Origin of the sequence: Komagataeibacter xylinus NBRC 15237 (assembly GCF_001571345.1) — a bacterium.
GTDB classification, from domain to species: domain Bacteria; phylum Pseudomonadota; class Alphaproteobacteria; order Acetobacterales; family Acetobacteraceae; genus Komagataeibacter; species Komagataeibacter xylinus.
Genome location: NZ_BCTP01000016.1, coordinates 1 through 53,888, shown reverse-complemented (window position 1 = coordinate 53,888; position 53,888 = coordinate 1). Strand labels below are relative to the sequence as shown.

Here is a 53,888-nt window from a genome sequence, read left to right as displayed (position 1 = left end):
TGGCGGGCGAGAACGAGGTAAAGGTGACCGTGCCGGTCGCAGCCGTGCCCGGCAGGCGGGTCAGCCCGAAATCCTGCACGAAGCTATCGGCATCCGTGCCGATCGAGGTGGCGAGACGGGTGAGTGAGAGGATCTGGAGTGCGATGAACTGGAACCACAGCCCCAGCCCCGCCACGGCCTCGAGCATGGCGCGACCGGGAGAGCCGACATTGAGGTCAAGCAGCGACGGGCATGCGCCCTGTGCGCTTGCCACCATGTTGCCCAGCGTGGTCCTGAAGGACTGGAAGGTTAGGGCCAAGACGGACCTCCAATAAAAAAGGCGCCCCGCGGGGCGCCCGTCATGTGCTCAGTGTCAGTTCCTGCACCGTGCCGGTGTCAGCATCGGTGTAGGCAATGGCCAGCAGATAGGCCTCCACCCTCGGGTTGCTGATCGTGACCGTGATCGGCTGGGTCTGGTCCACCCCGCTCTCCTGCTGTATCTGCTCGAGCACCAGGGCGCGCACGCCTGCCTCGTCCATCACGCTGCCTACCCTTGCTGGCAGGCCCGCGCCATAATCAGGCTGCCAGATATAGGCGCCTGCATTGGTGCACAGCCTGCGCAGGAGCGCCTGCCTTGTCTGGTCGGCACTGGCCACCACGGCCACGCTGCCGGTGCCCGACAGGTCGAGGTCGCCGCCCATGGTGTGCGATAGCGCGCTCATGACATTTTCAGCAGGAGAGACATCTTGTGCCGCTCCAGCATGCCAACCGTTTCCACTGCGTTCATTTCACCAGCGCTGTAATTGGTGAACTCCCGGTCAGGATGAATGGCCAGAGCCATCAGGTTGATGATGGATCCATTCTCCACCTCGGCACGGATACCATCCAGCATGTCGAGCATATGCTGCTTGTAAGGCGCTTCCGCCCTGCGCATAGGAATAACTGTTTCGCTCATTGCGGTGCCCCCGTCGATCCGCTGCCCGGCTGCACGCCGCTATGGGTGTGGCCTTTGCCGGAGATGCCGGCCGTGAGCACGTCCGTCTTGCCGGTCACGGTGCCCTGCGCGGTCATATCCCCGTCGGTTGTGATCGGGCCGCCGGTAACGGCAAGGCCGTTGGCGTCGAGCGTCATGCCGACTGACCCAACTTTCCATGCCTTGCCGGTGGCGGTCAGCGTTTCGGTAGTGTCCCCTGCCCCGCTGTAGATCATGTCCTTTGTGATGTGCCACCACGGCGCGTTCTGCGTGGCCTCGCCCTGCGCAGTTGCGCCATTGGCGGGCGGCGTGGGGCAGCCCGCCACGATCAGCATTTCGCCGGGCTGGGCCGGTTTGCCGGTGGCCTGGGATGTGGGGGGCATGATAACGGCATCAAATACCGGGCTGGCCATGATCATGTGTTCGGCATCACCCTCGACCGGGATGGTCACGACATGCGTGCCGATATCGGGCAGGCAAGCCATACGCAGGCTGCCTGCCTGTAACGCGCCGCAGGGCACCCAGCCACTTTCCACCCCGGCGGGCTGGAGCATAACCTTGACAGCGTGATTGACCGGATCCACCGCGCTGACCAGCCCGAAGCCGGGCTGGGCCTGCGCATGCGCCAGACCTGCGGCGACCATGCGGGTATCAGTCATTAGCATTCTCTCCTGCCATGCTGCGGCTACGCAGCGTGACCTGCTGCGAAAAGCCGCCATTCCATGAAAAACGGCTGCTCACGGCATCCACGTCCAGCGTGCCGTCCCATGTCGTGCCGGTATCGGTCAGCCGCATGAAGTCACGGGGCTGGAGCGTGATACGCCCCGGCAGGGCGCCGGTAATGGTGCGGGCATGGGCCATGATCTGCCCATACTTGCACCGTGCCATCTGCCTTGCTTCGTCCAGTCGCACGCCCGGCATGCTGAAGCTGTGCAGCGTGCCGCCCTGCGCGGGTGGCGTGGTGGAGCCACCCGCCGCCGACCAGTAATAGTCAACCTTCGTGCGCTGTCGGCTGTCCCATGCCATGACATGCACGATGACACCCCGGCCAATCTGGTAATCACGCGTGAAATTCAGGCCATAAGCGCCCGCCCTGACAGGTTGCTCCGGCCCGTTATCGACATAGTCGAGCAGATGGGTATTGGCTTGCGTGGGCGTGGGATAGGGCGCGCAGACAAGAGTGGTGCCCTGCGTGTACAGATCACAGCCCGCTCCGGTCGCGAGCGTGCAGGCCAGGTCAAAGGCCGTCTGGAACCGGCTGTGGCTGGCTGCGCTGCCCCGTTTGTGCTCCACCTGCCAGAACTGACCCGTCATGGCCTGCGGCATGCTGACCTGTGGCGTAAGCCCCGCAGCCGTGGCCATGGCTGTAATCACTTCCGCCCCGGTCATGTTCATCCAGTCGGTGCAGATGCGCATGTCCAGCAGCCTGGCCAGATAATCGCGGCAGGCGATGGTAACCGTTGTCTGTGCCGGGCTGAGGGCGACATGGTCGATGATACCTGTAAATACGGTGTCCCATTGCGCACCCCCATCTGCCGCGTCACGCATCTGTAGCGTTATGCCCAGTTCAGTCAGGGCGCTGCCATCTGAAGGGAGCGGGAGGTCAAACCATAATCCGGTGGCGGGCATGGCGGCACGGTCCAGCGCCAGTGTCATTTCAAGTGTGTCGGCCCGGCTGTAGCGGGTACGGGTCAGGGTGAACTGCTCAATCCCGGTTTCCGCCCGTTCGGTGCCATTGACCAGCAGCCGCGCGCGCGGCGTGCGCCAGATGGCCTGGCCTGCGGTGGTGAGAGAAAGGCTGCCACTCATGCCGTAACCCCGGGCACGCCGCTATCAAGCGCGGTATCGATGGCAGGCAGCACAAGTGTCACGGGCGTGGTGAAAGTGGACAGGTCAGGGTCTGTCATGCCGTTGAGCTGCGCGATCCGCCACCACGCGGTGGCATCATTCAACTGCCGGGCCGCGACATGGTACAGCGTGCCATCCGCTGCCGTAACCTTTATGGTAAGCGCCATGGGTCTGTTACCTCCTGCTCAGTTATTGGCAATCGGGCCATCCTGCACGCCGCCCGTAGCCAGCAGCGTGTTGGCATAGGCGCGGTTGACCAGACCCGCGCTGTTGAGGGTAGCACTATGTAGCTGTGCGTTCTGGGTCAGGGTCGCGAGGCTGGTGGCATTATCGGGCGCGATCCCTTCCATATTGGCCCCCGTCTGGCCGATGGCACCGGTCAGCCCCGTGCCCGATGCCGCAAGTCCCGACACCACGCTGGCAGCGCTATCGGGCACCGAGGCCAGGTTGACGCCTGCGCCAGACAGGCCGCCCACCATGCCCAGATTGTCCTCCACCCCGGACAGAACGCCACCCGCCCCAGCCATATCGGCAATGGGGGTGACCTGCCCGATGATGGTACCAAGCTGGCCGGTCATGTTGCCCGCAATGGTCGAGACATTGGCAAGCGCATCCGTAAGGCCAGACAGGGCGGAACCCGTATCAGCACCCACAAGCGCCGAAAGGCCGGATACCACATTCGTGCCAGTCGCGGCCTGGGGCGGTTGTTCGAGCACCAGCCGGTAGGGAATGACTACGCCTTTCTGCGCGTAATCATAGGAATACTGCACGATGCGGACCATAAGCGACAAGCCCGCCCCGCTGAACGGCACAGGCACGCCCGCAATCCGCATCTGCTTGAGCACGCGCGCGCGTTCAATGGCGGTAGGGCCGACAAACGTGCCGGTCAGTTCCAGCCGGTCGGGGTCATTGCCCACGGCATCGATCACCCTGCCACCACCGGGCAGGCGATGCACGGCCACCTGCTGGGTGCCCCCATCACGGATAAGCCGGGGCACCTCCATCCCCGTCAGGGTCAGGCTGCCGATGGTAACAGGGGCCGAAGCCCATAGCCGTCCGATCGCGCCAATGGCAGTCTCGGCGTTCATAAGGGTCAGGGACATGTATTTTTCCACTCAGGACAGATACCGGGCGCGCAGGACAACATGCCGTGGCAGAAGGGGCTGTGCCTCTGTCGCGCCATGCCCCGGAAGGGGCGCATGCCGACCTTCCGGGGCCACCATGCAGGCGGCACGGAGCATTTGCGTTCAGTGTTCATATACCCACGGAGCGGCCGGGTAGCTGCACATGCTGTATGCCATCGGGCGCGGTGCCGGTGGCGCGATGCTCGATAAGGGCGCGGCTGGTTTCTATGCGGGCAAAAGCCTGCCCCACATTATGCTGGTCCAGTGTTACGGGAATGGTGACCTGTACGATGGGCGCACCGGCCATGGCCTGATCCGCGCTGCCGGGCGTGCGGGCACGGACCATGGGAGCCGGACTGATGAAGGCGGGCCGGGCCTGTGTCCGGGGTTGCACGCGTGGCGGGAGGATGTTGCGGGAGCCACGCATGCCCGCAGGCAGCACACTACGCCGCGTACTATGGCTGTTCGGGCCGTGGTGCAGCAAGCCAGGCCTGTACGGCGCCTGCCGCCTGCCCGCCACAGGCGGGACGGACATGATGTGGCCCTGACCCGGCACAACCCTCATGGGGGCTGGCCTGGGCCTGCGTGGCGCAGGCATGGCGCGGCTCATGAGCCTGCCCCGCTGCTGCGTAGCTCCGGCAAAGGCCACCGGGTCCGGGCGGGCGTTCGATGTAGTGCCCGTTGGCAGGCGCTTCAGGCATGTCAGGCGTGACACCATGCGTGGGTCATAGGGCACACGCGTACGCATTGTGCCATCCCGCCCGTTCCTGTCCAAGGCGGGTGCAGGGTTATTCGTGACTGCTGACCCTGCGCCGCGCCTGTATGATTCTCCTTTTTTACCCTGGCGGAACCAGCCACGGGCACGGTGGCCGACGGGCTGACCCGGCTGTATTGCCCGCGTGTCGCGCGCTTCCCCCGACCCGGTCGAGACCTGCGCCAGACCCTTATGGCGGCGTTCAGGCAGGCGAAAGCGGGCCGCCATGACAGGGCGGGTGGTAGCCTGCCCCAGCCGTCCCACCGCCGCAGCCAGTCTTGCCATGGCACCTGCCGGGTGCCCGCGTCGCCCCGGCAGGCGTGCAACCGGCGCGGACAGGCCAGCGGCCCCCGCAGCCTGAAGCCGCATGACCAGGCGTGTCGTGGCCTGACAGGATTCAGCCATCAGGATACTCCCATTGTTGCATGCTCCAGTCATAGCGACCGCCTGCAAGTTCCCCGAAGGCGACCAGAAAGGCCATGCGCCGCACGCGCGGCATGGCCATGGCCACATCCCACGGCACCCCGTGCCCGACTAACGCCGCCACTTCGATCAGCACGGGGTGCCGGCTCAGTTTTTTGCGGCTTGGGCCTCCGTATCGGCGGTGGCCTGTGCATCGGGGCCAAACAGGGCCGTGCTGAGCACCTCAATGCCGTCATTACCGATCTGGTTGGCAAGCTGCTCAAGCTGCACGCGCGTTTGCGGGCGGATGACGGGCACACCGTCGATCGCCTCGACCGAACTGACCATGAGCGCGTATTCCAGCCACGCGGTTGAAGGCGTATCCGGCCCGAACTCAAGCAGGGCGAGCACATCGCCCGGCCCGCGCTCGCGGTAGGTCAGGGTGCGGCCATCAGGGGTCTTTACGGTTTTTTCCGTCATGTCGGCGTCTTCCGGTTGGGAGATCAGGAAATGCGGTTGCGGGCGCGGGCCGTGAACGTGATGGTCTGCGTGACCAGCGTTTCGGACTGGTAGCGCCCCGCATCCGACAGTTTGAGGGAAGCGCCGATGAATTCGTACGTGCTCAGCGAACCATCGCATTCGGTCACATACTGGTAGATGCTGCCCAGAATGACCGTACCGGCTGACCAGAACCCGCTCTCGATCGCGGCAAACAGGTCATCAGCCCCCGAACCATCACGCTGGAAGGAAAACTGGCCACCCCAGCCACCGGGCACGTCATAGAACAGGGGCATGTCGTTCAGCGGATTTGATTCCAGCTGATGGGTGCGCTGGGCTGCATTGAAGCCTGTGACCGTGGGCAGGTCGATGCGGCTGCCGTTATAGACCAGCACCACGCGGCAGTCGCGGCCGATATTGAAGGGTTTGAGGGACATTCATGGCTCCATGAAAAAAGCCACCATGGAAGGTGGCTTGTGAAGTATTGCGCGATTATGGAGGCGGTTTAGAAAATAACAGTTTCTGGGTAAGGTATTCTTCTGAAGCTTTTTGAAAAAAGCTTCACCAAAAACTTTCTTCTGTTTTTTGGGTTAGAGATCAGGCCGCTGCTGTTGCGGTGCTGACCGTAACACTCGCCCCACCCTGCAGGTTTACCACGAAGAAACGGTTAATCCCCTGATAGCGCACCTGCACGTCAGCGCGCACGTAACCCAGCGCCGTGCGCGACTGGGGGTTATTGCTCGTGTCGCACAGCACGGCGTAATCCGTGCTTGCCCCCAGTATGCCGCTACCCACCATGTTCGACAGCGTGCCCAGCAGCACGGCGCGGATGTCGCCATACAGCGTGGCGCAGATGACGGCCCCCACGAACGCGCCCATGCCCGCATTGAGTGTTTCGGCAATGTAGTTGGTCAGGCGCGTATAGGTATCATCATCCGTCACGTCATCGGATGCGGTATTGATGCCGCCGCGCACCGCCCAGTAGCTGCCGCCGGGTGCCGGGTTGCAGATCACGTCGATGCCCGCCGTAAACAGCGCCGACAGTTCTGCGCCGGAATAGGTCGCGGCCTGCCCGCTACTGGCCAGCCCTGCCTTCTGGCTGCCAATCACGCCGTACAGTTCCTTGTTCAGGCTCGACTGCTCGGGTGAGAGGCCGCCAAGGATGCCCGCAGCAAACGCCTGCGGCGGCACCAGCATGTCGCCATTGGTGTCATCATCCCACCACAGCCAGTCACCAAACATCAGCTTTACGGCATAGCTGTCCAGCCCCGCGGCATTTTTCATGGCCACTGCATTGGCAATATTGTCGCCTGCCGGGCCGCAGGCAATCATGTACATGCCTTCGCCCAGGCCAAAAGCGGCCTGCGTGGTCCATGACGTGTCATCCACCACGCCATGCAGCAGCCCGATCGCACAGCCCTGCCCGCGCAGGGCATACATGCCGGTGCGGCTCGTGCCATCCATGCCCAGGAATTGCGCGGTCGTGGGCACGCCGCCATCGCTGCCCCCGGCAAGTGTTGCCGAACCCGCTTCAGGCGCAGGCACCGTCGTCGGCACGGTTACGCGCACAAGCGCCGTGCCATCGGCTGCAATGGCGGCGGCAAGAACCGGCCATGTCGCGCCGCGATAGGTGCGGGTGCCCAGCACTGCGTGACTGACCGTAAGCGTGTAATGCGTGGTGATGATGGGGTCCTGCGCCAGTGTCGCCACAAGGGCGTTGCCCGCGCTGCCCGTATGGATGGCGGTCAGGGTTACGCCCGCCAGCGTGCCCGTGGCCGCCACATCGGTGCCATCGCTCACCCGCACGCAGCGAAAGTCGGATGCGCCCTGCACGACGGCAATGTTCACCGCCGTGCCGATATCGTTCGCCTGCGCCTGCTTGGGGCCGAACGCGCTCAGGCAGTCACCCATGCTGCCGATGATGACCGGTGACGCTACCGGCCCCCACCCTGCCGTGCCCACCAGGCCGATCCGCCCGGTTGCCACGCCGTTGAGCGCCAGGGTCTGCGGTTTGAGGATCTGCACGTACAGATCCGGCACGCTCAGGCTGTTGGTGTTAAGCTGCCCGGACTGATAGATGGTCATTTTATGCGTTTTCCCTGTTGCGCGGCATGCCGCGTGAAGAAACGGTTCAAGAATGGGGCGGGGTTATCGGGCTGTGCGCCATGCGGGCCGTTCAGGACTCTGCCGGTGCGCCCAGCAGCACATCGCCTGCAACCACGCCTCCGGCGGCTGCGATGCCACCGGCCAGCATGAGCGGCACTGACTGCGTCAGATCGGTATCGAAGGTGACGAGATAATGGGCGGGACGGGCAAAGATGCCTCGGTTCATTGCGGTATCATCATTGCTCGCCACCCGTGCCTCGATGCGGAAGGCGGAGCCATTGGCATCCACCAGCCAGTCGGTCAGGGCCAGCGCATCGGCCAGGGCCTGCCCCAGCGCATCCCGCGCGGCCGGACTGGCTGACCAGGCGGTGAGCATGAACATCTGCTGCTGCCTGCGCGCCACGCATCGCGCCGTGGCCGTGGCCGCGTTGATGGCCTGTGCCGTGATGCCGGCGGGCAGCGTGATCGCTCCCTCCTGCGCCACGGCGCCCGACACCATCGCGGCAAGGCTCGCCGCGATACTGGCCACCGTATCACCCGATTGCGCCCTGTACAGGCAGCACCCGCTACCCACGATGCCCGCAAGCCCCTGTATCCGTAGCCCGACAACACCACCGGGCACCGTGTCGGGCACAAGGCTGAGTGTTGCCGTGCCACCCGTAATATTTATGCTGATGGTGGCGGCCTGCGTGCTGTCCATCTGCCAGGGGCGGCCGAGCGGTTCATCAAGGCGGGTCCAGCTTTCGGGCGTGTCGGCAATGCTGATGAAGTCGCAGCCTTCTTGCAAGGTATGCAGGGCATTGCCCAGATCCGCCTGTGTCAGGCCGCCGCGACGGATGATGACGGGGCGGCCCGTGCAACTGCTGGCACTGCTCCCGTCCGGGCAGAGTGCCGCGGCAAGGGCGTCTGCAATGGCGGTGGAAATGGTGGCGATATCGGCCATGTCATGGCGCTTCCTGTTATGGCTGGTAAAAAGAACCTCAGACCTGCTGCTGGGCCATCTGGCAGCGCACGCCCCACGGGCTGCTGCGCGCGGTCCCGATGGTGTAGCGCGGGCTACTCCCATCGTGGACCCACATGGCCGCCTGAAGACTCACGCCCATAATGGCGGGCAGGAACATCTCGAACCCGCCCGTGCGGATGGCACCGGGCTGGGCAGGTCCCGGCACACCTGCCCCGCTGCCCGGCCGGATCATGGCAGGCCAGCCGGTGGCAAGCGTGACCTGTGCGGCTGCATCGCCTGATGTGGCATAGCCTCCCGGACTGGCCGCATCACTCTGCACAGCCCCGGTGGCGGTCAGCGTGACGGTTGCATTGCACAACACGCATAAAGGTGGCCGGAAGGGCTCCGCGCGGGCGATGAAATAGGTCTCTGCCCCGCAGGTCAGGATATCACCTGCCCGCAGGTCCGGCAGGTCTGTCAGGGCATAGACAAAAGGCACATCCCACAACGCAGGCCCCGCAAAGCCGAAGGCCCGGTCATTGCTGAAAGCGGCCCGGCCCTGGGCATAAGCGCTTGCACAGGGCGCAAGCGCACTGCCGGGCCGATACTGCACGGTTGCAGCGCCAATACGGGCCGCTGCGCGCGCGAAGCCGCGCGTGGTCAGGCGGCACAGGGCGTTGAGGTCCATCAGATGATGATCTCCCCCACGGCGCGCAGTCCCGGTCCCGGCGGCACGCCCATGAAGTTGCACAACTGCACGCGCCAGCGCGTGTACAGCGTAAAGCGGTCCGTCACTTCCGTGCGGTTGCGTGTCCAGACCGCCGCGCGGTCTGTATCAAGGTTGCTGCCTGCCGCCATCACCGCGCTTTCCAGCATCTGGCATTGCGCGACAAAGGCGCGGGCCTGGGCGCATTCGGCGGGAGAGAGATGACCCAGCCGCCATTCGTTGAAGCCATAAACCCGAAAAAACCGCCACGACTGCATGCCGCTATCGGCATTCCCCATGGCGGGATAGCCCATGTAGCGCCGGGCCTGCGCCAGTTCGGTGTCGGTCAGGGGGGTATCGGGCATGGTGGCAGCGGTGATGATGGCGGCTGCCTGAGTTTGGTCCGAGCAGGCAACGGCATTTTGGCTGGTGGTAGCGGTACCAGCCGCCGTGCCTGCCCCGGTTGCGTCTGTATCGGGCGTTGTGGTGGTGTCCGTGGTACTGGCTGTTCCCGTCATGTCTGTCATGCCTGCCTTTCGTGCATGGTGTGGCTGGCGGTGTGATGGCCCGCGCGGCAGCCCTATAAGGGTGCCGCGCGGACCAAAGGCTCAGGCGCCCGCGCCGAGGCTCTCGATCACCACGCCGCGCTTGAGGTAGCTGTTGGTGGCAGTGGGTATGACCGAGGTGTCAGCGGTCAGGTCGGTTGGCAGCGCGAAACCGCCAATCCACGACCACGACTGCGCGATGATCTGCGCCAGGCGGTCGAGTGCGGGGCGGGTGATCATGCACACGCCCTCCACATCCGTCAGTTCGCCGCCATCAAGCAGCGGCGCGTAATGGGTGCCGATATTGGCGTAATCCCCCTCGATCAGCGCGCCCTGCCCGCAGATGATGGCACGATGGATGGCGCCCGCGCCGAGCGATGCCTGCTGCGGGGCCTCGGTAGTGGGGATGAAGCGCACGCCAAGCAGGTCAAAGATCTGGCCACTCTGGTAGGTATCGGAGCCATACTGACCGCGATAGAGCAGCTTGAAGTCTTCATCACGGAACAGGCCCAGCAACTGGGCATTGTCCAGGTAGCAGTGATACACCCCGCCGTCGGGCGTGGGCACGTTGTTGTCGCGCAGGGTGGCCAGTGCGCCCAGAATGGACTGGACCGTCAGCAGGTCGCCCGCCGCGAGTGCCGCCGTGGTGGCCCGTGCATTGGGGCGCAGCACCAGCGGCGCGGTGGCCGCCATGACCGGATTGCCTGCCGTGCCATCGGCCACCTTGACCGATGCCGAGAGCGTCAGCGTGCCCGAAATGCCATCCGGTCCGGTGGAGGTATTGACGGCATCCGCAGTCGTGCCCACCAGCGTGTAAGACCCTGCCCCGATGGTAACGGTCATGCCGGCGGATGCGCCCACCGAGACCACCTGCCCTTCAGCGGAAAGGATATTCTGGAACCCGCGAATGTCATCCACCGCAACCGTGCTGCCAGCAGCCCCGAGCGTTACGCTCACGCGCGTATTGCCGCCAAGGTAGCCGCCAACGCCGTTCTGCGCCCCGCCAAAAAGCGTGTTGCGCGCCAGGCGGTCGAGTGTCTGGCGGGCGTTGATGCCAAGGCGCGAGGCGTTGGCGAGGAACTGGTTGGCAATGCCCACGCCTTCGGTCACCTGGTTGAGGTCCATGGTGTTGCCGTACTGGTTGATGGTGAGCGTATACTGCTCAACCGACCATTCGGCGGGCGTCATGCCATTGTCAAAGCTGGTATTGGCGGCAGGGTTGAGCGGCGTGGTGGCAGGCGGCAGCAGGCCTGCGCGGGTATCGGTAATGGTCTGGCCGATGCGGGCGGGGAATTCCATCTGGTCGGCAATGGAACGGAAACCCAGGCGCGACTGCAACGCATCCTGGAACGCACGCGACAGGAACCCCTGCTGGATGACAGGCTGGAGGGCAGCGGGGAAATTGGCAATGGCCATGAATTTCATTTCCTTGAAAAAACGAAAAAAGCCGCCATGCGCAATGCAGTGGCGGCGGGTAACGGGCTATGGCAGCGAGGTGCCATTTATGGCCGGGGTGGGTGATTAAGGGGCCGTGGCGCACGGTGTGCGATCATGATGTATTTGAGTGATCATGCGCCCCTTGCCTGTTCCGCAGGCGGCCTTGACCGTGGGCGGAACAGGTAACAGGCGTTATAATTTTGGATTATTATCTCAAGTGTATTTTTATAAAATAATGAACAATAATTATATGGAAAGACAGTAAGAAGCAGTATAATTTCAGTATCTTACCTACATTTCAAGTAGACTAGAAGTGAATTGCCATGTCAGGGCGCATCTGGTATTACACGTTACCAGTGTGCGCCCTGCTCCAGATCATGAATAATTGGCTATTCTGACTGCAATGGGGAAGAAAAATATAAGTTTTGCCTTCCTGATACAATACATACCTTCAATCTGGGTACGATATTGGCGTATTTATTCCCATTTCACATTCCATCCCTCCAATTCATTAATTACTTCTGCCATTTCCTTACACCAATAATCATACCCCTCGGTGGATGATTTTATTATGTATATGTAATATCCCTTCGTATCTAATTCATCAAAATCAACCTCTACTTTCCATCCGTTATATTCTCCGGACCTGATAATGCCCTTTTTTATCACACTCATTTTTGTCCCCTAAAATTTGCATATTATTTTATGTATTTATTTTTTAATATTTAATGTGATAAAATACAATCTTAATGCAAAGATCCTGCATTCATCTTAAACTCTATTTTCACCTCCAGGCCATAAACTCTTTTGCAGCCTGTCGGCTCATGCCCTAATTCGCCACCGGCCAGCGCAGTCCCGCCGCCATGGCTGCGGCCTTTACATCGCGCGTTCCCGCCGTGCGGGCATCGAACGGGGCCGGATCGCCCGCGCGGGGTGCGAGGCCTGCGGCAGTGGTGCCGCGCGCAGCGCCCGATGCCGCCTGCGGCGATGCGAACAGGTAAGCCCGGCTTTCACGCGCGGCGGTCATGATCGTGTCCAGTCCCTGGGGGGCGCCATCTTCGCCGAGCGTTACAGCGCTCAGGTCAACAAGGCGGACCACATCGGCAGGTTCCACCGCCCCCATGCGGGCGGCAAGGGCACGGGCCTCGGCGCGGATGATGGCGCGGTCCGCGCGGGCGCGGGCCGTGCTGACCTGCTCGGTAGCGCGGGCAAGGTCGCCCTCCAGCGTCGTGCGGGCATTCACCGCCGCGTCACGCTCGGCGCGCAGGGTTTCCATCTCGCGGTGCAGGGTTTCAGGGTCGGGGGTCTGGGGCACGCTTGCACGGGTCATCATATCTCTCCATCAACGAAAAAAAATCAGGTCGGGTCGGCTGTGTTCAGCCGCGCCCATTCGGCATGCGGGGCCGGACCACCCGCCCGGGTGGCAAAGAGCACGCAGGCCGTCTGCCGCGACAGGAAGCCCCCCTGCACCGCAGCGCCAAGTCCCTGGGCCAGTTGCGCCAGCTCGGCTTCCGTATCGGCAAAATAGGGCGGCCATTGCAGTGCAAGCCCCGTTGCATCGAGCCGGGCATAATCCTGCCCGCCAATATGCACGCCGCCTTCCAACACATGCGAAAACGCACACACCATGCGGTACAGCGCCAGCAACCCGTATTCGCCGTATGAAAGACGCATGCGGTCCACAAGCCACAAAAGGGGCTGATAGAGCATTTCCATCGCCCGGCCCGATGTGGGGGCGGCAAGGCGATCGGCCTGCGCGCGGTTGCCATGGATCTGCTCCATCACGCTGGCACGCAGTTCACGGTAATGGTCGCGCATGGCCCCTGCGGCATCACCGTTGATTTCGAGCAGCTTGGCATCGCCATCAAGCGGCAGGGTCAGGGCGGCTGATGCGCCGCCTGTACTGGCGGGCGTGCCATCGGCATAAGGGTCTGGCCCCGCGCGGATGACAAGCCTTGGGTCCGCACTGTATTTAAGCCCCCGCCCGGATTGCGAGAGCAGGTAATCGCACTCGATGACCGTATCGATGGCCGGGGCAAAGGTGCAGGGGCCATCCACCGTGCCCGGTGCGGCCAGATTGGCCATCCACACCCACGGCACGAAGCCAAGGCCGTGATGCGTGCTGCGCGTGCCATCAAGGCGGGTGGGCAGGCCGGCATCCACGCGCTGGGGCACATAAACGTGGCAGTCCGCCCGGTCCCACACGCGCAGCCACCAGAAAATGGTGGTGGCATCATCTGCGGCGATGGGCCAGCCTTGGGTTGCCAGCATAGCCCCCGTCACCTTGAAGCACTCGGTTACCGTGGCAAGCGCGCCCGCGCCATCCCATTGAGGGGTGAGGTAACGGGTATCATGCACCTGCACGCGCAGGCGGCGGGCCACGGCCTCAAGCAGCACGGCAACCGATCCGGTGGCCCCACGCGTGGCGGCATCGAGCATGAGGGCTGGCAACGCGGTTTCGGCCCCGAATTGCGCCAGAATACCGGGCAGCGCGGGATCGGTGGCAACCGTGGCGGGCCAGTGGCTGGCGCCAAACAGGAGCGAGACCGCATCATCCACCACCGCGCGGCACATATTGGTGCGCACCGACGGGCGGCGCTGGCCAAGCGGTATGTATTCCCCTGCCCCGTTATATTCGGTGCCAAAGGGGTTGGGTATGGCATCATACTGCGTGCCCTCGAGCACGCGCGCGAGGGCTGCAAGGGCATGGGCCCGCGCGGGCAGGTCCGGGTCACGGGGGTATGTTCGCTTGAGTTCCTGCCAGTCCATGAGCGGGTTATCTCCGGCATAGGGTGAACCTGCACTGTCATGTCTGCCCATGAGCGGAGCAGAAACATTATTCAGGAAGTAAAGAGTGGATTGCCAAAAGGTATAAAGACTATTCCAGAAAGTATTCAGGAATGTATGATGTTAACGACCGATGTTGAAACGCGTGGGCGCCCAGCGCGCGGGAGCGGCGGGCGGCGCGGACAGCATGAGGTCGGTCAGCGCCCAGACCAGTGCATCCGCCCGGTCTGGTGAATGCGGGCCGTGATAGCCACCTGCTGAAAACTGACAGAGCTGTTCCTCAAGTTCCGGGTAGATGCCATGATGGGTCACGCGGCCCTGTTCATATAACGCCGCCACCGGCTCGGCCCGTGCCGCCTTGCCCCGGCTGGCGGTGACCATGCGCAGGGCGGCATTCGGGTTCAGCCCGCGCAGCGTGGCCTCAACCAGGGCGCCACCAAAATTGTGTTCGGCCACGATGCGCTCGGCAGCCCAGTCCGACTGGGCCTGCAGCGCGGTTCGCGCCCAGCCCGCAGGCGTATCGCGCCGCGACAGGTCGGCCAGTACATGGCCACACCCTGCGCCATCCACCCCGCACACGATGATGCCGATTTCATCGGAGCGGGTATCTTCCGGCCCGGCGCAGCCTGACGGGTCAACCGCCACCACGATGCGCCGCATCTGCGTGCCCACATGGCGGCGGGTTGCGGGTGTTATTGCAGCGGCGCGGCGAAAATCCTCCAGGTGCCACAAAGCGCCATCGACAGCCTGCTGGTATTCTCCCTGCACGAAGCGCCTGCGTTCACGCTCCGGCAGGGCCGCGAGCTGGGCTAGATATTCCGCCGAGAGATTGGCCCGGTTGCCCTCCGGGTTGAGCTGCATGGTGGCGTAGCACGCGGGGTCTGGCAAAGGCTGGCCCGATGAAGGCTCGATACCGGATTCAAACACGCGGTAAAGTCAGTGCGCGGTGGTTGGGGGGTTGGCATCGATATATTCCTTCAGCGCCAGGGGCGATTTCTGCGCCAGCCTTGTGAGCAGCATGTTGCGCGCGCCATAAGCGACCTGGCTTGCTTCGTTAAGGTAGACGGTGGCGAATTCCAGCCCCAGTATCTTTTCAGTCCGTTCCTCGTCATCCAGCCCGCCAAACATGATGAGGGAGCCATTGGGCAGTGTCACGCTCCAGTCGGTGCGCGAAAGTTGCCACGGCACGGAGGGAAAGCACCGGCGCATGACGGTGGGAAACGTGTCGACCACAATGGTGGCCCGCAAAGCGTTGAACCTGTGGCGAAATATGCCATGCCGCGTGCCCGTCGCCCGGAGTGCCCGAATAACCAGCGCGCGTACCAGCACGAATGTCTTGCCCGAACGCGCCCCGCCCCGCAGCAGGATGTGGGTGGCCGCACCCCCCAGTAGCCGGTTGGCGGCATGCTGGTCGGGCGTGAGGCTAAAGGGCTGCGTCATCAGTGGTGATGGTAATGGAAATGCTGCCTGCCCCCTCGCCCCGCGTGGCGGAAGCTGGTGGACGCAGGCGCGTTGCAACCCACATGCGGGCCTCCATGCGCAGTTTTATGGCTGGTACATCCTCGCGGCCCGTGGCGCGGTCGGCAATGGCTATGATCTCTTCGGCCAGCGTGTCGGCCGCGGCTTCGCGTGCGGTATCATAGAGCGCACGAAAAGCCGGGTTATCGCGCAGCCAGCGCAATATGGTGGCGCGGTGTGGCAGCGCCGGATCAGCACAGATGGCGCGCAGGCTCTGCCCATCAGCCAGGCGCAGGCAGATCTCGTCGGCCAGCCTGCGGCTATAGGCGCTGCGCCGCGTGCCCGTGGCGGCCAGTTCGGGCATGCTGTTTCTCCATAAAAGGCATGACGCCCGGAAACCGCGGTAGCGGTGCCGGGCGTGGGTCTGTCATGATAGGCTCTTTATGCTGAAAAACCGCGCAGGCAGCAAATACAGTTTTAGGAAATACCTACCATAGCAGATAGCATGTATTATACTACGCTGGATGGTTCCTGCTAATGTATTTCTATCGTGACCGGACTGGTATCATGCAAGCGGGGTGGATACAGAACTATCAGGATATGTTTCTTGTATCCAAAAACCGTGCAGGCAACAATTTTCCTGTGCGGTTCAAACCGACATAAGGTGACGTAAAGCAGGCAGGCTCGCACCTGAACAATGCAACCACTTTCCCACAAGCATAGATTCTCTCACACACCGTAAACGGATGCAGGGGTCAACCTTCCGGTAAAGTCGGAAGGAGCGTGTTAAAAATCACGCGCCCGCCATCATACTCCCGCTGGCAGTACCGAAACCCGGCAAGCGCATAAATGAGTTCCACCGGTATATCGAAGTAGAAATCGATCATATCCGGCAGGTAGCCGCTATCCGCCTCCTCCTTCTGCATGGTCGTGACAATGTCGGCCAGTTGTGCGGGCGGCGTGCCGGTTACGTGCAGGTCATGCGGGCCGCCTGGCAGGGCGCAGGCGCGCGATGTACCAACATGGCGCACAGCCCATTGCTGTGATTCGTTGGCATAGCCAGTGGCTTCCGTCGCGTAGTCCGGTTCATCGACGGATAGGGAAAGCACCGTGCACCCCGCCGCATAGGTCTGCATATGCGTGGCATGATGAAGGAAGGTGGCAAAATCATTGAACCATACCACCGTCCATCCATCAGCCAGACTGGCAATGGCGGCAGGTGCCGGACAGCCTGCCTCTGGCCTGCCGGTATCAGCAAGGTGCATACGCTGCAGCACGGTCTCGCGGTCGATACCGTGGAACAGGAACAGGCCCACCTGGTAGCCAACCGGGCGCGGCGGGCAGCTTTCGCGTATCCATGGGCGCAGGCGGATGGGCGGAAAAATGTCCTGCGTGCCTTCCGTCATTTCAAGCGGCGCGAATGTGACCCTGCCGTTGGTTATGGTGTAGGGATAGACGTAATTCGCCGCCGTGCCATCGCGATGCGTGCACATGAGCACGGCAGCCTCGGCCTGCTTGCCACTACCGGGCAGCAGCACGGTGCAGTTGGCCGCCACTACCGCCGCGCGCTGGTGGCTACAGGCCACCCTGGTACGCAGGGCCTGCTTGAGATGGTCAAGCTGGGTGTTGCCGTCCTTTTTGTCCGGCATTGGCTCATCGAACAGTTCAATGGCGCCGCGATAGGGTTCGCGCGCCATCAGCGCGCCCAGGGGGGCAAAAACGCCATCGCGCCCCAGCCTGGCTTCTATTTCCGGCATGATGAAGTCGACAAGCGCGGTGAAGTCCTGTGGCGGCATGCTGAGCCAGTAGGGCCGATCTGCGTCATCCTCAACGTCATACTGATCCATTGCGCCGTCCTTGCTGGCTGTAGCGGCGTTCAGGCTACGTTTGGCATGCGAAAGCTGTCAATCCGGCTTCCATGCATGGGCATGGTCTTTTCAGGTCGGCGTATCGATCTCATCCCATGCCGTGTCGGGCATGTTATCAAAGCCGGTCAGCCAGTTCAGTGCCGCGTGCCGCTCCATCACGATATCGGGGCTGAAGCCGCAGGCAGCCCCGCCCGCCTGCCGGGTGGTCCAGTGCTGCCACCATGTCATGTCGAGCAGGTCAAGGATCTCGCCTGCCGGGCGTAGCGAAAGCCTTTCCCCTGCCCCGATGGCCTTGCGCACATGCACGAGATTATCCACATCCAGCGCGCCTTCGGCCGGCCCGAGTGATACGGATGATGGCGAAAGCGCCCAGGCCAGCGTTCGCGCCGCTTCCACGCGCCATGACAACCGCTCGGCCATGCCCTGCGCCGGGGCATCGATAAATGTTTTTTCCTGTGGTGTCAGGACGCTGGCATCTCTCGCCAGGTCGCGCAGGGTGGCGTAGACATCAATCCTGATGGCGGGCTGCCTGCGTAACGCATCAGGCTGGGTCAAGACGGATCTTCTTCTCTACTTTCTGTCAGGCAGCGTGGCTGTGCCCGTCCTCATGGTCGTGGCGATGATGCAGGTCGGGATAATGGGCGTGACTGTGCTCCAGCCGCGTATGCACGTGGTAATGGGTGTGCGGCTCGCCCGGCGGGTCATCTGGGCCGTGGTCGTGCTGGTGGTGCGCATCATGCACGTGGCGATGGGTATGGGCCATTTGCTCATGCACATGCGGGTGGTCATGGCGTTCGGTCAGGTGCAGCCACAGCCCGATGCCCATGAGCACCGCCGCCACAAGCAGCCGCGCCACGCCCTGCGCCGGGAACAGCGCGAGTGACACCACTGCCCCTACAAACGGTGCCAGCGCAAAATATGCCCCCGTCCGCGCCGCCCCCAGATGGCGCAGCCCCAGCATGAAGGCCACGAGGCTCACCCCGTAGCCCAGAAATCCCACGGCCGCAGCCCCCACCACCAGCGCTGGCCCCGGCAGATGCGCGTGTTGCAACACAAGGGCTGCGAGCAGGTTGACACTACCCGCCACAACGCCCTTGAGCATGGCGATGCGCACGGGATCAACTGCCGAAAGGTGATTGCTCAGGTTGTTATCAATGCCCCAGCACACGCATGCTGCAACGATGTAAAGTGCGCCCGGCGCCAGCACCGCATGGCCCTGCCATGACAGCACGCCCGCCCCCAGCACGATGCACGCAGCGCCGAACAGCAGCCTGCGATCCACGTTTTCACGAAACACCCCCCATGCGATCAGCAGCGTTGCAATGCTCTCGACATTGAGCAGAAGCGAGGCGCTCGCCGCATCCGTGCGGGCAAGGCCAAGCATGAGCAGCAGCGGGCCAGCTACGCCCCCGGTCGCGATCACCCCCAGCAGCCAAGGCAGGTCGCGGCGTGCAAGGGGGGCTTCATCATGCGTGGGGAGCCGCAGGCCAGCGCGCGCGGCCAGCACCAGTGCCAGCCCCAGGCCGGAGCCAAGATAGAGCAGGCCCGCCGCCATCTGGGCTGACATGTCGCCAAGCAGCAGCTTGGCAAAAGGCGTGCTTGCGCCAAACAGCACGGCAGAAAGCAGGGCAAGGCAGAGGCCGGTGGTCTTCATGCGCCAGATATATCATGTCATATACACCCCTGTCATGCCGGGGGAAAGACAACAGATGTTCGAAGGTTGTATCAGGATTGCGGGGCACCAGATCAGCCTGTTCGACAGTCGCTCTGGCCTGCCATCACATGATTGGAATGCCACGCAACGTGAACAGGGCTTTGTCTGGCAACCGGGCAGCGTTTCGTTCCACCTGCCCGAGAATGCCGAGATGGCCTTTGTGGTGGAGGTGAACAAAAACTACCGGCCCAGTCCGGTGCGCCCGCACCATCATTGCCGTGCCTTTCAAGGTTGATAGCGGCGCGACACTGGTGCTGGGCAGTCATGGCAGCACGCCTGCATTGCCCGTCCCGCCGGGGAATTATGATCTCTATTTTGAATATGACGGCAGCATGGTCATGTTTATTTTCGTGCCAGCCACGAGCACCCTGCCCACGCCAGGGGTGATCCGTGATGCCGATGCCTTGAGGCACGCATGCTGGATCATTATACCCGCTACCTCGGCCCTGTGGCGCAGGACTGCCGCGACCGCACGCCCGGCTGGCCCATGCGGCTTGTCGCGTTTAATGGCACGCCCGCGCATAACGGGCGCTTTTTTGCCACCTGCGGGCTGGGGCAACATAGCGCCCGGATGCCTGATGGCTGCAACCTGCATTGCGAACTCATCTTCGCGGGGATGATATCGTGCGGATGGTGCTAGGCGTGTCCGAACTTGTTGGCCGATCAAAAGACGCCCTGCAGGCGGGCGATGTGATCAAATTCACGGCCCCCATCCTGCCCGGCACGCAGTTGACCGGTCTTTATTGCACCATGCCTGTTTTCTGCTCCCCTGGCTTTGCCAGCCTTGAACCGGCAGATGGTGGGGGACCGATTGTCATGATCTGGCTGATCCCGGTTTATGAATGCGAGAAAGCCTATATCGAGACGCATGGCTGGCGCCAGTTCGAGGAGGAACTTGACCGCCTTGATCCTGACCTGCTCGATTTGCACCGGCAGCCGATCGGGTCAGGATCGGGCGCTCAATAGACAGTTCCGGGGCAAGACTGTTTGGTAGGGATTAAACGATCACCGCCATTTTTCATGCAGCAGGTCCAGTGCCCTGTGCAGGGTACGGATGCGGGTGCCGGGGTGTTCATCCAGGCCGCACACGGCGCAGACCACGCGCGCCCGGGCAAGCGTGAGCAGGGCCAGCGCACGGTCAATGGCGTGCCGGGCGTTTACGCTGATTTCGGTTTCTTCCAGCGTGCCACCGCCCTGCCCGGTTTGCGGGCTGTAACGCTGCACCAGCCGCCCCGTGCTTATGCAGCGACGCCAGCAGGCTTTGAAGCGCAGCCCAACCGCATGCTGCTCGGCACTCAGGGCCGCATTGGCGCGATAGAACAGCCGGTCAAGTTCGCATGTATCGGTCAGGCGACGCATGGTGTGCGGGCGGGCGCCGGGCGCATGTTGCACGCGAACCTGCTCCGCCGGGCGCATCAGGGCCGCGGGGCCATCGGCGCCCATGTCCGGTTGCAGTCCTGCTGCAATATCACGCGCGCGCAACCGGGCACGGCGTTCAGCCCGCAGCACGGCGGCAGCATGGACAGGCGCGGGTGAAAAGGGAGTACGCGGAGCGGGCATGGCAATTCCTGTACGACTTTGTGCAATAAAGTCATACTATCGCCACAATGTGCAGGCAGGCAGTTTCCCCCGTCTGCTCCGCCGCTCGACTAACTATGAGAACATATTTGGTGAAGATTTTTTAAAGACGGAAACCGGAATTTCCGTATTGGGAAAATCACGCTACACAAATGGCAGCTTGCCTCTCAACTCCCCTGTTGCCATCATATTGATGTACGTATCGTGACACGGTGTTATTCAGCCTGCCGTAGGGCATCCGTTTGTGTGATGGATGTACCGCTTGTGGGGTTTGTGGCTGGCCCCACCGATGCGTCGCCATTCAGGAATGCGGGATCACTCGATGCCACGGGGTGTGGGCGATACCGGAAAGTGGGATGATTCCCATTAATTTAATATAATGGGATATATCCCCTCTACCCCTTGTGCCAATGATGTGGGATATTTCCCATTATGGATGACACACGCTCCCCCGCCGCAGTCGAGATTGAACGCCGCATGGAGCGGCTTAACCTCAATAAAAAACGTCTGGCCGATCTGGCCGGGCTGAACGAAACCTACGTGCATGACATCCTGCGCGGCAAATCCCGCAATCCCGGAGGCGACCGGCTGGAAAAAGTGGCTGCCATTCTGGGCTGCACCGCAAGCGACCTGCTGCGTAGCGGCAGTAGCGGGGGAGCGAGTGCCGCAGCCTCGCGGCTCAAGGCCCTGCGGGAGCGGGCGGGTTACACCGTGCGGGCGCTGGCGCGCGACGTGGGCATGGGAGAGAGATTTTCCAGCTATGCTTTCTATGAGAACAAGCTGAAAAAAGACTTCATTCCCGTTGAACTGGTGCGCAAACTGGTGCCCCTGCTGACTGACCGTGGCGACCCGCCCATTGCCGCATCCGAAGTCTGGGCCCTGTGCGGCATCGTGCCGGGTGCGACGGACCTCAACGAGAGCATAAGCCGTGCCGAACGCGCAAGCATGCCGGTGCATAACGAAGATGGTGCGGTAACCGTGCACGAATACGATATTTCGCCCCAGGCCGGTGCTGGCGCAATCGTGGACCACACGGCCTGTGGGGATGGTGAAGGCCATCCCACGCTGGATTCATGGCGCATTCCGAGTGATTTCATTCGCAATTACCTGCCTGATACCGGGGGGCTTGCCATCATCCGCGTGGCGGGCAATTCCATGGAGCCGGAATTCGTGGCAGGTGATCGCGTGCTGGTCGATACGGGCCACCGCATTCCCTCGCCCGACGGCGTGTATGTGCTGTGGAACGGCATGGGCGTGGTCATCAAGCAGTTGATGCTGGTGCCCAATTCCCGCCCGCCGCGCATCCGCATCATCAGCGTCAACCCGACCTATCCGGTGGATGAGGTCGATGCCTCTGACCTCGTGATCAATGGGCGCGTGGTTGGTAAATGGGTCTGGAAGTAAGAATATGCCTTTTCACGAGCTGGTAGCCTGCATAAAAAACAATTCGTGTCATTCTCTTGAGGTTGGTGATGAAAGCATTGCCCCGACCCCTAAAGATATTGCCGAGGTCGAAAGCATATTGGGCCAGAAACTGCCACCAAGTTACCTGTTCTTTGCCGGGCATTATGGCTACGCGTCTATTTTTGGCGATGAAATATATTCCATCTACCCCGGGTTTGATCGCAACATGCCCAGCGGTGACATTGCCGAGCGCACCATACTCTACCGCCGCCAGAACGGCATAAAACCCACGGAAATCGTTCTGTGCCAGACGGATTTCGCGGAAATATTCGTGTTTGACACCACCCGCGCCGATGCACAGGGTGAATACCCGGTTCTGCGCAAGGTTGGTGATGAAGCCGCCCTGTACGCACCCACATTTGCCGATTTTATTGTAAAATACAGCCACGATGTCATGGCCTGACAGCAGGCGCGTGCCCTGACACAAATCCGGCCTGCTACGCCCTGCCCTACTGGCGCCGCATTCGGGGCGTAGGCAGGCGTTCATGCATCCTGTCACGCCTTGCCCCGCGCGTGGTCACGGCCCCATCCGGGGCGGGTGATCCATGTTCGCACAACCTCACGCGGCGCCGTGCGTTAAGCCTGCCATGACAGAACATGCACAACGCCCTGCCCCGCGCCGCGCGCGCCAGTTCGCCCTGCTTGCCATGGCGCTGGGCTGCCTCGGGCTCCCCACCCTTGCGCGCCCGGCCCATGCCACGCCCCAGCATCTCACGCTTACGCCTGACAATACCGCCGTGATGCTGCACGCGAGCAGTGTCATCGGCGCGATGGACGGGCAGTTCGGCAAGGTTTCCGGCACGCTGGACTATGACCTGTCGCGCCAGACCTGCCATGTGGACCTGAGCATGGATGCCACCACCGTGCACATGGATACCATACTGGAGCGCAAGGCCGCGAAATCAGGCGGCATGCTGGGCACGGATCGCTGGCCCACCGCGCGTTACGTGGGCGACTGCAGGCCGCATATCGTCAATGGCGGCGTGGCCTCGCGCATGGTGGGGCAACTGACCCTGCGCGGCCAGACCCACCCCATGACGTTTGACACCCGGATGGACTTTACCGGCAACACGCTCAGCGTGCTTGACAGCACCGGCACGTTCGATGGGCGCAAATGGGGCATGTCCACCATGCTGCATACCGTAAGGCAGCCCATGCGCACCGAAACGCGCATCACCCTGCCCAATTTACCCCACTAACCCCGCCGCGCAGAAAGTGCACGACACATGACCGATGAGACGACCGCCCCCCGCACCCTGGCCGAGATTGCAAGCTATCATGTGCATGTCTATTTTGACGATGCCACGACACGGCAGGCTGCAGGCCAGTTGCGAGACCGTATTGCCGAGCGCTTTGCCGTCAGGCTGGGGCGCTGGCATGATGTGGCGGTCGGCCCGCATGTGGCGCCTATGTACCAGATCGCGTTCGAGACAGGGTTATTCGCAACCTTCGTGCCCTGGCTCATGCTCAATCATGGCGGGTTGAGCCTTCTCGTGCATCCGAACACAACCAATCCCCGCCGCGACCATCTGCGCGACGGCATGTGGATCGGTCGCCCCCGCGCCCTCCTTGCCGACCGCCTGCCCGAACTGACCGATGCCCCCGATCGCGCGGGCGAGGTCAATACACGGCCCGATGGCAGTAAGGCGATCTGAAAGACTGTTTGAAAACAAATCATTGGTTAAAATAATAAAAGTTCCTGGGTACCGCCTTTTTGAAAAAAAGCTTCACCAGAAACTTCCTTATGATGGCTGGATATTTTCAGGGCTGACTTTTCAAGCGCTCTTTGAGAGCCAGCACTGAAAAACGATCTACTGATACAGTTTTCCTGATACGGCCTTATTCGTAAAAGGCCGTATCAGAAATGTTATTATGGGGCGTTACCATCTCCTTCTGAATGGATAGCCTTGGCCGTTGTTTTACAAAATCGTGCAGCCGTGTCGCAGGCATTGTTGCAATCGGTTCACCTTGGTAATGCACCGTAACATTATCCTGCAGGATAATGACTGCATCATTATCGGATCCGTTTCCTATGCAAACGCTGCTGCAGCCTGTGCTTCGTGTCAAAATGTCCAGCGACGTGCATGAGCGCCTGGGTGAACTCCGTATTGCCTACCCCCCAGGCCCCAAACGGCAACGGCGCGCGGCAATGGTGCGCGCGCGCGGCCTCCTGTTCATTCATGTGCCCAAAAATGCCGGAACATCCATAACCCGTGCCCTGTACGGCATGGATGTGGGGCATGAAACCATACGCTATTTCCAACGCCGCCTGCCCGATCTGGTGCGTTTTCCGTCATTTGCCATCCTGCGCGATCCGGTCCAGCGTTTCCTTTCGGCGTATCGCTATGCCCGCGCGGGCGGTAGCGGGGCGCGGCAGGTGGCGCAAGGGTTCCGCGCACCATATATGGCGCTCCGTGACATTGATGATGCGCTTGATCTGGTGGCACAGGCACGCAATCCCTACCATATCGACCATATTTTCCGGCCACAGACATGGTACCTCACCGGGCACGACGGCGCCATTGCGGTCAACCACCTGTTCATGCTTGATGAAATGGCGCGCATCGAGCGCTTCATTGCACCATTTGGCAGCGGGCCGATTGCGCATGTCAATGCCACGGCAGCCGGTGACAGAAGTGAATTGCCGAACCCTGAGCAGATCAGGCGGATCAGGCAGATTTACCAGGCCGACTATGACCTGATCGCCCGGACCCGGCAGGGCCATTAAGGCAGATTTCGTCCTGCCTTAATGCATTGGCCCCCACGATGACGGGAGGAGGCCGGTTGGATCGGGTTCAGTCGCCCGCGGCGCCAAGCGTGGGATAGTCGATATAGCCTTCCGGGCCATGAGTGTAGAAAGTGCCGGGGTCTGGCGGCGTCAGCTCCGCGCCCGTGCGCAGGCGCTCCGGCAGGTCGGGGTTGGCAATAAAGGCCTGGCCAAAGGCGATGGCATCGGCCCAGCCTGCCTCAACGGCTTTTTCCGCACTGGCGGGCGTGAATTTTTCGTTGGCAATATAAACGCCCCCGAACTGTTTTTTGAGTTGCGGGCCCAGACTGTCCGGCCCTTCCGCCTCACGCGCGCAGATGAACGCAATGCCACGCCGGCCGAGTTCGCGCGCGACATAGCCAAAGGTCGCGGCGGGGTCAGAATCCCCCATGTCGTGCAGGTCGCAGCGCGGCGAGAGATGCATGCCCACCCGGTCTGGCCCCCATACATCAATCGCCGCATCGGTCACTTCAAGCATGAGCCGCGCCCGGTTCTCGACCGGGCCACCGTACTGGTCGGTGCGGTGGTTGGTGGAATCCTGCAGGAACTGGTCGAGCAGGTAGCCATTGGCGCCATGAATTTCCACGCCATCAAAACCGGCAATTTTGGCGAGTTCCGCCCCTCGGCGGAAGGCTGCGACAATGCCCGGTATTTCATCGGTGCGCAGCGCGCGCGGCGTTACATAATCACGCTTGGGGCGCAGCAGGCTGACATGGCCCTTGGCCGCAATCGCGCTTGGGGCCACCGGGGCCGCACCATTGAGAAAATACGGGTCCGAAATACGGCCAACATGCCAGAGCTGCATGAAAATGCGCCCGCCCACCGCATGCACGGCTGCGGTGACCCTTTTCCACCCTTCCGCCTGCTCTTCCGACCAGATGCCCGGCACATCTTCATAGCCGATGCCCTGGGGCGTAACCGGGGTTGCCTCCGACAGGATCAGCCCCGCGAGCGCGCGCTGGGCATAATAATCGGCCATCAGATCGTTTGGAATATGATCAGGCCCTGCGCGCAGGCGCGTCAGCGGCGCCATGATAATGCGGTTGGGCAGCGTAAGGGCACCGATCTTCAGCGGTGTGAACAGGGTTGGCATGTCACGTCTCCACGGTTCAGTGGCCGCGATAATGGGCGTATCGGGGCGCAGCCGCAAGAGCGGGCACATCATGCCGGGCGTGTCAGCTTTTCCCGATACGCTGCGTCACTTCCCATGATTTTATATGGCGACGGGAATGATGGACCATGCCGGAATATAGGAAATCGATAAGCCGCACGAATATCACGGCGATCCGTACCAGCCTGCGCCATGCAGACCATATCAATAAAAAATAACGCGCCTTTTCTTTATGGAAAAGGCGCGCCGTAAGGAATGGCTCAAATATATATATAAGCGGCAGAACTGACCTTTTAATATTACAGGCCGTTATGTGCCTGCACCTTGGAAGCGGTCATGCTATGATGCCACACGACATCATTATTGAAAATGATTGTCAGGTTCTTCTCACGCCCATGCGTTCCGCTGGAGAAGGAGCCATAATACGGCACGAAGTTTGTGCCATTCTGGCGGCTGTATTCGTAGCTGTACTGCCACTCTTCACGTCCGCTATCGGTAAAGTGCACACTCATCGGGTCACCGAACATGCTGCGCACCTGCTCCTTGGTGGTTACGTTATCATGGATCTTCTGGTCAACACTTTCGGCCGTTTCCTTACGGATCGAGGTATTGCCAGCAGACTGACAGCCTGCAACGAGAAGCACCGCAGCGAGGCACGCTGCAAGGGAAACCTTGTTCATTAACAATTTCCTAACAAGTCATGGAAAAGTATCAAACCAATCGCTAATCGCGATATCCGGAGTTGAGAATATAATCTTCATGGATAAAAATACAGATAAAAATGCGGAATTCCGATATTTTATTTAAGGAAAAATAATTTAAATCCCATGGTAAATATTCATTTACCATACATCTTTATGAGGTATATTTATTTTCTGGTATATGTTGAATCGTTACCCATGAAATTACCACGAATTCAAAACGCCATATCCTACCGCGTGTCAATGCGCAGGCAGGATCATGGCAGGCCCGGCCCTTCTGGCGGGGGCAGCGCGGCGCGGATGGCAATGGAATAGTCCGGCCCGATAACCACCCCTGCCGGGCGTTGTATGCGGCTTGCCGCGTGCAGGGCGGCAAAATCGGGGTAACGCTTCGGGTCATAGGGGCCGAGCAGGTTCATGTCATAGGCCATGCTGGCGGTGTGCCCGCTCAGTATGATGCGCCAGTCAAAACGGTAGCGCAGTTTTGCACCCGCGCGCGCCAGAATACCCGTGGTACAGTTATCGCTTAGCGTGTTGTACCATAGCGGATGGCGGATAATGTCATGGATCGCACTCACATAACTCAGGAACAGCCGCTCACGCACGGCAGGCGAAAGATCAAGCCGGTATAGATAAACCCGCTCGCGGCGCACATCCGTGCGCACGCCGATCAGGTCGCGTTCGTCGGCCGTTACATAGAACAGTTCATAATGATGGAAGAATCCCGCAATGGTGGAATAGGGAAAACGCGCTTGCCTGCGGGTTTCGATGGACATGGCAAGGTGCTGCCCATCGCTGAAGCCAAAACTCAGGAAGACATGGGCAATATTTTCACCCGCCCAATAGGATGTAACCAGATCGACCCGCTCAAGTTTGCTCAGGTCATATGTCGCGTCATACCATGCAGGCAGGTAATCGGTTACTGAACGGTAGCGAAAATTGCGTACGTTGCGAACATGCACCATATTGCCCTCACGCCATGTATCGGCGGGTATGGCGTATTCCTCTGCCCAGACCCGGTCATTGCGCGGCGGGTCGGTCACGTACCAGCCCATGAGTGCCACGGTCGCAATGCCCCGCGCCGCATGCCCGAGCCGAGCCGGGCGCAGCCACCCTGCCCCCACCATCACGGCGGCGAATGCCGCGCTCAGGCCCAGCCGTAACGCATCGGGCATGAGGGTGGAATAATACAGCGCCCCCGTGCCCATCACTGTCACCACGCCCAGAACGGACCGCAGGCCGACCATGCGCCATCGGTGCCGCACGGGCCAGCTCATGGCCGCGCGGCAGGGCGCGTGGCCTGCGGGCCGGGTGCATACCGGGCAAGCTGTTCAAGCAGGATGCGCTGCACTTCGGCTATGGTGAAGGGATTGGACTGAGTGGAATGCTCCGAATGGCGCACGATCAGTTCTGATTCCACATCAGGGATATGCGCGCTGGCATAGGAGACCACGCCATCATCGGCATGGGCCAGGTCCCGCCCTGCCCCGCATACGGGAATGATGGAATGCACATGCACATCGGGCATGATCGGGATGGTGGGCAACGTGCGCATGAACGCGCTGTGCGGCGACATGGCATAGACGCTGCCAAGGCGGGGAATGCGGTTGTCGACATGCGTGCTGTCACCTGCTCCGGTCACGATCTCACGCGCGGTTTCGGTCACCCGCAGCGGCAGGCTGGCCATGCCGCCCACGAACTGGGCGATCGACTTGCCCGCAAGGTAGCTGCCATGCTGCGGGGTGGAGATGAACACCACCCGGTCGATCTCGGGCATAGGGGTGGGAAACATGGTCTGGCGGATCAGCGCCATGGTGTCGGCATTGAGGTGGAAGCTGGAAAGAGGCCGGCCAGCCGTGCCATTCCACAGCCTGTCACCGGGGTTGATGACCAGCATGCGCGCCAGAAGCCCGCCCTGGCTGTGGCCAATCAGCGTAATGTGCCCCAGCGCGGGATCGGCCTGCACGCCGCCCAGGCTGGCCACGGCCTCGGTAATGGCATGACGCAACTGCCACGCCGAATACGGGATGGGATTGGCCGTGGCATAGGAGAAGAACCAGAAATCAAAATGGTCGCGGATACGCCTGTCCTCCAGCAGGTCATTGACCATGCTGGCCCAGCGGTACGGGCTGGAGGCGGTGCCGTGTATGAACACCACCGGCATGCTGCCATGGTGGTGCGGGTTCATGGCGATCAGGCGCGGGCGGGTGCCGTCATAGGTCGTGCCGTCAAAGAATCCCCGGTATTCCTTGGTGCCCAGCGCGGTATCCACCAGGCTCAGGGCGCGGGCGGTGGTCTGGTCATAGGCGGCGGGCACGTAGGCATCGGCTATGTGGGTGTCGGTGCTTTCATCCATTATGCGCAGCATGAGCCGCCCACTGGGGTGCTCGCCAAGCACCTGCATGCGCGGGTTATCCATTTCCAGCACCAGACTTGCGGGCAGGCGCAGTTTCTCCGCTATGACGAAGCTGCCATCGGGCGTGCCTTCAGGGGGTGCCTGATCTTGTGGTGTAGCGCGGTTGCGCGTCGCGTCATCCTGCGCTGGTGCCGCGATGTCGGCCACGGCGGATGGCGCGCGCTTGCCTGCGTGCTGCAACGTCTGGCCGCTGCTGGCCGGGCGGGCGGGCACATCCGGCGTGGCGCGGGCCAGCACGGTCAGGGCCTCGCCAAGGCCGGGGGTATGATAGACATTACTGATGCCAGCCACCCCAAGGGTCGCGGTGGGGCGGATATTGTCCAGCACGCGCCCATGCCAGCGTAACTGGGCAGGATCAGCGCTCAACTCGAGCGTGCCAAACGGCAGGGCGCGGGTCTGGCCGGCAATATTGACCGGGGCCGGAAAAGCTGCCGCGAGGCCAAGATTGTACAGGTCGCAGGCCTGTCGGAAACGCGCGTCATACGGGCTGGGGCCATCCGCCTGCCCCGGCTGCAAAAAGGCATAGGCATAGAGGCTGGCGGCCAGAAAATCCTGTTCATGGTGGTGGCGCAGGCCCTGCCGGTAACTCAGTTCGGCTAACGCAAACAGCACATCGGCCTCATCATCGCGGCCCGCCGCCTGCGTGCGCAGGGTGGCTATGGCGCTGTCGGGCCTTCTGCGCCATAGCGGCAGCAGGCCGTGGCGGCGCAGCACGATCAGCGTGGTATCGCTTGCCTCGCGCCCCGCCAGCGCCGTGCGCGTGGCAGCACGATAGCTGTGCACCAGCGAGACCTGCCGCACGCTGACCGGCCCGGCACACCCTGCAAGCAGGGCTGCAACCAGCAGGCTGGCGCAACGCAGGCGGCGGGCAATACGGGTGGGGGCAACTGGTGGCAGGCCGGGGGCAATCGGTTTCATCTCCGCAGGTTAAGCACCCCTTCGGCCTGCAGGGAACAGACAATCGCCATGAATGGCGCCAAGGCCGCGTGTTTCGGTCCTACATACGTAACGAGATCAATCCCGCAGGAAAGCGGCAGGGGCGGGGCCACCGGGATCGTCCCAGTCCAGAATGGTACCGAACTCACGCTGTCAGACGTCGAGAGCCTTCTTCAGGTTATGGGAGACTGTTTGAAAAATTCGCCCGGGAAACATCCAGGAATCATAAGGATGTTTTTGGTGAAGCTTTTTTAAAAAAGGCGGTTCCCAAAAACTTTCATCATTTTTTGTCAATGAGTTGTTTTTAAACAGTGTCCAGGAGATCGGCAGGGTAGCGGGTTTAAAATCGCTATCACCCGTTCATCAGCGCCAGCCCTTCCGCCACGGATACGAACTCACCGCCCATGTCCACCCTGTCTGCGCCAAAGCGGCGGGTGAACAGCGCGCGCACGGCAGGCACGAAGGACGTGCCGCCAGTCAGGAACACGCGGTCAATGGCACTTGCGGGCAGGTTTGCGCGTTCGAGTGCTGTTTGCACCGCCTCGTCAAACCGCGCGAGGTCAGGCGTGATCCAGCCCTCGAATTCCGCACGGGTTATGGTGCGGTGAATGCGCACATCGCCATATTCGTAATCCAGCGTGGCGCTCTGGGCGCTGGACAGGTCACGCTTGGCCTGGCCTACGGCGCGGTACAGCGCCTGACCCTGCTGGGCCTCGATGATGTCGATCAGCGCCTGTATCTTTTCTGGCTCGGCGGCGGTGCGGGCCACGTCGGCCATGTCGCGCAATGTCTGGGGCGTGCGCATCAGCGCCAGCCGGTGCCAGCGGCCAAGAGCCGCATACCATTCGGCGGGCACAGGCAGCGGCTGGCCACCCATGACGCGATAGGTGGTGTTGCGGCCCAGTTCGGGCGCGATCACGTTGTCGATGATGCGGTAGTCAAGCTGGTCGCCTGCAATGCCCACGCCCGCATAGCCCAGCGGGGTCGCCCCCTGCCCGCTTGCGGGGTCGAAACGCAGGATGGAAAAATCGCTCGTGCCGCCGCCAAAATCGCCAACCAGAACGGTGGCGGGGGCGGTAAGGCGCTGGGCAAAGTGCCAGCCTGCCGCTTCGGGCTCGAGTGCTACGTCAACATGATGGAAGCCCGCCTGCGCAAAGCCTGCCCGCAGGCGGTCCTCGCCAAAAGCGTCATCGGCGCGGACACCGGCAAAATGCACCGGTCGCCCCACCGTGGCGCTGACATGAGCGGGGTCGATATCGAGCGTGCGCATCAGGCATGACAGAAAACGCGCAACCAGTGATTCCAGCGTCATCACCTGACCCAAAAGCCGTGTCTGGCGAAAGGACGACTGCGCCAGATACGACTTCATGGACATGATGAGGCGGCTTTCCGCCGGGTCTTCCAGGTAGGCATCCACCGCCGCGGCACCGATGGCTTCCTGTAGCGAGGTGCTACGGGCCTGCATCTCGTCATGCCACAGGCATAGCAGCGTGCGGCATGTCTCGGTGGGCGGATGATGGGGAAAATGGAAGCGCGCGGGCTGCGGCTGGCCCTTGGCGTCCAGCACCACCACAACGGTATTGGTCGTGCCGAAATCTATGCCAAGCCGCACGCCATGGGGGGGCTTTATGGAAGACATGCGGCCTCCCATACGCGCCGATGCGGGCCGTGTCCATCGGGGTCATTCACATTTTGCGCGCGGTGGCGTAGGGGTTGGCATCATGACCGAGCCGTTTACCTGCGCCAACGCCCGCTATCGCACCGATACCCGCCACGGCCACCCGCACGGCCCGGGGCAGGTCCGTGGCAGCGTATTGCCCGCGCCACTGGTCACACGGGCCGATACGGGCGATACGCTGTGGCTGGAATATGTGCGCGGGCCGGAAGGTGCACGGTTCTGGCTCATGTGGTATGATGCCCATGGCCTGCCGCGCCTGACCAACAGCGCCGTGATGGACCATGCCAACCTGGCCATCATGCTGCGCGCCCTAGGCCATGGCGCGGCATTCGGCGCAGTGCAGGCTGCCCTGCCGCCAGCCCGTCACGCGCCCTGACGGGTTTGGCCAATGGGCCTGGGCCTGTTATCAAGACCCCAACACATTTTTTGCTGCATGTGGCACGAAACGAGATGATGAACCTCTTCCCTACCCCGGTCCGCAGCGCCCTGATGCGGCTTGCAGCCCTTGGCGCAACTGTTGTGCTGGGGGCCTGCACTGCCCGTTATGACCCGGCGCAGGCGGCGCGGATCGGCATGCCCAACCCGGCTTCCGCCTATTGCGTGCACCTGGGCGGCAGGCTTGAACTGCGCACGTCCCCACAGGGCACGACGGGCTGGTGCCACCTGCCAGATGGCACTGTGATGGAGGAATGGGCCCTGTTCCGCAGCCATCATTCCGCCCGGCCGCAGTGAAATCACGCAGCCCTGCCCGCCTCGCCCTGCTGGGGCTGCTCGGGCTTGCGGGCTGTGGCGATGCACTGATGGCGCGCAACCTGCCCCCGGCCCAGGACTGCAGACAGCGCGGCGGAACATGGCGTGTAACGCCTGATGGCCACACCGGGCTGTGCACCCTGCCGCCGGGCGCAGGCGTGGCCGGTGCACGCATTGTGCCACGCCATCGCAACACGCCGTAGCCGCTGCAGGCACGCCGCATGCAACTGTGGCGCGGGTCATCCGTTATGGGTCAGGCAGGCTGTTTCACAAGGCCCCCTGCCGGTCAGCCACTGCCTGTGGCAGGGCCGACCCGTCCTTTACCCGGCATGGTGTTTTTTGAAACAGCCTCCTGAAGCAACAAGGAGGAACCCGTGCCCGTAGCCGCGACCATCAACCCGCCCCGCTTCATGTCCCTTGGGGTTATGGCCCGTTCATGCGCCCTTGCGGTGAGCATGGGGCTCGCCCTGCCCCTCATGGCCTGCAGTGGCCGCATTGGGGAAGATGCCTGCATTTCCTGCTCGGCGGAAAAAACGGATGCGCCCCGGCACGATCCCGCCGCCCCCACAGGCAATGCCGTGGGTGAAGGCATGGGTGGCCCCACCGGCTCCCCCCAGCAGGCAGGACAGGACCAGAGCCCCGGTGCCGCCAGCGCGCCGGGCATGTAAAGTCGTGGCAAGGGCTGCGCGATTATTCACGGCAACGTGTTTTTTATCCCTTCAGGTGGGGCAAACCCCCTGAAGGCGGGCGCGTTTGATCCTTGCCACCCTATTGAAAACCACGGAGGATACAGGATGCGGTTCACCGTTTTTCCCGCCCTCCCCATCGCTTTAGGGTTGGGGATCGGGATGGCAACACAAGCCTATGCCGATGATCCGGCAACACCGCAGCAGGTCGCGGCCTGCAAGGCCGATGCCCTGCGGCTGTGCCCGTTGGACATACCGGATACAAGACAGGTTGAAGCCTGCATGCAACGCAAGGTTACCCGTCTGTCGCCTGCATGCCGGGACACCGTGCAGGGTAAATAATACCGTCCCGTGACCGGGGCACGCCATGGCCTGGTGGTGCCCCGCTACCGTTTCCCGGAGGTTCACATGACGATTTCACGTAACGTAACCGACATGACCACCCGCATCGGTGATTTCCTGACAGGCGCGCAGGGCGACCGTTCCGGCGCGCTGTCGGTGCTCAACGACATTCTTGGTCCCCTGCCTGCGCCAGACGAGCCCAGCATGCTCGAGCACCGCGCGGAGGAAGCGGGCATGCTGCCGCTGATCCGCACCTGGCAGGAACACGACAAGGCCCCGCATGCCGATGAAAGCACGATCCTTGCCCTGTTCCGCCCGACGGAACTCGAGCGTTTCTCCACCCAGACAGGACTTTCCGCACAGGCCGCGATGAAGATCCTGCGCGAGATGCTGCCTTCGGCCATCCGCCACCGGGCACTGAACGCCCGCGCAGGCTGGCAGCCTGAAAACACGTCTGACCCCAACCTGCACTGACACACGCAGCACTCAGGGCCACTGGTTTTTCAGCCTGCCCACCGGGACGTTTTCCTCCCGGTGCGGCAGGCTTTTTTTAGGTTGAAATTCAAAAGACAGAAGTTTTTGGTGAAGATTTTTTAAAAAAGCTTCGAGGAACGCCGCCTTTTTAAAATAAAGGCGGCACCCAAACACTTTTGTTATTTTTTATAAAAGAGTTGTTTTCAAACAGTCTTTTAGCCTCCCGGTTGCCCGATTTCACGCAAGGGGTAGCCCGCGTTGACACGCTGCTCGATCTCTTCAAGCGAGCAGCCGCGCGTTTCAGGCACAAGGAAGTAACCGATCAGGAAGAAAACCGCATTGAAACCAGCCAGAAGCCAGAAAATGCCGTAATCCCCGATAAGACTCATGACGGACAGGAAAACGTTGCTGATGAGCCAGTTGGTCATCCAGTTGGCGAAGGTGGAGCACGCTATGGCCAGCCCGCGCCCCTGCAGGGGCTGGATCTCGGTGCACATGGTCCACGGCACCGGCCCTTCCCCCAGGGCATAGCCCAGCGTGAACAGCACCAGCAGCCCAATGATGGCAATGCTGCCCATGCTGCCCTCCACATGCGCAAACAGCACGAACCCGAACGCACACAGGCTGGAAGAGGCCATGAGCGTGCTGAGCAGCAGCAACGGCCTGCGCCCCCAGCGGTCGATCAGCACAATAGCTACGCCGGTCGCCACCATGTTGGCGAGGCCGAGCAGTGTCGTGCACCATACTGCCGCCTGAGCCGAAAAACCAAGATGTTCAAGCAGATGCGGGGCGTAATACAGCAGGATATTGATGCCCGCGAGTTGCTGGAACATCTGGAGCGCCATGCCCAGGGCCAGTGTCTTGCGAAAACCCCTTGAGGTTTTGAGGAGTTGGAAGCCATTTCCCTTGGTTTTGCGGAGGTTCTGTTCAATCCGGTCAAGTTCATTATTGGCGCGTTCGCGTGAGCCACGCACTTTTTGCAACACGCCACGGGCTTCGCGCCTGCGCCCATGCATGGCCAGCCAGCGCGGTGAATAAGGCACCCGCGTCGTGGCCAGAATGAAGAACACCGTGGGCACGGCCAGAATACCCAGCATCCACCGCCAGTGCCCGCCATAAGAAAGCAGGCTGTCTGACAGCAGGGCCAGGAGCATGCCTGCGGTAATGACAAGCTGGTAGAGCGAGATCATGGTGCCGCGCTGGCTCTTTTCGGTAATTTCAGCAATGTAGAGCGGTGCTGAAAAAGACGCGAAACCAACGCCAATGCCAAGGCAGACACGGCCTGCGATCATGACGGGAATGGACGGGGCCAGCGAACACAGGGCGGTGCCAAGCAGGAACAGCAGGCCGGCATAGAACATGGCCCCCCGCCGCCCCGGTAATGCGAAACCGGGATGGCCAGCAGCGAGCCGCCTGCGGCACCCAGCATGAGCGAGGAGACAATCCATTCCTGCGCGCGCTCATTGGCCCCGAGGTCAAGGCCCATGAATTTGAGCGCACCGGCAATGACACCGGTGTCGAGACCAAACATAAGCCCGGCAAGTCCAGCCGCCCCGGCAAAAAGAAAGGCGTTCCGGCGTCCTTGTTGCACGCTGTCCCGATAGGACAGGTCATCATGCTTTACAGTATCGTCATTCACGATGAAAAGCCTTTTTATCGTTATAGTTACAATATAAAACGCTCCTTATTGAAAATGGTTCTATGAAATGTGGTCACTCATCCATGATCGGCAAGGCATGAGGCGCCATGTTGTGGTCTGCCTTGAATATAGCGTTATGAAAATTCCGAAAAACAATGATCCTTACAGGCAGACGCTTTGCCTGCTGCCCGCAATGCCTGCCCGGCACGAAATGACAGCACGGTGAAAAAGGATCTGTATTGCCCGGCACCCAAAATCAGGCTGCGCCAGCTAGGTCCATAAAGTAAGGAATGGAAATAAGCATAACGGTATGGAATAGATATGCCTACAATCAGGAATCATCCACCTCCATAAAAAGATCAATCCGGCCCGTTCGTTTTGTAAAATATTCAGGTACTATTTTTCTCGACAATGCGACCATGAACATGTTCATCGGCAAGACGCTCCCTGACAACCTACCCCTCAAGGGCGCCGTGTTTCATATTGATCTCACAATCAATTATAACCTCGTAGGTCATTAAAAGCATCCATGCGGTCGCGTATCCGAATTTAATCGGGTTGCCACCATTCCGCATGGGCGCAATCTGCGTTTATGCAACCGGGCCTGCCCATCGGGCGTTGAGCGTTCTCCCTGTCCACAGGTGACCCATGCAGCCTGACCGCCCCCTTGTCGCGGCCATTCCCGTGCGGAACGAGGCTGAGCGCATCGGCCCCTGCCTGCTTGCACTCGCCCGCCAGCACGCAGCCCGCCTGAGCCATGTGGTGCTGTTGCTCAACAACTGCACCGATGCGACATTACCTATCGTAAAGGCGCTGGGCAGCAGGCTGCCTTTCGGCCTGCATGTGGTTGAGCGCACCTATCCACCCGCGATTGCCCATGCCGGTACCGCACGGCGCGCAGCCATGGCCCGCGCGGCTGAGCTTGCGGGGCCAAAAGGCATCGTGCTCACGACTGATGCCGATGCCCTGGTGGCGCCGGACTGGCTGGCCCAGACGCTTGCCGCCTTTGCCCAAGGGGCCGATGCCATCTGTGGCCGCGCCTTGATCGACCCGGTGGAGGCCGCGCGCCTGCCCGCCTGCCTGCATGATGATGACCGGGCGGAAACCGCCTACGCCACCATGCTTGACCGGATTCACGACCTTGCCGACCCCGATCCGCATGATCCGTGGCCACGCCATGTCGAGCATTCGGGAGCCAGTATTGCGGTGCGGGTTGGCCTGTACCACCGCGCGGGTGGCATTCCCGCCGTACCACTTGGCGAGGACCGGGAATTTCTGGCGGCCCTGCGCCGCGTGGATGCCGCCATACGCCACGCGCCTGATGTGTGGGTAAGCGTGTCAGGCCGGATTGCAGGACGCGCGCGTGGCGGCATGGCCGATACCATGGCCCGCCGCATGATCCGGCAGGACGAAATGCTCGATGAAAGCCTTGAACCTGCCGTGAGCTGCCTGCACCGCGCCCAGGCCCGCGCGGCCCTGCGCCCGTTATGGGGCAACGCCATGCGTCATGGTTCCTGGCAGGCACGGGCTGAAACACTGGCGGGTCAGTTGATGCTGCCCTCCGCCACGCTGATCGAGACCTACGCGGAACCGTTTTTTGGCGTGGCATGGGACAGGATCGAGGCCGCAAGCCCCCTCCTGCGCCGCCGTCCTGTCCGGCGTGCAGGCCTTGCAGCCGAACACCAGCAGGCGGCCCGGATTGTGCAGCGCCTGTTACTGGCACAGGCTCCGGTTCTGCCGGCGCTTGGTGGGTGATGGAGGTATAAGGCAACGTTCCTTGAAGCTTTTTTAAAAAACGCTTCATCAAAAAACTTCTGTTTTATTGATTAGCCGCTTTTGCCACATGGCCCAGCATGTCCAACCGGTAATGCGCATGATGTTGGGCATGCGTCACATGCAGCCCGGCGGCAAGGCAGGTCGCTATGAAGCGCCGGGCGGCTTCGTTGCCATTGCATGGCGTGTCGGTCGGCCCGGTCCAGTTGACCAGCACGATTGGTGCTCGGGGCTGCCGCACACGCAGGCAATGGGTCGCAAGCCGCGCAATATCGGCGCGTGAAAGGAAATACAGCAGTTCTGAAATAATGATCAGGTCACACGACGCTGCTGGTAGTTCAGGAAAGTCATCAGGCAACTGCCCGCGATAAAACCTCACCCCTTTCAGGTTCGCGCAGCGGTGCCGTGCCTGCGCAAGGGCGGCTTCGGCCACATCCACGGCCAGCAGGTGATCGCACTGCCGTGCCAGGCAGGCGGTCATGACGCCAATGGAACACCCGAGTTCCAGCGCATGATGGAACCGCAGGCCCGCCAGCAGCGCAAGGGTGCGGCGGTATTTATCACGCTCATACGGGCGGCTTCCCACGCCCCACGGGTCGGCGCTATCTGCATGAATGCGCTCGAACACGGCACGCGGCCAGCTTGCCCCGCTCATGGCGCAAGAAAAACTTCAAAATCCGTTATCAGCGCCGCCAGCAGGCTGGCAGGCAGGCTGAAGCCGGTGGGGTCATCGGTAATCAGGCCGCCATACTGGCTTTCATGCGCGCTGACGGCACGGGCCTTGAGCGCGCGGTAGGGCGTAATGTCCAGCCGCACCCCCACGGGCGGGCCAAGGTCAAGCGCCGTCTCTGCCGCCACAAGCCAGCCCCAGACCGGATAGGCCAGCAGCGGCAGGGCATGACGGTGGTGCAGGGCAAGGCCCATTTTCCATACGGCTTCATGATCGCAATGCGGATCAAGCGGCGATGGCGCAAAAACCGTGCTGCACCCATGCCGTGCAGCCAGAAGGGCCAGCTCCCGCACGAGATGGTCAAAAACCGGCCCCTCATGCGCGGTGGAGGCATCGGGCTGGTTGAGAAACACCACGCGCTCCGGCTCCAGCCCCAGGCAGGCCAACGCGCGCAGGGCCTCCTGCCGCCGCTGTTGGCGCAGCCTTACTGCAGGCCATTGGCGTGAATGGGGGTGCGAGGCCGCGCCATCGGTCACGATAACGACAATAGGCGGCCGCCCGGCCCGGCAACTTGCGGCAATCAGTCCCCCACAGCCCAGGCTTTCATCATCGGCATGCGGGGCCAGGATCAGTGCCGTGCCGGGCGCGATGGCGGCCAGCGGGACCAGCGGCAGGTTGCGCCACGCCGCGTGCACGCTGGCGGCTTTCATGCACATGCCTCCGTGGGTGGCAAGTCGCGCTGCGTGAACCATGCAGCCGCCTCGCATAATGTTTCATCCGGGGCGGGCTGGCGCAGATAGGTGGCCAGGTCGCGGGTCAGCCGTTCCGCCACGTTTGTCCTGATGAAGGCCGAAAGCCCCAGACCGCGCTGGGCCAGTTCGATCACCTCCAGCCCCGCCCGTTCTACCGCAATACGCGCCAGATTGACGGTGGCGGTGACATCACCCGCCTCGTAGCGGTCCTGCATGGTGGCGACCACAGCGGCCCTGCGTGTCCAGTCCATGGCGGTCTGGGCAGCAATCAGCGCCCGGCCAATGCGCGCGAGCTGGGCCGGGGCCTGCGCCCGCCCCCGCGCGGCAAGCTGCGCGCGCAGCACGGTAGTGAGCCGTTCAATCCCGCCAAGAGCCACGGCCATGGCCCGCCAGGCCCCGGCTGAAAATTCCGGCTGGCGCAGATAGTCCCCATCCTGCCCGATCAGGTTCTCCGGGGTGACGGCCAGACCCACGAAATCGCACTGCCCCGTGCCTGCCCCCCGCATGCCGCACAGCCCGCCAACAGAAGGATGAATGACACAGCCCTGCCCTACAGCAACACGCAGCATCACCGTCGTATCCGCCTGCGTGCGGGCTGTAACCAGCGCCGGTGTCACATGCCCCGCGCCGGAGGCAAAGGCTTTCTGCCCCCGCAAGGTCAGGCCCTGCGCTGTCTGTTCAAGTTGCAGGGGATGCGCGCCATCCGTCACCCACACGCCAAGCAGGCCGCCGCCGCGCACATCGGCTGCAACAGCGGCGCATTGGGCCTCAGAGCCATAACGGCTGACAAGGCGCAGCGCGTTGACATGCCCCTCCACCACCCGGCCAAGCGCCAGGCTGCCCTGCCCCACCAAACGCAACAGGCGCAGCAGGCCGGTGGCGGCCGCAGGCGTTGCATCGGGCCATGCACCACCCAGTGCCAATGGCAGCGCTGCTGAAAGGACGCCAAGCGCTTGCAGCCGCGCCAGCCCATGCGTGGGGAAAATCGCCTGCGCGTCATTCGTGCTGGCTTCCGCCTCGAGTTCGGCGCGGCAGGCCTCAAGGGCCTCAAAGGGAAAACTCATGCATGCACGCTCCGTATTCCCGAAAAACAGGAAAACGCAGCAACCGGATCAACCCGTCAGCCCCTCTTCCCTGCCTGCAGAACAGTGTCAAAGCGTGATTGGTTCCCCTCAGATCATGCGCGCAGGCTTTGCCAATGCCCTGCCACGCCAGTCAGCCTAGCGCCGCCCGATCATGTCCGCCACTTTCACGGCATAGCGATCCGTCATGCCCGATACGAAATCGGTCAGCGCATGGAGCGCGTCATAGGCGTTGGTGACATGGGCGACCGGCAACCGCAGGGCGCGCACCAGTTGCGCATGATAGGCACTCAGCCGGGTGCAGTCCCATTCCACGGCGCGCAGTTCATTGAAAAGTGGCAGCAGGCCATCAAGAATGCGGTAGACGACATTGCGCCCGTAAACCTCGAGTTCCGTCTTGCGCGCCGCGTTGAAAATCTCGGTCCGCGACACCTGCCTTATGTCCTGGAATTCCACCCCGAGCCGCGAGGCCTCGACCAGTGAGCGCGGGAAAGTGCCATCCATGATGGCCGCGTAATTCTCACGAAAGGCGTCCACGCAGGCGGCAATCGCGCCGCTGATGGCCTTGGCGCGATAGATGGACACGATATCGGCACGGCTGCGTTCAGGGTATTCCTTGCCCGAGCGCGTGGTGAGCGCGCCAAGCAGGCGGGTTGCCACCTCGAAGCTTATATCTTCCGAGAGGAAGGCATCTTCAAGGTCCATGATATTGTAGCAGATATCGTCCGCCGCCTCCATCAGGAAGGCCAGCGGGTGCCGCCGCCACCATGAGCCGATGACCTGCCCGCTGCCGTCGCGCACATCCGTGCGCCGCAGGCCAAGTTCAGTTGCGACATGCGCGAAGGTGGGCACGTCATTCTCGAAAAATCCATATTTCTTGAGGCCGATATAGGGCGTGCCTTCCACCACTCCCTCAGCCCCCGCCTTAAGCCGCACGGGCGCTGAAACCGGATATTTGGTAAAAGCCCCAAGCGAGCCGAGCGCAAGCCGCATGCCGCCCCTGTTCCTGTACATCTCGGTGCGGGTAAGGATGCGAAAACCCTGCGCATTTCCCTCAAAGGCATTGAATTCAACACGCTGCGCGGGTGGGATATCGCCCATGATATCGCGATCTGCGGCAAATTTTTCCTTGAACCATGACCCGATGGCTTCTTCCCCGGAATGGCCAAAAGGCGGGTTGCCGATATCATGCGCCATGCACGCCGTCTGCACGAGGCCCGCCACGACCTTGACCTGATCGGCCGTGAGGGCCTTGAGGTCATCGGCCAGCCATGACCCCACTTCGGTGCCCAGCGAGTGCCCCACGGTCGCGGCCTCAAGGCTGTGGATCAGGCGATGATGCACATGGTCATTATCATAAAGCGGGTGAACCTGGGTCTTGTTCGCCAGCCTGCGGAAAGGCGGCGAGAACAGGATGCGGTCCATGTCCTGCATATAGGCGGGGCGGTGCTTTTCCTGCCTGTAGTCAGGGTCGTTGAGGCGTTCGGTTCTGAGAAGCGTGTTCCACTGCATGCCCGGTCAATCCCTGGTGGCAATATGCGGGCCATCATCCGTGCTGCTCCTGCCCCGGTCAAGAAGCAGGGGCACGACCATTATTCCTCACCACCCGAGCCGAACAGGAATTCGATCGCCCACATGGCCAGCCGCATCACCGCCCATGTTAAAAAACACAGCAGGATGCCGTTACGGATTACGATGGAAATCTGATAAATCACATTCCATTGGGTCACGCGTCATTGTTCCTTCGAGCCAGGAATTCTTGCTTCGTGATATGCGTGTGCACCCTCACGCCTTGATTTGCCAGCATTTCTTGCCTGATATTCTCTTGATCGGGGGCAGATCGATACCAGAATATCATGTTGCCATCCGTCATATGATGTTGCTGCCCTGTCCGCATTGATTGCCCCGCGCAGGCAGGGCCATCTTATCAGCTTAAAGGCTGCATCCGCAAAGTATATGTTCCGGCATCGAAACCATATGCGCTGCGCGACAAGGATGTGCTTTTTCAACAATGCTTTAACGGATGGTAGGGCTGCATTTTTTTCATATGACATCATGTCATAACAACCATAGACTAGTCTGTATGTGTTGGTCGACACATCCGTGATGAAGAAAGACCATGCGGCGGGAGTTTCGGCTCCTGCCGTTTCTGTTTTTCCACCCCGCCCCTGCCCGTGTGCCCCATGGCGGTTTTCCTTGCCGCCCGTTCGTGGCAGGGTGGGCCGCATGAAACCCAACCTGCTGATCAGTGGCTGCCTGGCGGGCCTGCCCGTGCGGTATGATGGCTCGGCCCGCCCCCTGATGGAGCATGGTCTGGCGCGATGGCGGGCGGAAGGGCGTGTAATTGTCTGCTGTCCTGAAACGCAGGCTGGCCTCACAACCCCCCGTGCACCGGCTGAAATTGTGCAGGGCCGCGATGGTGCCGCCGTGCTGGACGGCCTGGGCCAGGTTCATGAAGCGACAGGGCAGGATGTATCAGCCGCGTTCGTGGCGGGTGCCCATCTGGCACTGGCCCTGGCCCGGAAGCATCACTGCGCCCTCGCGCTGCTGATGGATGGCAGCCCTTCATGTGGCAGCAGCTTTATTTATGACGGTACATTCAGCGGCACGCGCCATGCCGGGACGGGAGTCACCGCAGCCCTCCTGCGCCAGCACGGGGTGAGCGTCTATGCACCCGCGCAATTTGCGCTTGTCGCCGCCAGAATGGATTGCGTGCTGTCATGATGACAGGGCCTGCGGTCTGTTACGTTTGGTCAGGTTTATTCACACAGTGCCGCACAGGCATGACGTATGATGGCGCCCGCGGTCCCGGCTTGCCCGGCCATCCACCTGGGCCGGGGCCGCACCCCCCGGTTGCGTCCGATGCGTGGGAAAAGCCGGTAGCGGCTGCCATGCGTCTGGTCCCGCGCTTTTTCCTGCTCCTTGCCTGTATTGCCGCACTGAGCGCCTGCGCGGACAACAATCCGCGCCTTGATGACAATGCGCGCGCGGCATCGGATCACGGCAATGGCGGCCCGCAGGGCGAATGGGGCAGTCTGGGCGGTGGCTGGGGCGGACCGGGTAACATGGGCTGGTAGAACCGGCTTTTATTGCTACAAGATGAATAATATATAATCCATTTGAAACAAAAAAGCGCTATATGCATATAATGCCGTAACATTACTTCCTTACAAGTGCTGCAAACCCACGCGAGGTATTGCTCATGCTCAAAAGGATCACCGTCGTGGCGCTGTCCGTCACGATGCTCGCCGCCCTGCCCCGGCCCGCGGCCAGCCACAGCTATCATATCGGCCTGCCCGCGCACCTGCGCGCCCATAACCATGTCAATTCAGTCTATGGCTACGTGACGGGGCATCGTGCCGCCATCCCGACCGATAGCAGCCGTTACCGTAACATCGAGGCCGGATGCGAGGGCCGTTCGCTCGGCAGTGACTATACGGCAACGACCATCGGGGTCAGCCAGGCCTCGCACCGCAACTTTTTTGCAGAATGCATGACACAGGCAGGCGCGTGGCAATAAGGCAGGGCCTGCCTGTTCACGCCGGAGGGAACGCGCTACCACAGGCAGCATTATTGCTGGCACAAAGGCGCATATGATGGACGAAGCTTTCTGGCAGGCGAAGTGGGAACGCGGCGAGACCGGCTTTCATGAACCCCGCCCCAACGCCCTGCTGACCCGCTACCTGCCCGCCCTGCACCTGCCTGCGGGCGCGCGGGTTTTCGTGCCCCTGTGCGGCATGAGCCTCGATATTCACTGGCTTCTGGCACAGGGCTACGCGGTGGTGGGCTGCGAACTCAGCCGTATTGCCGTCACACGCCTTTTTGCGGCACTTGACCTGGAGCCTCATGTCACGCCCCTTGGTGCACTTGAGCGCTTCGAGGCGGGCAAACTCTGCGTTTTTGTTGGCAATATCCTTGACCTCGCCCCGGCACGGCTTGGGGCGGTGGACGCCGTCTATGACCGTGCAGCGCTGATTGCCCTGCCCGCTCCCATGCGGGTGGCCTATGCCCGACACCTCGTTGCCCTGACCCATGCCGCGCCGCAATTGCTCATCTGCCTGGAATATGATCCATCATGCCGGGCCGGCCCACCCTTCGCGGTGGATGAAACGATGGTGCGCCAGTATTACGCCACGACATTCCTGCCAACCCGCGTGGCCCGGCACGCCGTGCCCGGCGGCCTGAAAGGCGCCTGCCCGGCCTGGGAAAGCGTGTGGACCCTCATGCCCCGGCCCTGAGCCTGCACCGGCGTGCCGCCCTCCATCCTTACTTGCCCGAGGGGTTGCCCGTTGCAATCCACAACACCAGCGCGGGTATGAAGAAATACAGCGCCGTGGCCGCCAGCATCCAGGGCATGAGGAAGGACATGTCCGTATGCAGCACGTAGTGACAGACCAGATTGGCAAGTCCCAGCATGACCACAACGCACAGGCAGGCGCACAGATTCATGACCAGTGTGCGCTCCGCGTTGATCTGCCGGACGTGTTCTATAATCGATCGCATGATTCCGCCTGTATCCGTATGGGTGCCGGGGCCGTATCCGACCGGGCCAGATGAAGGCCAGAAACCCTGATGGTGCGTGCCACCCACGCCCGGCCCCGTGTTGCCCCTTTCTATAAAGCCCGCGGGGCCGGAAGTCACTTCCATGAACAGGCCCATGTAAAAACCGTTTCCCCGGTGGCGTGCCTTCCGCCGCTGATTTTTTTGCTGTAGCGTACGGTAATGTTAACACGCGCTTCGCTTACGGCTACGGATCTGGCTCGCGTTCTTGAACAGAGCACGGACTGCGTCAAACTGCTTGACTGCAATGGCAACCTGATCTGGATGAATGCCAATGGCCTGTGCGCCATGGAGATTGATTCCTTTACGCAGGTTGCAGGCATGCAATGGGCCAGCCTATGGCCCGATGCGCTCCAGGCCGATATAGACAGCGCCTTCCGCTCCGCCCGGCTAGGCGAGACCGCCCGTTTTCGCGGGGCGTGCCCCACGGCCAAGAAAGACCCGCGCTGGTGGGAAGTCAGCATAACGCAGGTATGTGATGATGGCGGCAGGCCAATCGGCTTTCTGAGCATATCGCGCGATGTGACCCAGGCCGAGAACGACCGCGAAGCCCTGCGGGTCATGATCGGGGAGATGCGCCACCGCCTGCGCAACAGCTATACCATCGTGTGCAGCCTGCTGCGCCGCTTTGCCGGCAATGACCCCCGGCTTGGTGACTTCGTGGCGGATATGGAGCAGCGCATCATGGCGCTGGCCCGCGCGCAGTCCCTGTTTGATGATGACACGACGGCAGCCGACCTGCGGGAACTGATCGAGGTGCTGGTCACCCCCTTCTGCGGTGCAACAGAGAACTGTTTTACGCTGGATATTCCCCCCGGTCTCACCCTTGACCGGCGCACGGCCGATGCCGTGGCGCTGGTGGTTGGGGAATTATGTGTCAATTCAGCCAAATACGGCGCGGTCAGCACGGGCGGGCGCATCAGCCTGCACTGGCGGGGCAAGCCAGGCGCGGTGCGGCTGGAGTGGGTGGAAGATGCAGCCCTGCCCACCCTGGCAACACCCGGCGCGCGCGGGCAGGGCCTGCGCCTGATCAGCCGCATCGTCAAGGCCTGCGCGGGCACGTTCGACATGCAGTGGCGTGCGGACGGGGTCATGGCCACGATGTTCCTGCCTCTGCCCTCATAAAATTTTATTGTTTATTGTCAGTTTCTTATTGAAAAATAGAGTTCTGCCTAACGGCAACCTTCACTCCCCGGAAATGAAGCGTTTCCAATTTTGGCGTATCGGCAGGCCCACAGGGCCGTATTGTTGAGGCTTCTGCCGGGCTGATCCGGTAGTGCTACGTGCAACATAGCGGAAGGTCATGACGATGCCCAAGGTTCTCGTACTGTATTACTCATCCTACGGCCACGTGGAAACGATGGCCCATGCCGTGGCCGAAGGCGTGCGCGAGGCCGGGCTGGAGGCCGTGGTCAAGCGCGTGCCTGAACTCGTGCCCGAGGATGTTGCCAGAAACCATCATTTCAAGACCGAGCAGGCCGCCCCGCTGGCCACCACGGCGGAACTGCCGGAATATGATGCGATCATCGTGGGCGCGCCCACCCGCTTTGGCCGCCTGCCTTCGCAGATGGCCAATTTCTGGGACCAGACCGGTGGCCTGTGGCTCAAGGGCGCGCTAGTCGGCAAGGTGGGCGCGGTGTTCACCTCCACCGCATCGCAGCATGGCGGGCAGGAAACCACGCTGTTTTCGCTGATAACGAACCTTTTGCATCATGGCATGGTCATTACCGGCCTGCCCTACAGCTTTCAGGGCCAGACCCGGGTGGATGAAGTGACCGGGGGCGCGCCTTATGGTGCGACCACCATCGCGGCAGGCGACGGCTCGCGCCAGCCCAGCCCCACCGAGCTTGATGGCGCGCATTTTCTTGGCCAGCACGTGGCAGGACTTGCACGCAAGCTTTCCGCCTGACCTGACCTCCCCCGGCCCGTAGCGCCGGGGGGAACCCCTGCCGCCTAAGCGCAGTCCCCCTGCCGGGCCCAGGGCGGCTGGCCAAAAGCGCCCACCAGATAATCAATAAATGCATTGACCCGGATGGGCCGCAGCCCGCTTGCGGGCGTAATCAGGTACAGGCCCACCGGCAGTACTTCCCAGCCAGGCAGCATGCGCACTAAGCGGCCTGCCTTCAGCCCCTCCCACACCATGAATTCGGGGAATAGGCCGAACCCCAGCCCGGCCTCGAGTGCTGGCAGGAAGCCCCCGGCATTATCAGCCCTCAGCCGCGCCGTTTGCGAGAGCACGAACTCCCGCCCATCGCCTTCATGGTGCAGGCGGATCATGCCGGGGGCGGCGGTATTGGTATAGACAAAGCTCTTGTGCCCCTCGAGCGCATGCGGGTCATCGGGCGCGCCAATCCGCGCCAGATAGGCGGGCGTGCACACCAGCGCCAGCCGCACGCTGCACAGCCGCCGGGCACGCAGCGATGAGTCGGCCAGCGCCGCAATCCGCAGCGCCAGGTCGTAGCCACCCGCCACCAGATCGACCAGCGCATCGCTGTAATCGATGGTGAGGTCGATTTCAGGGTAGCGCTGCAGGAATTCGGGCAGCACGGGGGCAAGGTGCTGTATGCCAAAGGTCATGGGGGCCGCCATGCGAATTAGCCCCGAAGGCACGCGCGTGCCGCCACGGGCCTGTGTCTCGGCGGCCTCGGCTTCGGCCACGATGGTGTTGGCATGGCCCAGCAGCAGGCGCCCGGTTTCGGTTAGCGACATCTGGCGCGAATTGCGGTTGAACAGGGCCACGCCAAGCGACTGCTCAAGCCGGCTGATGGCCTTTGATACGGTGGGCTTGGAGAGCTGTATGTCCTCCGCCGCGCGGGCAAACGAGCCGCGTTCCGCCACTTTTGCAAAAATGGCCCAGGCCTCGAAATCCGGCAGTCTCATCGGCAAACTCGGAAAAGGGTGCGTGCCATGTGTTTCCCTAGCCTATCTGCGTGCTCCTGTCTCTACCCCGCCCTGACATGCGCTGATGATGTAAAAATGGGAAATGAAAGGTTTCATTCATTTCCATATAAACACCAGGCCCGGTCCGAATACCATGAGGGCAACAGAAAGGAAGAAACCCGATGATCGAAGTCCGACCCTTTGGCCAACTGGGCCACGCCGACCATGGCTGGCTCGATGCACGGCATCATTTCTCGTTTGCGGGGTATCATGATCCCGCCCGCATGCACTGGGGCGCGCTGCGGGTATGGAATGATGACATGATCGCACCCGGCACCGGCTTTGGCACCCATCCGCACCGGGATATGGAAATCATCACCTTCGTGCGCGAAGGCGCCATTACCCACACCGACAGCCTGGGCAATACCGGGCGCACCGAGGCGGGCGACGTGCAGGTGATGTCGGCTGGAACCGGCATCCGCCACAGCGAATACAACCGCGACACTGTCGCCACGCGCCTGTTCCAGATCTGGATCATGCCCGACCGCGCGGGCCATGCCCCCTCATGGGGCACGCGCGCCTTCCCGCGCAATGAGCGTGCCGGGCAGTTCGTGGTGCTGGCCTCGGGGCGGGCGGGTGATGACGACGCCCTGCCCATCAACGCCGATGCCCGCGTGCTCGGGGCCACCCTGGCCAAGGGGCAGACAGCCACCTACAGGCTGGGTGCCGATCGGCTGGGCTACCTCGTGCCTGCGCGCGGCGCGGTGGAAATAGACGGCGTGCGGGTCAGCGAGCGTGACGGCGCGGCCCTGTCCGACATCGAGACCGTGCATGTGCGCGCGCTGGAGGATGCCGAAATCATTCTGGTCGATACCATCGCCTGAACCGCCAGGGGTGTGTATCATGCAGGTCAGGGCGCGCAACACCGCGCGCCCTGACCTGACACACGCCATAACCGGGACCGATTGATCCGTGACCCTTTCCGCCTACCACGCCACATGGTCGCCTGATGGCGCGCCCGCTGCTGCTTCGCCTCATAGTCAATCCTATCCGGTGCGGCTGCATGATGGCTCTACCTTGACCCTGCCGCTGCGGCCCCTGCCCGGCGGCACGCAGGCCATTGCCCTGCTCATGGCCAACCAGACCAGTTTTACCGTCGAGCGCCAGCTCATCCGCCTGCTGGCTGAAATGGTCAGCCCGCTTGCGCCCGAGGCGATCGTTGGCGTGCCCACCATGGGGCTGGCCTATGCCCGGCCCGTGGCGGAAAAGCTTGGACTGAATGACTATGTGGCGCTGGGGCACTCACGCAAATTCTGGTACGATGACACCCTTGCCATTCCGCTGACCTCATCAACCAGCCCTGACCAGACCAAGCATCTTTACCTGGACCCCGCGCTGGTGGACCGCGTGCGAGGCAGGCGCGTGGTGGTGATTGATGATGTGCTCAACACCGGGCGTACGGCGGCGGCTGCCGTGCACCTGCTCGAGCGCGCGGGCGCATGCGTCGTGGCCATTACAGCCGTGCTGACCGAAGGCTGGGCCTGGCGGGCGGCGCTGGCGGCAGCCTGCCCCAATACCGTGCCACCGGTGCACGCGCTGGGCCATATTCCGCTGTTTGGAAGGCAGCCCGATGGCTGGCACCCCCTGCCCGGCACCTGAAACTGCCCATTGTCTTGCCGGGGGGTTTGCGGCATGACGACACTATCAAATTCACTTTTGCCCGCAGCAGGTCGCCTTATGTCAGAACATACGCCCATCGGTCTTGAAAACCCCACCGCTCCCGTCAGCGCGGTGACACATTCAGGTAACTTCCACCTTGATGAGACGCTGGGCTATGTGATCCTGCATTACGCGCTGGCCCCCGATGGTGACCTGCGCGGGCGCGTGATGGGCACCGGCCCGGACGGACGGCTGGCGTTTGCGCGCACCCGCTCGCCCGAGCGCATTGCCGCAGCCGACATCGTCTTTGACGTGGGCGGCAGGTACGACCCCGCCACGGGCCGCTATGACCACCACATGAAGGAAAAGCCCCTGCGCGAGGATGGCACGCCCTATAGCGCTGCCGGGCTGTTGTGGAAGGATTACGGCATGGCCGCGATCCGCAGCATCCTGAAAAACCCGGCGCCGGAACCCGAGGTTGCCGCCATCTGGCTGAGCCTTGACCGCTCGCTCGTGCTGCCCATCGACCTTGATGATAATGGCGTGACCAAGATGGGCAAGCTCTCGCTGGCCGATATCGTCTCCGCCTGCCGCCCCACATGGGACACGGTGGAGCAGTACGGCCCCGATGCAGCCAAAACGCGCGAGACCGAAGGCTTCGCCAACGCCGCGGTGGCAGTGGCGGGGCATCTCGTCAACATGATCGACCGCGTGCGCGCCAGCCTCAAGGCGGAAAGCCGCGTGCTGGCCGCCTATGCGCAGGCGGAAGACAAGCGCATCCTGCTCATGGAAACCGGCATGCCGACCGAAAAGGTCATTTTCGACCACGACCTGCCGGTGGTCTATGTGGTTTCCCCCGCCGCGCCCGATCGCTGGAACGTCAAGGCCATCCCGCCCGTGCGCGGTGATTTTGGCCAGCGCGTCTCCCTGCCAGAGGCCTGGCGTGGCCTTGATGGCGCGACGCTGGCCAGCGTATCAGGCGTGGCCGATGCGGTCTTCGCCCATCCGGCCCGCTTCATCTGCGGGGCCGCAAGCCGCGCGGGCGCGCTGAAAATGGCGCAGCTCGCCCTTGAGATCGACGCCGCACAGGCAAAAAACTGAACCCGCATGCGCCCCTGAACCACAGGGGCGCGGCCTTTTGCAGCCCACCCGCCGCCCTGTTGAAAAAAGACGGCGGGCACAGGCCACGCGCCTGCACCAGATGATGCCGCAAACGTGATGGAATGGGCCTGTCATCCGGCCCTTGCCCCTCTTTCCGGCAGCCCCGGCGCATCCCACCTCACCTTCATCGGGTGGGACATGTCCCCCCCGCAAGGGAGGTTGCCATGAATATGGGAACACGTTACCGCACAAACCCCGGTGTCATGGATCTGGTTGGCTTGGGCATGGTCCTGCTGACGCTGGCGTTATGGCTGTCCTTTATCTTCATCTGAACACGCAGCCCGACAGGAACGCCTGATCGGTCGCATGCCCCGGACACAGGAGGCGTCAATGCAGCTTCATCTCCGTCGTGCCTTTCATACCGGCACGGACAACCCCGGCCATGCCAGTTGGTGGGACATCATGGGCCCCGCCCTGCTGGCCATTGCCTTCGCGCTCTCAACGGCGATGATCTTCTTCCTTTAAAGGCTGCTTGAAAAGTCAGCCAGGAAAACATCTACAAATCATAAGGAAGTTTTTTGGTGAAGCTTTTTTCAAAAAGGCGGCACCCAAAAACTTTTATTGTTTTTTATCAATGATTTGTTGTCAAACAGTGTCTTAGGCAAAAGGTCTTCACGACGGGCCTGCCGGGTCAGGAAAAACCGGGCAGGCCCGTTTTGCGTCGGTCTGCCGAAATGCAGGACAGCGGGTCTGATCCGATATTCCTTCGCACCGGCCCAAACCTTCCGCCTCCTGCCACGTTGCCATCCGGCAGTCACAGGAGATCCCCATGAGCCGGACCCTACAGATCCTCGCGATCCTTTCCCTTACCCTGTCCATGACCAGTTGCGCCGACGGGCGGCATCATCACCGCCACCATCGGGAATGGCAGGATGGTCATTACGATGATGGCTACGGCCCTCATGGCGCGCGCATGCGCGGTGGCTCCGGCGGGCGCTGGTAGCACCATGCCGGGGCGGGCAGATGACAGGCAACATCCTGCATGGTGCATGCGTTAGGACAGGAGCGGGGCATCGCCCTGCCCTTCCTCCACCACGACGGAGCGCGTGCATGACCACCACCATTCCCCCCCAGAGCCAGCCCCACCAGCCCGGCGTCGAGCGGTTGATGAACCCGCAGGCCGAGCATATCCGCGAGAGCTATCGCGGCAGCGGCAAGCTGAAGGGACGCCGCGCCCTGGTCAGCGGTGGCGATAGCGGAATCGGGCGGGCCGCCGTGCTGCATTTTGCCCGCGAGGGTGCCGATGTTGCCATTCTCTACCTTGAAGAAGATGAAGACGCGCACGAGACGGTGCGCCTGGCCAGGGCCGAGGGCGTGCAGGCGCTGGCCATACGCGGCAACGTGGCGAGCAGCGCCGTGTGTGATGATGCGGTCAGGCAGACCGTCGATACGCTGGGCGGCCTCGACATCGTGGTGAACAACGCGGGCGTGCAGTATGTCAGCGAGGATCTGACCGATATTACCGATGACATGTGGCAGCACCACATGGATGTGAACATCAACGGTTATTTCTACCTCACCCGCGCCGCCCTGCCACATCTGGGGCGTGACAGCGCCATCATCAACACATCCTCCATCAATGCCTTCGCGGGCAATGCCTCGCTCGTGGCCTATACCACCACAAAGGCCGCCGAAATGGGCTTTACCCGCGCGTTGGCCCTACAGCTTGCGCCAAAGGGCATCAGGGTAAACGCGGTGGCTCCCGGCCCGGTCTGGACCCCGCTGCAACCGGCAAGCTGGGGGCCGGTTGACCCGGACTCCGTCGCCCATCTGGGTGACAAGACCGCCCTTGGCCGCGTGGGCCAGCCCAGCGAACTGGGGCCAGCCTATGTGTATCTGGCAGCGCAGGATTCATCGTTCGTGACCGGGCAGACCCTGCACGTCAATGGCGGCATGATCGTCAATGGCTGAGCCGCTGCCCGCGCTGATGCTGCCTGCCGCATCCTGGTTGCGCCTCTCGCCCCATCGCCGCTGGCTCGACATGCAGGGCCAGCGCCTGCTTGATTTTTCCAAGCCATCACGCGTGGCGCAGGGGTTTGCCGCCCTTGATGATGACGGCAACCTGTCGCCCCCCGCCACGGCGGATGCCACGCTCAGCGCGCGCATGACCCATGTCTATGCCGTGGCGTCAGGGCGCGGCCTGCCGGGCTGCGGGCCGCTTGCCGCCCATGGCGTGGCGAGCCTGCTCGGCCCGCTGCGCGACCGCCTGCATGATGGCTGGTTCCTCACGCCCCCGACCGATGGCGCACAGCCAGAAGATGCCCGCAAGCAGGCGTACCTGCACGCCTTCGTGGCCCTTGCTGCTTCATCCGCAACCGTCGCGGGCGTGCCGGAGGGGCGCACGCTGCTCGATGCGGCATTGAAGGTATGGGAAGAGCGTTTCTGGAGCGAGGCGGAAGGCGTCTTTCGCGAAAGCTTTGCCGCTGACTGGTCGGATGAGGAAAACTATCGCGGCGCCAACGCCAACATGCATTCGGTCGAGGCCTGCATGGCGGTGGCGGACGTAACGGACAACCCCATATGGCGGCAGCGCGCGCTGCGTGTGGTGGAGCGCTTCATCCACACACTGGCCCGCGAGGCTGACTATGTCCTGCCCGAACATTACAACCGGAGCTGGACACGCCTGCCCGACTACCACCGCGACACCCCGACTGACGCCCTGCGCCCCTATGGCATGACGCCGGGGCATTTTGTGGAATGGTCGCACCTTTTGCTCAAGCTGGAAGCCGCCCTGTTGCGCACGCAGGGCAATGCGCCATCGTGGCTGCTGGATGATGCCGTGGCCCTGTTCCACCGTGGCATGGAAACCGGCTGGGCGCGGGATGGCGCGCCGGGGCTGGTCTATACCATCGACTGGAACCACCAGCCCGTAGTGCATAACCGCCCCCACTGGTGCCAGGCCGAGGCCATGACCGCCGCCGCCGCCCTGCTCAAGCGCACCGGGCACGCGCAATATGAACAGTGGTACCGTACGATATGGGATTATATCGACCTTTACATGATCGACCGCAAACGGGGTGGCTGGATACAGGAACTTGACCGCAACAACCGGCCATCCGCCGTGGTCTATGCAGGCAAGGCCGACCTGTACCACGCCTGGCAGGCCACCCTCACGCCACTGCTGCCACTTGCGCCAAGCTTTGCGACCGCCGTATCATTACTGGAAAATTAGAGGCGAAACCAACGTTTGAGCAGGAACATGCAGGCCCCCCGTGCAAGGAAAAAGGCCATTATGAATGAAAGAAGAAACACGCAGCGCCCTGGACCAGTTACGTGCGGTCGTGTGGTTTCGTGTTGTGGGTCAATTTGAAAGTAATGGAACGAGGCATTAAAAAGCTTCAAATCATCAGATTGAGAGAACGTGTGCCTTAGTGCCATCAATCAATATCGGGAAGAATTATTTGAATGCAACAGAGAGCGCATCAGAAAATGGAATGACATTGTTAATGATGCAAGTCCAAGTACGGAAAGCCTTTTTATTGAACAACTGAATAAATAGTAAATAAAAATAATCTGGAAGATTATTTTGTAGATACAGTTAAATTAAATATAACATATTTATGTATGGAAATTGAGTACTTAGATATCTTCATGTCGTTTTTTAATGTCGGCATTGGGTAATGGTATCTGAAAGGGCACTTTCCAGAAAGTAGAATTAAAATATATT

Annotated in this window: 66 protein-coding genes and 1 pseudogene (1 of these 67 running past the window's edge); 29 read left to right on the top strand and 38 right to left on the bottom strand. The window is 62.0% G+C overall.

The genetic code is table 11. The annotated features are described in order from the left end of the window. The 23 genes and pseudogenes from GXY01S_RS08470 to GXY01S_RS08365 all read right to left on the bottom strand — a co-directional run. Positions 1–298: the 5' portion of a baseplate J/gp47 family protein gene (locus GXY01S_RS08470; protein WP_061274060.1), read on the bottom strand. It extends 827 nt beyond the left edge of the window; the window shows 298 of its 1,125 coding nt (coding positions 1–298); its start codon is at positions 296–298; its stop codon lies beyond the left edge, outside the window. Between the two features lie 40 nt (positions 299–338). Next, positions 339–701: a hypothetical protein gene (locus GXY01S_RS08465; protein ID WP_061274058.1), complete on the bottom strand. Its 363-nt coding sequence runs from the start codon at positions 699–701 to the stop codon at positions 339–341. Beyond that, a complete protein-coding gene (locus GXY01S_RS08460) occupies positions 698–934 on the bottom strand; it encodes a hypothetical protein (protein ID WP_146222769.1) in 237 nt (78 codons plus the stop codon). The genes GXY01S_RS08465 and GXY01S_RS08460 overlap by 4 nt, the downstream gene beginning before the upstream one ends. Beyond that, positions 931–1,611, bottom strand: coding sequence for a phage baseplate assembly protein V (locus tag GXY01S_RS08455; RefSeq protein ID WP_061274053.1), 681 nt, complete (start codon positions 1,609–1,611; stop codon positions 931–933). The genes GXY01S_RS08460 and GXY01S_RS08455 overlap by 4 nt, the downstream gene beginning before the upstream one ends. Next, positions 1,604–2,761, bottom strand: a complete 1,158-nt coding sequence (locus GXY01S_RS08450; RefSeq protein WP_061274051.1) for a hypothetical protein — start codon at positions 2,759–2,761, stop codon at positions 1,604–1,606. The genes GXY01S_RS08455 and GXY01S_RS08450 overlap by 8 nt, the downstream gene beginning before the upstream one ends. Next, complete coding sequence (locus GXY01S_RS08445) at positions 2,758–2,967, bottom strand: hypothetical protein (RefSeq protein ID WP_061274049.1); 210 nt, start codon at positions 2,965–2,967, stop codon at positions 2,758–2,760. Before GXY01S_RS08445 ends, GXY01S_RS08450 begins: the two co-directional genes overlap by 4 nt. Positions 2,968–2,985: 18 nt before the next feature. Further along, positions 2,986–3,903, bottom strand: a complete 918-nt coding sequence (locus GXY01S_RS08440; protein ID WP_061274047.1) for a hypothetical protein — start codon at positions 3,901–3,903, stop codon at positions 2,986–2,988. Between the two features lie 151 nt (positions 3,904–4,054). Beyond that, positions 4,055–5,083 (bottom strand): hypothetical protein, encoded by a 1,029-nt coding sequence (locus GXY01S_RS08435; protein ID WP_061274045.1) that lies wholly within the window; start codon positions 5,081–5,083, stop codon positions 4,055–4,057. Then, a complete protein-coding gene (locus GXY01S_RS18080) occupies positions 5,076–5,237 on the bottom strand; it encodes a hypothetical protein (protein ID WP_156470298.1) in 162 nt (53 codons plus the stop codon). The genes GXY01S_RS08435 and GXY01S_RS18080 overlap by 8 nt, the downstream gene beginning before the upstream one ends. Before the next feature lie 11 nt (positions 5,238–5,248). Next, positions 5,249–5,560 (bottom strand): hypothetical protein, encoded by a 312-nt coding sequence (locus GXY01S_RS08430; protein ID WP_061274043.1) that lies wholly within the window; start codon positions 5,558–5,560, stop codon positions 5,249–5,251. 23 nt (positions 5,561–5,583) lie between these two features. Continuing rightward, the gene (locus GXY01S_RS08425) at positions 5,584–6,015 is read right to left on the bottom strand and encodes a hypothetical protein (RefSeq protein WP_061274041.1); all 432 of its coding nucleotides are present in this window, start codon (positions 6,013–6,015) and stop codon (positions 5,584–5,586) included. 160 nt (positions 6,016–6,175) lie between these two features. After that, the gene (locus tag GXY01S_RS08420) at positions 6,176–7,663 is read right to left on the bottom strand and encodes a phage tail protein (protein ID WP_061274039.1); all 1,488 of its coding nucleotides are present in this window, start codon (positions 7,661–7,663) and stop codon (positions 6,176–6,178) included. 91 nt (positions 7,664–7,754) lie between these two features. Next, complete coding sequence (locus GXY01S_RS08415; RefSeq protein WP_061274037.1) at positions 7,755–8,627, bottom strand: hypothetical protein; 873 nt, start codon at positions 8,625–8,627, stop codon at positions 7,755–7,757. Between the two features lie 37 nt (positions 8,628–8,664). Further along, positions 8,665–9,315: a hypothetical protein gene (locus GXY01S_RS08410; protein ID WP_061274035.1), complete on the bottom strand. Its 651-nt coding sequence runs from the start codon at positions 9,313–9,315 to the stop codon at positions 8,665–8,667. After that, positions 9,315–9,860 carry a hypothetical protein gene (locus GXY01S_RS08405; protein ID WP_082770790.1) on the bottom strand — a complete coding sequence of 182 codons (546 nt, stop codon included), beginning with the start codon at positions 9,858–9,860 and terminating at the stop codon, positions 9,315–9,317. Before GXY01S_RS08405 ends, GXY01S_RS08410 begins: the two co-directional genes overlap by 1 nt. 81 nt (positions 9,861–9,941) lie before the next feature. Then, complete coding sequence (locus tag GXY01S_RS08400; protein ID WP_061274116.1) at positions 9,942–11,294, bottom strand: hypothetical protein; 1,353 nt, start codon at positions 11,292–11,294, stop codon at positions 9,942–9,944. Between the two features lie 850 nt (positions 11,295–12,144). After that, positions 12,145–12,648: a phage scaffolding protein gene (locus GXY01S_RS08395; protein WP_255210397.1), complete on the bottom strand. Its 504-nt coding sequence runs from the start codon at positions 12,646–12,648 to the stop codon at positions 12,145–12,147. A gap of 23 nt (positions 12,649–12,671) precedes the next feature. Beyond that, positions 12,672–14,084 carry a portal protein gene (locus GXY01S_RS08390; RefSeq protein ID WP_061274033.1) on the bottom strand — a complete coding sequence of 471 codons (1,413 nt, stop codon included), beginning with the start codon at positions 14,082–14,084 and terminating at the stop codon, positions 12,672–12,674. Between the two features lie 141 nt (positions 14,085–14,225). Next, a pseudogene (locus GXY01S_RS08385) lies at positions 14,226–15,542 on the bottom strand (phage terminase large subunit). Next, on the bottom strand, positions 15,526–15,924 hold the full coding sequence (locus GXY01S_RS08380) for a terminase small subunit-like protein (protein ID WP_061274031.1): 399 nt from the start codon (positions 15,922–15,924) through the stop codon (positions 15,526–15,528). Before GXY01S_RS08380 ends, GXY01S_RS08385 begins: the two are co-directional and overlap by 17 nt. A 391-nt stretch (positions 15,925–16,315) precedes the next feature. Beyond that, positions 16,316–17,407 carry a hypothetical protein gene (locus GXY01S_RS08375; RefSeq protein WP_061274029.1) on the bottom strand — a complete coding sequence of 364 codons (1,092 nt, stop codon included), beginning with the start codon at positions 17,405–17,407 and terminating at the stop codon, positions 16,316–16,318. Between the two features lie 90 nt (positions 17,408–17,497). Beyond that, complete coding sequence (locus GXY01S_RS08370; RefSeq protein ID WP_061274027.1) at positions 17,498–17,983, bottom strand: DUF4272 domain-containing protein; 486 nt, start codon at positions 17,981–17,983, stop codon at positions 17,498–17,500. Between the two features lie 25 nt (positions 17,984–18,008). Next, entirely contained in the window at positions 18,009–19,082 is a 1,074-nt protein-coding gene (locus tag GXY01S_RS08365; protein WP_061274025.1) for a DMT family transporter, read from the bottom strand. Here GXY01S_RS08365 and comJ point away from each other — a divergent pair. The 3 genes from comJ (at position 19,081) to GXY01S_RS08350 (ending at position 20,108) form a co-directional block, all read left to right on the top strand. Next, positions 19,081–19,377: a competence protein ComJ gene (gene comJ, locus GXY01S_RS18075; RefSeq protein WP_169797735.1), complete on the top strand. Its 297-nt coding sequence runs from the start codon at positions 19,081–19,083 to the stop codon at positions 19,375–19,377. The two genes, GXY01S_RS08365 and comJ, sit on opposite strands and share 2 nt — an antisense overlap. A gap of 180 nt (positions 19,378–19,557) precedes the next feature. Next, on the top strand, positions 19,558–19,782 hold the full coding sequence (locus GXY01S_RS08355; protein ID WP_061274021.1) for a hypothetical protein: 225 nt from the start codon (positions 19,558–19,560) through the stop codon (positions 19,780–19,782). A gap of 2 nt (positions 19,783–19,784) precedes the next feature. Then, on the top strand, positions 19,785–20,108 hold the full coding sequence (locus tag GXY01S_RS08350) for a suppressor of fused domain protein (RefSeq protein WP_165165610.1): 324 nt from the start codon (positions 19,785–19,787) through the stop codon (positions 20,106–20,108). Positions 20,109–20,147: 39 nt separating this feature from the next. Here the strand turns inward: GXY01S_RS08350 and GXY01S_RS08345 are convergent, their stop codons facing one another. After that, entirely contained in the window at positions 20,148–20,702 is a 555-nt protein-coding gene (locus tag GXY01S_RS08345; RefSeq protein WP_110570388.1) for a hypothetical protein, read from the bottom strand. Between the two features lie 450 nt (positions 20,703–21,152). Here GXY01S_RS08345 and GXY01S_RS08340 point away from each other — a divergent pair, with 450 nt between their 5' ends. From GXY01S_RS08340 to GXY01S_RS08320, 5 genes are all read left to right on the top strand, one after another. Continuing rightward, positions 21,153–22,124 (top strand): helix-turn-helix domain-containing protein, encoded by a 972-nt coding sequence (locus GXY01S_RS08340; protein ID WP_061274015.1) that lies wholly within the window; start codon positions 21,153–21,155, stop codon positions 22,122–22,124. A 4-nt stretch (positions 22,125–22,128) separates the two neighbouring features. Further along, on the top strand, positions 22,129–22,587 hold the full coding sequence (locus GXY01S_RS08335) for an SMI1/KNR4 family protein (protein WP_061274013.1): 459 nt from the start codon (positions 22,129–22,131) through the stop codon (positions 22,585–22,587). Between the two features lie 184 nt (positions 22,588–22,771). Continuing rightward, complete coding sequence (locus GXY01S_RS08330) at positions 22,772–23,383, top strand: YceI family protein (protein WP_061274011.1); 612 nt, start codon at positions 22,772–22,774, stop codon at positions 23,381–23,383. A 27-nt stretch (positions 23,384–23,410) separates the two neighbouring features. After that, complete coding sequence (locus GXY01S_RS08325) at positions 23,411–23,839, top strand: DOPA 4,5-dioxygenase family protein (RefSeq protein ID WP_061274009.1); 429 nt, start codon at positions 23,411–23,413, stop codon at positions 23,837–23,839. 413 nt (positions 23,840–24,252) lie between these two features. Then, entirely contained in the window at positions 24,253–24,912 is a 660-nt protein-coding gene (locus tag GXY01S_RS08320) for a sulfotransferase family 2 domain-containing protein (RefSeq protein ID WP_242501298.1), read from the top strand. Between the two features lie 67 nt (positions 24,913–24,979). On the opposite strand, the gene GXY01S_RS08315 is transcribed toward GXY01S_RS08320, so the two are convergent. The 5 genes from GXY01S_RS08315 to GXY01S_RS08290 all read right to left on the bottom strand — a co-directional run bounded on the left by GXY01S_RS08315 (position 24,980) and on the right by GXY01S_RS08290 (position 31,754). Further along, a complete protein-coding gene (locus tag GXY01S_RS08315; protein WP_061274112.1) occupies positions 24,980–26,044 on the bottom strand; it encodes an alkene reductase in 1,065 nt (354 codons plus the stop codon). A gap of 317 nt (positions 26,045–26,361) precedes the next feature. After that, complete coding sequence (gene bamE / locus GXY01S_RS08310) at positions 26,362–26,742, bottom strand: outer membrane protein assembly factor BamE domain-containing protein (protein ID WP_061274004.1); 381 nt, start codon at positions 26,740–26,742, stop codon at positions 26,362–26,364. A 278-nt stretch (positions 26,743–27,020) separates the two neighbouring features. Further along, entirely contained in the window at positions 27,021–28,010 is a 990-nt protein-coding gene (locus GXY01S_RS08305) for an Lnb N-terminal periplasmic domain-containing protein (RefSeq protein WP_082770793.1), read from the bottom strand. Between the two features lie 26 nt (positions 28,011–28,036). Further along, positions 28,037–30,097: an esterase/lipase family protein gene (locus GXY01S_RS08300; protein ID WP_082770788.1), complete on the bottom strand. Its 2,061-nt coding sequence runs from the start codon at positions 30,095–30,097 to the stop codon at positions 28,037–28,039. 370 nt (positions 30,098–30,467) lie between these two features. Then, the gene (locus GXY01S_RS08290) at positions 30,468–31,754 is read right to left on the bottom strand and encodes an Hsp70 family protein (protein ID WP_061274108.1); all 1,287 of its coding nucleotides are present in this window, start codon (positions 31,752–31,754) and stop codon (positions 30,468–30,470) included. Between GXY01S_RS08290 and GXY01S_RS08285 the strand changes: the two genes are divergently transcribed. From GXY01S_RS08285 to GXY01S_RS08260, 6 genes are all read left to right on the top strand, one after another. After that, positions 31,753–32,169: a hypothetical protein gene (locus tag GXY01S_RS08285; protein WP_255210395.1), complete on the top strand. Its 417-nt coding sequence runs from the start codon at positions 31,753–31,755 to the stop codon at positions 32,167–32,169. The genes GXY01S_RS08290 and GXY01S_RS08285 overlap by 2 nt on opposite strands. 74 nt (positions 32,170–32,243) lie before the next feature. Further along, entirely contained in the window at positions 32,244–32,525 is a 282-nt protein-coding gene (locus GXY01S_RS08280) for a putative hemolysin (protein ID WP_242501297.1), read from the top strand. After that, positions 32,522–32,746, top strand: coding sequence for a hypothetical protein (locus tag GXY01S_RS08275; protein ID WP_110570389.1), 225 nt, complete (start codon positions 32,522–32,524; stop codon positions 32,744–32,746). The genes GXY01S_RS08280 and GXY01S_RS08275 overlap by 4 nt, the downstream gene beginning before the upstream one ends. A gap of 171 nt (positions 32,747–32,917) precedes the next feature. Then, positions 32,918–33,211, top strand: coding sequence for a hypothetical protein (locus GXY01S_RS08270; protein ID WP_061273991.1), 294 nt, complete (start codon positions 32,918–32,920; stop codon positions 33,209–33,211). A gap of 126 nt (positions 33,212–33,337) precedes the next feature. Next, the gene (locus GXY01S_RS08265; RefSeq protein ID WP_242501296.1) at positions 33,338–33,571 is read left to right on the top strand and encodes a hypothetical protein; all 234 of its coding nucleotides are present in this window, start codon (positions 33,338–33,340) and stop codon (positions 33,569–33,571) included. Between the two features lie 66 nt (positions 33,572–33,637). Next, positions 33,638–34,045, top strand: coding sequence for a hypothetical protein (locus tag GXY01S_RS08260; RefSeq protein WP_061274102.1), 408 nt, complete (start codon positions 33,638–33,640; stop codon positions 34,043–34,045). 215 nt (positions 34,046–34,260) lie between these two features. On the opposite strand, the gene GXY01S_RS08255 is transcribed toward GXY01S_RS08260, so the two are convergent. Further along, the gene (locus GXY01S_RS08255) at positions 34,261–35,406 is read right to left on the bottom strand and encodes a sugar porter family MFS transporter (RefSeq protein WP_255210394.1); all 1,146 of its coding nucleotides are present in this window, start codon (positions 35,404–35,406) and stop codon (positions 34,261–34,263) included. Positions 35,407–35,426: 20 nt separating this feature from the next. Here GXY01S_RS08255 and GXY01S_RS18910 point away from each other — a divergent pair, with 20 nt between their 5' ends. Beyond that, on the top strand, positions 35,427–35,750 hold the full coding sequence (locus GXY01S_RS18910) for a hypothetical protein (protein WP_255210393.1): 324 nt from the start codon (positions 35,427–35,429) through the stop codon (positions 35,748–35,750). 582 nt (positions 35,751–36,332) lie between these two features. After that, the gene (locus GXY01S_RS08250) at positions 36,333–37,439 is read left to right on the top strand and encodes a glycosyltransferase (protein ID WP_061273989.1); all 1,107 of its coding nucleotides are present in this window, start codon (positions 36,333–36,335) and stop codon (positions 37,437–37,439) included. 64 nt (positions 37,440–37,503) lie between these two features. Here GXY01S_RS08250 and GXY01S_RS08245 read toward each other — a convergent pair whose 3' ends face one another. From GXY01S_RS08245 to GXY01S_RS18065, 6 genes are all read right to left on the bottom strand, one after another. Continuing rightward, the gene (locus GXY01S_RS08245) at positions 37,504–38,112 is read right to left on the bottom strand and encodes a class I SAM-dependent DNA methyltransferase (RefSeq protein WP_061273987.1); all 609 of its coding nucleotides are present in this window, start codon (positions 38,110–38,112) and stop codon (positions 37,504–37,506) included. After that, on the bottom strand, positions 38,109–38,837 hold the full coding sequence (locus tag GXY01S_RS08240) for a PIG-L deacetylase family protein (protein ID WP_061274099.1): 729 nt from the start codon (positions 38,835–38,837) through the stop codon (positions 38,109–38,111). Before GXY01S_RS08240 ends, GXY01S_RS08245 begins: the two co-directional genes overlap by 4 nt. Continuing rightward, positions 38,834–39,943, bottom strand: coding sequence for an acyl-CoA dehydrogenase family protein (locus GXY01S_RS08235; protein ID WP_061273985.1), 1,110 nt, complete (start codon positions 39,941–39,943; stop codon positions 38,834–38,836). The genes GXY01S_RS08240 and GXY01S_RS08235 overlap by 4 nt, the downstream gene beginning before the upstream one ends. A 156-nt stretch (positions 39,944–40,099) precedes the next feature. Beyond that, positions 40,100–41,473 carry a dGTP triphosphohydrolase gene (gene dgt / locus GXY01S_RS08230; protein WP_061273983.1) on the bottom strand — a complete coding sequence of 458 codons (1,374 nt, stop codon included), beginning with the start codon at positions 41,471–41,473 and terminating at the stop codon, positions 40,100–40,102. A gap of 80 nt (positions 41,474–41,553) precedes the next feature. Further along, positions 41,554–41,691, bottom strand: a complete 138-nt coding sequence (locus tag GXY01S_RS18070) for a hypothetical protein (protein ID WP_156470297.1) — start codon at positions 41,689–41,691, stop codon at positions 41,554–41,556. A 3-nt stretch (positions 41,692–41,694) separates the two neighbouring features. Continuing rightward, the gene (locus GXY01S_RS18065) at positions 41,695–42,189 is read right to left on the bottom strand and encodes a hypothetical protein (protein ID WP_129551216.1); all 495 of its coding nucleotides are present in this window, start codon (positions 42,187–42,189) and stop codon (positions 41,695–41,697) included. Between GXY01S_RS18065 and GXY01S_RS08225 the strand changes: the two genes are divergently transcribed. The 4 genes from GXY01S_RS08225 to tmpT all read left to right on the top strand — a co-directional run bounded on the left by GXY01S_RS08225 (position 42,188) and on the right by tmpT (position 44,199). Continuing rightward, the gene (locus GXY01S_RS08225; RefSeq protein WP_061273981.1) at positions 42,188–42,685 is read left to right on the top strand and encodes a DUF523 domain-containing protein; all 498 of its coding nucleotides are present in this window, start codon (positions 42,188–42,190) and stop codon (positions 42,683–42,685) included. The genes GXY01S_RS18065 and GXY01S_RS08225 overlap by 2 nt on opposite strands. 167 nt (positions 42,686–42,852) lie before the next feature. Continuing rightward, positions 42,853–43,038 (top strand): hypothetical protein, encoded by a 186-nt coding sequence (locus GXY01S_RS08220; RefSeq protein ID WP_061274097.1) that lies wholly within the window; start codon positions 42,853–42,855, stop codon positions 43,036–43,038. 125 nt (positions 43,039–43,163) lie between these two features. Further along, positions 43,164–43,481 (top strand): hypothetical protein, encoded by a 318-nt coding sequence (locus tag GXY01S_RS08215; protein ID WP_061273980.1) that lies wholly within the window; start codon positions 43,164–43,166, stop codon positions 43,479–43,481. Positions 43,482–43,557: 76 nt separating this feature from the next. Beyond that, positions 43,558–44,199: a thiopurine S-methyltransferase gene (tmpT, locus tag GXY01S_RS08210; protein ID WP_061274095.1), complete on the top strand. Its 642-nt coding sequence runs from the start codon at positions 43,558–43,560 to the stop codon at positions 44,197–44,199. Between the two features lie 28 nt (positions 44,200–44,227). Here the strand turns inward: tmpT and GXY01S_RS08205 are convergent, their stop codons facing one another. After that, positions 44,228–44,464 (bottom strand): hypothetical protein, encoded by a 237-nt coding sequence (locus tag GXY01S_RS08205; RefSeq protein ID WP_061274093.1) that lies wholly within the window; start codon positions 44,462–44,464, stop codon positions 44,228–44,230. A 219-nt stretch (positions 44,465–44,683) separates the two neighbouring features. Here GXY01S_RS08205 and GXY01S_RS08200 point away from each other — a divergent pair, with 219 nt between their 5' ends. Both GXY01S_RS08200 and wrbA read left to right on the top strand, forming a co-directional pair. Further along, positions 44,684–45,646: a sensor histidine kinase gene (locus GXY01S_RS08200; RefSeq protein ID WP_082770787.1), complete on the top strand. Its 963-nt coding sequence runs from the start codon at positions 44,684–44,686 to the stop codon at positions 45,644–45,646. Between the two features lie 184 nt (positions 45,647–45,830). Further along, positions 45,831–46,430, top strand: a complete 600-nt coding sequence (wrbA, locus tag GXY01S_RS08195; RefSeq protein ID WP_061273976.1) for an NAD(P)H:quinone oxidoreductase — start codon at positions 45,831–45,833, stop codon at positions 46,428–46,430. A 44-nt stretch (positions 46,431–46,474) separates the two neighbouring features. On the opposite strand, the gene GXY01S_RS08190 is transcribed toward wrbA, so the two are convergent. Continuing rightward, positions 46,475–47,401 (bottom strand): LysR family transcriptional regulator, encoded by a 927-nt coding sequence (locus tag GXY01S_RS08190; RefSeq protein WP_061273974.1) that lies wholly within the window; start codon positions 47,399–47,401, stop codon positions 46,475–46,477. 182 nt (positions 47,402–47,583) lie between these two features. On the opposite strand from GXY01S_RS08190, the gene GXY01S_RS08185 reads away from it, so the two are divergent. The 7 genes from GXY01S_RS08185 to GXY01S_RS08165 all read left to right on the top strand — a co-directional run bounded on the left by GXY01S_RS08185 (position 47,584) and on the right by GXY01S_RS08165 (position 53,393). After that, entirely contained in the window at positions 47,584–48,285 is a 702-nt protein-coding gene (locus GXY01S_RS08185; RefSeq protein ID WP_061273972.1) for a pirin family protein, read from the top strand. Positions 48,286–48,373: 88 nt separating this feature from the next. Continuing rightward, the gene (locus GXY01S_RS08180; RefSeq protein ID WP_082770786.1) at positions 48,374–49,060 is read left to right on the top strand and encodes a phosphoribosyltransferase; all 687 of its coding nucleotides are present in this window, start codon (positions 48,374–48,376) and stop codon (positions 49,058–49,060) included. A 78-nt stretch (positions 49,061–49,138) separates the two neighbouring features. Then, positions 49,139–50,161 carry an MYG1 family protein gene (locus GXY01S_RS08175; protein ID WP_061273969.1) on the top strand — a complete coding sequence of 341 codons (1,023 nt, stop codon included), beginning with the start codon at positions 49,139–49,141 and terminating at the stop codon, positions 50,159–50,161. Positions 50,162–50,551: 390 nt separating this feature from the next. Then, entirely contained in the window at positions 50,552–50,686 is a 135-nt protein-coding gene (locus GXY01S_RS18905) for a hypothetical protein (protein ID WP_255210392.1), read from the top strand. A gap of 304 nt (positions 50,687–50,990) precedes the next feature. After that, entirely contained in the window at positions 50,991–51,164 is a 174-nt protein-coding gene (locus tag GXY01S_RS18060; RefSeq protein WP_156470296.1) for a hypothetical protein, read from the top strand. Between the two features lie 107 nt (positions 51,165–51,271). Next, the gene (locus tag GXY01S_RS08170) at positions 51,272–52,132 is read left to right on the top strand and encodes an SDR family oxidoreductase (RefSeq protein WP_061273967.1); all 861 of its coding nucleotides are present in this window, start codon (positions 51,272–51,274) and stop codon (positions 52,130–52,132) included. Next, positions 52,125–53,393 (top strand): AGE family epimerase/isomerase, encoded by a 1,269-nt coding sequence (locus GXY01S_RS08165; RefSeq protein WP_061273965.1) that lies wholly within the window; start codon positions 52,125–52,127, stop codon positions 53,391–53,393. The genes GXY01S_RS08170 and GXY01S_RS08165 overlap by 8 nt, the downstream gene beginning before the upstream one ends. Positions 53,394–53,888: the final 495 nt, after the last annotated feature.

Excerpts from the sequence above, each read along its gene's own strand:
- GXY01S_RS08465 (WP_061274058.1), bottom strand. The coding sequence starts at position 701 with ATGAGCGCGCTATCGCACACCATGGGCGGCGACCTCGACCTGTCGGGC.
- GXY01S_RS08460 (WP_146222769.1), bottom strand. The coding sequence starts at position 934 with ATGAGCGAAACAGTTATTCCTATGCGCAGGGCGGAAGCGCCTTACAAG.
- GXY01S_RS08455 (WP_061274053.1), bottom strand. The coding sequence starts at position 1,611 with ATGACTGATACCCGCATGGTCGCCGCAGGTCTGGCGCATGCGCAGGCC.
- GXY01S_RS08450 (WP_061274051.1), bottom strand. The coding sequence starts at position 2,761 with ATGAGTGGCAGCCTTTCTCTCACCACCGCAGGCCAGGCCATCTGGCGC.
- GXY01S_RS08445 (WP_061274049.1), bottom strand. The coding sequence starts at position 2,967 with ATGGCGCTTACCATAAAGGTTACGGCAGCGGATGGCACGCTGTACCAT.
- GXY01S_RS08440 (WP_061274047.1), bottom strand. The coding sequence starts at position 3,903 with ATGTCCCTGACCCTTATGAACGCCGAGACTGCCATTGGCGCGATCGGA.
- GXY01S_RS08435 (WP_061274045.1), bottom strand. The coding sequence starts at position 5,083 with ATGGCTGAATCCTGTCAGGCCACGACACGCCTGGTCATGCGGCTTCAG.
- GXY01S_RS08430 (WP_061274043.1), bottom strand. The coding sequence starts at position 5,560 with ATGACGGAAAAAACCGTAAAGACCCCTGATGGCCGCACCCTGACCTAC.
- GXY01S_RS08425 (WP_061274041.1), bottom strand. The coding sequence starts at position 6,015 with ATGTCCCTCAAACCCTTCAATATCGGCCGCGACTGCCGCGTGGTGCTG.
- GXY01S_RS08420 (WP_061274039.1), bottom strand. The coding sequence starts at position 7,663 with ATGACCATCTATCAGTCCGGGCAGCTTAACACCAACAGCCTGAGCGTG.
- GXY01S_RS08415 (WP_061274037.1), bottom strand. The coding sequence starts at position 8,627 with ATGGCCGATATCGCCACCATTTCCACCGCCATTGCAGACGCCCTTGCC.
- GXY01S_RS08410 (WP_061274035.1), bottom strand. The coding sequence starts at position 9,315 with ATGGACCTCAACGCCCTGTGCCGCCTGACCACGCGCGGCTTCGCGCGC.
- GXY01S_RS08405 (WP_082770790.1), bottom strand. The coding sequence starts at position 9,860 with ATGACAGACATGACGGGAACAGCCAGTACCACGGACACCACCACAACG.
- GXY01S_RS08400 (WP_061274116.1), bottom strand. The coding sequence starts at position 11,294 with ATGGCCATTGCCAATTTCCCCGCTGCCCTCCAGCCTGTCATCCAGCAG.
- GXY01S_RS08395 (WP_255210397.1), bottom strand. The coding sequence starts at position 12,648 with ATGATGACCCGTGCAAGCGTGCCCCAGACCCCCGACCCTGAAACCCTG.
- GXY01S_RS08390 (WP_061274033.1), bottom strand. The coding sequence starts at position 14,084 with ATGGACTGGCAGGAACTCAAGCGAACATACCCCCGTGACCCGGACCTG.
- GXY01S_RS08380 (WP_061274031.1), bottom strand. The coding sequence starts at position 15,924 with ATGCCCGAACTGGCCGCCACGGGCACGCGGCGCAGCGCCTATAGCCGC.
- GXY01S_RS08375 (WP_061274029.1), bottom strand. The coding sequence starts at position 17,407 with ATGGATCAGTATGACGTTGAGGATGACGCAGATCGGCCCTACTGGCTC.
- comJ (WP_169797735.1), top strand. The coding sequence starts at position 19,081 with ATGCGCCAGATATATCATGTCATATACACCCCTGTCATGCCGGGGGAA.
- GXY01S_RS08365 (WP_061274025.1), bottom strand. The coding sequence starts at position 19,082 with ATGAAGACCACCGGCCTCTGCCTTGCCCTGCTTTCTGCCGTGCTGTTT.
- GXY01S_RS08355 (WP_061274021.1), top strand. The coding sequence starts at position 19,558 with ATGCTGGATCATTATACCCGCTACCTCGGCCCTGTGGCGCAGGACTGC.
- GXY01S_RS08345 (WP_110570388.1), bottom strand. The coding sequence starts at position 20,702 with ATGCCCGCTCCGCGTACTCCCTTTTCACCCGCGCCTGTCCATGCTGCC.
- GXY01S_RS08340 (WP_061274015.1), top strand. The coding sequence starts at position 21,153 with ATGGATGACACACGCTCCCCCGCCGCAGTCGAGATTGAACGCCGCATG.
- GXY01S_RS08335 (WP_061274013.1), top strand. The coding sequence starts at position 22,129 with ATGCCTTTTCACGAGCTGGTAGCCTGCATAAAAAACAATTCGTGTCAT.
- GXY01S_RS08330 (WP_061274011.1), top strand. The coding sequence starts at position 22,772 with ATGACAGAACATGCACAACGCCCTGCCCCGCGCCGCGCGCGCCAGTTC.
- GXY01S_RS08325 (WP_061274009.1), top strand. The coding sequence starts at position 23,411 with ATGACCGATGAGACGACCGCCCCCCGCACCCTGGCCGAGATTGCAAGC.
- GXY01S_RS08320 (WP_242501298.1), top strand. The coding sequence starts at position 24,253 with ATGTCCAGCGACGTGCATGAGCGCCTGGGTGAACTCCGTATTGCCTAC.
- GXY01S_RS08315 (WP_061274112.1), bottom strand. The coding sequence starts at position 26,044 with ATGCCAACCCTGTTCACACCGCTGAAGATCGGTGCCCTTACGCTGCCC.
- bamE (WP_061274004.1), bottom strand. The coding sequence starts at position 26,742 with ATGAACAAGGTTTCCCTTGCAGCGTGCCTCGCTGCGGTGCTTCTCGTT.
- GXY01S_RS08305 (WP_082770793.1), bottom strand. The coding sequence starts at position 28,010 with ATGGTCGGCCTGCGGTCCGTTCTGGGCGTGGTGACAGTGATGGGCACG.
- GXY01S_RS08300 (WP_082770788.1), bottom strand. The coding sequence starts at position 30,097 with ATGAAACCGATTGCCCCCGGCCTGCCACCAGTTGCCCCCACCCGTATT.
- GXY01S_RS08285 (WP_255210395.1), top strand. The coding sequence starts at position 31,753 with ATGCGGCCTCCCATACGCGCCGATGCGGGCCGTGTCCATCGGGGTCAT.
- GXY01S_RS08290 (WP_061274108.1), bottom strand. The coding sequence starts at position 31,754 with ATGTCTTCCATAAAGCCCCCCCATGGCGTGCGGCTTGGCATAGATTTC.
- GXY01S_RS08280 (WP_242501297.1), top strand. The coding sequence starts at position 32,244 with ATGATGAACCTCTTCCCTACCCCGGTCCGCAGCGCCCTGATGCGGCTT.
- GXY01S_RS08265 (WP_242501296.1), top strand. The coding sequence starts at position 33,338 with ATGCGGTTCACCGTTTTTCCCGCCCTCCCCATCGCTTTAGGGTTGGGG.
- GXY01S_RS08260 (WP_061274102.1), top strand. The coding sequence starts at position 33,638 with ATGACGATTTCACGTAACGTAACCGACATGACCACCCGCATCGGTGAT.
- GXY01S_RS08255 (WP_255210394.1), bottom strand. The coding sequence starts at position 35,406 with ATGTTCTATGCCGGCCTGCTGTTCCTGCTTGGCACCGCCCTGTGTTCG.
- GXY01S_RS18910 (WP_255210393.1), top strand. The coding sequence starts at position 35,427 with ATGCGAAACCGGGATGGCCAGCAGCGAGCCGCCTGCGGCACCCAGCAT.
- GXY01S_RS08250 (WP_061273989.1), top strand. The coding sequence starts at position 36,333 with ATGCAGCCTGACCGCCCCCTTGTCGCGGCCATTCCCGTGCGGAACGAG.
- GXY01S_RS08245 (WP_061273987.1), bottom strand. The coding sequence starts at position 38,112 with ATGAGCGGGGCAAGCTGGCCGCGTGCCGTGTTCGAGCGCATTCATGCA.
- GXY01S_RS08240 (WP_061274099.1), bottom strand. The coding sequence starts at position 38,837 with ATGAAAGCCGCCAGCGTGCACGCGGCGTGGCGCAACCTGCCGCTGGTC.
- GXY01S_RS08235 (WP_061273985.1), bottom strand. The coding sequence starts at position 39,943 with ATGAGTTTTCCCTTTGAGGCCCTTGAGGCCTGCCGCGCCGAACTCGAG.
- dgt (WP_061273983.1), bottom strand. The coding sequence starts at position 41,473 with ATGCAGTGGAACACGCTTCTCAGAACCGAACGCCTCAACGACCCTGAC.
- GXY01S_RS08225 (WP_061273981.1), top strand. The coding sequence starts at position 42,188 with ATGAAACCCAACCTGCTGATCAGTGGCTGCCTGGCGGGCCTGCCCGTG.
- GXY01S_RS18065 (WP_129551216.1), bottom strand. The coding sequence starts at position 42,189 with ATGCGGCCCACCCTGCCACGAACGGGCGGCAAGGAAAACCGCCATGGG.
- GXY01S_RS08220 (WP_061274097.1), top strand. The coding sequence starts at position 42,853 with ATGCGTCTGGTCCCGCGCTTTTTCCTGCTCCTTGCCTGTATTGCCGCA.
- GXY01S_RS08215 (WP_061273980.1), top strand. The coding sequence starts at position 43,164 with ATGCTCAAAAGGATCACCGTCGTGGCGCTGTCCGTCACGATGCTCGCC.
- tmpT (WP_061274095.1), top strand. The coding sequence starts at position 43,558 with ATGGACGAAGCTTTCTGGCAGGCGAAGTGGGAACGCGGCGAGACCGGC.
- GXY01S_RS08205 (WP_061274093.1), bottom strand. The coding sequence starts at position 44,464 with ATGCGATCGATTATAGAACACGTCCGGCAGATCAACGCGGAGCGCACA.
- GXY01S_RS08200 (WP_082770787.1), top strand. The coding sequence starts at position 44,684 with ATGTTAACACGCGCTTCGCTTACGGCTACGGATCTGGCTCGCGTTCTT.
- wrbA (WP_061273976.1), top strand. The coding sequence starts at position 45,831 with ATGCCCAAGGTTCTCGTACTGTATTACTCATCCTACGGCCACGTGGAA.
- GXY01S_RS08190 (WP_061273974.1), bottom strand. The coding sequence starts at position 47,401 with ATGAGACTGCCGGATTTCGAGGCCTGGGCCATTTTTGCAAAAGTGGCG.
- GXY01S_RS08185 (WP_061273972.1), top strand. The coding sequence starts at position 47,584 with ATGATCGAAGTCCGACCCTTTGGCCAACTGGGCCACGCCGACCATGGC.
- GXY01S_RS08175 (WP_061273969.1), top strand. The coding sequence starts at position 49,139 with ATGTCAGAACATACGCCCATCGGTCTTGAAAACCCCACCGCTCCCGTC.
- GXY01S_RS18905 (WP_255210392.1), top strand. The coding sequence starts at position 50,552 with ATGCAGCTTCATCTCCGTCGTGCCTTTCATACCGGCACGGACAACCCC.
- GXY01S_RS18060 (WP_156470296.1), top strand. The coding sequence starts at position 50,991 with ATGAGCCGGACCCTACAGATCCTCGCGATCCTTTCCCTTACCCTGTCC.
- GXY01S_RS08170 (WP_061273967.1), top strand. The coding sequence starts at position 51,272 with ATGACCACCACCATTCCCCCCCAGAGCCAGCCCCACCAGCCCGGCGTC.
- GXY01S_RS08165 (WP_061273965.1), top strand. The coding sequence starts at position 52,125 with ATGGCTGAGCCGCTGCCCGCGCTGATGCTGCCTGCCGCATCCTGGTTG.